Here is a 57,671-nt window from a genome sequence, read left to right as displayed (position 1 = left end):
AGCTCGCGAAGCGGCACGACGGATGCAATGCAGCAACAACCTCAAGAATGTGGCCCTCGCCTGCCACAACTATCACGACACCTACAAAACATTCCCAGCGGGCTGGGTCAATCAAACACTTCCAACGATGACGACGAGTGAGTCGAAATGGGCGTGGAGTGCATTGATTTTGCCGTTTGTTGAACAAGCACCACTGCACGATCAGTTGAATGTTGGCGGCAGCCGCATTGGAGCCAATCTAACCAACACCACGACCCTAGCGATGATGCGCGTGCCAATCAGCACCTTCAAATGTCCTTCGGACGTCGCTCCCGACTTGAACAGTGAAACCTATCGGAAGCTGAAGAACTCGGCTCCTGCTGACATCGATGTTGCATCTTGCAGCTACGTTGGTACCAACTCCGTAGGCGACGTGATCATCGTCGGTAAGCTCGGTGGTGCGACGGGCACGATTTCAGCAAGTGGTCACCAAGGTCTTTTCTTGGAGAACACGAGCGTCAGTTTCCGCGATATCATCGACGGCACCTCGAACACGTTGATGTTTGGTGAACGCCGTTGGCAGCACAAGAACTCGACGAACAATACTTTCGTCATCGATGGTGCGGCAACCCTCTTTGGTGTTCAACAGACAGCGACGGGCAGCATTCCAAACTACAATCAGTGGTTAAGCTCTGCTGTAGGCACCTCGCGTGGCCGAATCAATTACGGCCTTGGGGTTGCGAACGTCGCAAACGCTAGTTTCTCCAGCTACCATCCCGGCGGTGCTCAGTTCGCCCTGGCCGACGGCAGCGTAAAGTTCGTCACCGAAACGGTTGAATTCAGCACAAACGCGGCTCAAGAAAACGCCGATGCGTCGCTAGTCGACAGCGTCTACGAAAAGATGATCGCTCGCGACGACGGACAACCTTTCCAAATGCCGTAACCATTGGAGTGATCGATCAAGGGCGTGCTATGAGTTCGCCCTTCAATCACCACCGACAAATCGCGACAGCGGACCGAATTCGATCGGTCCGCTGTTTTCGTTTGTCCAAAGGCGTGAGGAGCACGGGGCTTGCTTGCAAATCGTGCCAGATTCGATAGCGTATAGCTTTGCCGCCGCTTGCCCTCCTCGAATCCTAAGAGCCGCACATGTCGTCACCTCGTCTTGCCCTTCACTGGCAAATTCTCCTGGGCATGCTCGCCGGGCTAGTCTTTGGACTGATCGCGTCGCACTTTGGATGGATCCAGTTCACCTCCCATTGGATCAAGCCGTTTGGGCAGATCTTCGTCAACATGCTCAAGCTGATCGCGATCCCTTTGATCATCACCTCGCTGATCAAAGGCGTCTCCGACCTGCAGGACATTTCGAAATTCTCGCGGATGGGTGGCCGCACGATCCTGTTGTATTTGTTCACGACCATCGTTGCCGTCACGCTGGGATTGGTCGTTGCCAACGTGATCGCTCCTGGCCGTTCGATCACCGAACAGACGCGCAATGACCTGTTGGGCAACAATGCCGATGGGCAAGCGAAATCGACCCAATCGCTCCAGATCGATAAGATCAAAGCCGAAGCGGCAGCGACCAAATCGCAAGGCCCACTGCAACCGTTGATCGACATCGTCCCGGACAACATCTTTTCCGCTTCGTCGTCGAATCGGAACATGTTGCAGGTCATCTTCTTCGTCGTCTTCTTCGGAATCGGCTTGATCCTGATTCCAAATGAATCGGCCAAACCGGTCAAGGACTTCTTCGATGGCTTGAACGAAGTGATCCTCAAGCTTGTCGACCTGATCATGCTCGCCGCCCCGTTTGGCGTCTTCGCGCTGTTGAGTTCATTGATTGTCGAAGCGCCAGGCGCCGACCTGCTGATCGCCCTGTCGGTTTATGGTTTCTGCGTTCTACTGGGACTGGGGCTGATGGCGTTTGTTTTTTATCCCGGTTTAGTCGTCCTGTTTACTGGCCGCAGTTATGCTTCGTTTTTCCGTGGCATCTCCCCGGCCCAACTGCTTGCCTTTTCGACCAGTTCCAGCGCCGCGACGCTACCGGTGACGATGGAACGCGTGCAGGAGCATCTTGGAGTCGACGAAGAGGTCGCCAGTTTTGTGCTGCCCGTCGGAGCGACGGTTAACATGGACGGCACCAGTCTGTACCAAGCCGTTGCTGCGATGTTCATCGCCCAAGCGTACAACATCGACATGACCCTGGGCGATCAATTGACGATTGTCTTGACTGCCACATTGGCTTCGATCGGGTCCGCCGCGGTACCCGGTGCCGGGATGGTAATGCTGGTGATCGTATTGGGTGCGATTGGCGTCCCTGAAGAAGGGCTGGCGCTGATCTTCGCCATCGACCGTTTGTTGGATATGTGCCGGACCACCGTCAATGTCACTGGTGACGCGACCGTGGCAATGCTGATTGCCAAAAGCGTCGGCATGCTTCACGATCCTCCCGTCGACCACGATCCGACGGCAAGCGAAGTTCTGACACAGGAGCAGCCGCAATGAATCAACCCGCAGACAATGCAGCCGTTGAAGTCGTGCAGGCTCCCGAGTCCGCTGCGATGGACGCCTTGTGCGATCGGCTGCAGACGCTCGCCGACCAGACCGACCGATCGGGTGATTGGCCGGCGGCGCAGTTGCACCTTTGTGCCGCGGCGGGAGTCTTCCGTTGGTTTATGCCTGCCACTGCGGGCGGGTTTGGATGGTCCGACGCCGATCAAACGCGAGGTTATTTGCGGCTGGCCGCTGCCGACCTGACGACCACATTTGTCATCACCCAGCGGATGGGAGCATGCCGACGGATCGAAGGCTGCGAAAACGAAACGCTTCAAAAACGCTGGCTGCCGCCGCTGTTGGATGGCAGTCAATTTGCGACGGTCGGAATCAGTCACCTGACGACCAGTCGTCGCCATCTGAGCACGCCGGTGCTGCGAGCTGAAGCGGTCGGCGACGGGTATCGCTTGTCGGGTTACAGCCCCTGGGTAACGGGCGGGGCGCACGCGGATGTGATTGTTGTGGGAGCGACGCTCGACGACGGCCGGCAATTGTTGGCAGCCGTCCCCACCGATCGCCCAGGCGTCGTGGCGGCAGCCGGTATCCCGTTGGTTGCCCTTTCAGCCAGCGCGACCGATCGAGTCGATCTGCAAGATGTCGCGATCGGCCCCGACGATTTGATCGCCGGACCGATCGAAGATGTGATGAGTCAAGGCGTCGGCGCGGGGACGGGCGGTCTGCAGACGTCGACTCTGGCGATTGGACTATCGAAGGCGGCTGTCGATTTCCTGGCGGCTGAGGCGCAACAACGCGAAACGCTACTTCCGGTCGCCGAGCAACTGCAGACCGAGGTCCGCAATTTAGAAGTCGATCTGTTGAGTGTCGCTAGCGGCAACCAGGTCTGTTCGACTGCCGACCTGCGCGGCCGGGCCAATCGGTTGGCGCTGCGAGCCTCTCAGGCGGCGTTGACGGCCGCCAAAGGCGCCGGCTTTGTCCAGGGACATCCCGCGGGACGCTGGTGTCGCGAAGCACTCTTCTTTCTGGTTTGGAGCTGCCCGCAACCGATCGCCAACGCGCACCTGTGCGAATTGGCCGGTATCGAATAGGTCGACGAGTAGATGCTGCGGCGAGGGACGCTGCAGCGGCAACTCCATCCTTCGTTGACTATGCCGTTTCGGGTATCGCATCGGCAGCGATCATCCATCGCAGATTGCCGGTCACCGGGCGGATCAATTGCGATGGAAACTCCGACGGCGCTTGGCGATCACCCCAGACATGCTGTAACGCTTCGCGCTTCCCAGCACCGCCGATCAGGAACCAGACGTTGCGAGCGGAATTGATCGCCGGAGCGGTCAGCGTTTGGCGGAAGGTATCAAATTTTTCAACCCAGTTTTCGACAAACAAACGGTCGTTGGCGTCGATCGCTGTCGTTTGTGGGAAGAGTGACGCGGTGTGCGCATCGTCTCCCATTCCCAACAGCACCAGGTCCCAGTCGAGCGAATCGCCGCCGAACTGCGACTTCAAAGTCGCTTCGTACGCGCTAGCAGTGGCTGCGGGATCATCGGGATCGATCGGCACGCGGAAGACGTTCGCCTCGGGAATCGGCACGTGATCCAACATCGCCTCGCGGACCATCCGGAAATTGCTGTCGTCGTGCTCGGGCAGCACGTTCCGTTCGTCTCCCCAGAACAATTCGATCCTGGACCAATCGAACGCCTGCTGGTTCTCGGCCATCAATCGATACAGCAGCTTCGGCGTCGAACCGCCCGCCAGCGCGATCCGGCAGACGCCGCGAGCTGTGATCGCATCGCAACACAACGGGATCAAATCGTCGCATGCCTGACGGCTGATACTGGCGATGTCGTCAAAAACTTCGAGCGATCCAAGCGTTGGTTTAGTCATGATTTCCTGTAGGTCTGAGCGTCAAAGAGGTATCGATTCCCATCGCTTTTAAAATGTTCGCGATGAGCTGCAAGCAGTCGTTTGCTATCCGCACCAGATTAAAGCAGGACCGCACAACACTCCACCCTCCCACAAACGAAGTTTGGCAGGGGAGGGTCGAACCAGCGAAGCGAGGTTCGGAGATGGGAGTCCACAAGGCAATTCCGCATCGATCGAAACAGCGTAAGGCCCTTCCAGGAAAACTGGCTAAACGCTCGTTTTCCGACCCTCCCGGCTGCGCCAGGCGGGTGAAGTGCCTGTTGCCAACGCGAGACTTCACCCTCTCACAAACGAAGTTTGGCAGGGGAGGGTCGAACCAGCGAAGCGAGGTTCGGGGAGGGGAGTCCAAAAGGCAATTCCGCATCGATCGAACCAGCGTAGGGCCCTCCCCGAAAAACTAGCTAAACGCTCGTTTTCCGACCCTCCCGGCTGCGCCAGGCGGGTGAAGTGCATGTTGCCGGCGCGAGACTTCACCCTCCCACAAACGAAGTTTGGCAGGGGAGGGTCGAACCAGCGAAGCGAAGTTCGGGGAGGGGAGTCCACAAGGTAATTCCGCATCGATCGAATCAGCGTAAGGCCCTCCCCGAAAAACTAGCTAAACGCTCGTTTTCCGACCCTCCCGGCTTCGCTAGGCGGGTGAAGTGCCTGTTGCCAACGCGAGACTTCACCCTCCCACAAACGCAGTTTGGCAGGGGAGGGTCGAACTAGCGAAGCGAAGTTCGGGGAGGGGAGTCCCGGGACAAATCCAAGGCGATCGAACCGACGTAAGGCCCTCCCCGGAAAACTGGCTAAACGCTCGTTTTCCGACCCTCCCGGCTGCGCCAGGCGGGTGATGTGCTCGCGGCGTGAAATGCTCGCGGGGAGAAGCCATTTGGGAGAAGCTCAGGATTTTTCGCCCAAGGCGTCGACGGGGCGGTCTTCGGGATAGATCGACAGCCCGCCGGAAGCTCGTAATTCGATGAGGTACGACTTGCCCGCTTCGGTCTTCACCGAGACAGCTTCGCCATGGGCGGCGCGGATCCCTTTTTCGGCCGCCAGTTTGCGATCGTTGGCGAATTCCCAAAACTTCGACCAGATCTCCTGCTCGAATTCGTTGGGCTCTCCGCCTCGCAGATAGGCCTGCGGCATCGACCCCACCTCGTCGATGACAAAGCCATCGCTGGGTGTTTGGTGTTCGCCAAAGACGCGGCGGAAGAGGGTCAGCGACGTACCGCGGGCGATGTCGGCCGATTCGACAAACTTGTCCTCGAACTTCACCACCCAGTTATCGATGTAGACGACATCACCATCGATCGTGAAGACCTTTGGTTTGCCGATCGGGTTCCCCTCGGGCGAGAGTTCGGTGAAGCGGACGGTCGTGGAAACCATCTCCGACGCCAGTTGCGGTTGCTGGCTGAGCACTTCCAACCGCGCCAGACGCTGGTCGACCTTCAACAACTGAAGCGCCGTTTCCATCCGCGTAATCGTCTTGGCTTGTTCCGCAATCTCGACGCCGGCGTTTTCGAGTTCGACCTGAGCCGTTGCAAGCGCCGATTCGGTCTCGGCCAGCTTGCGTCGCTCGGCGTCGAACATATCGTACGTCACGTATCCGGCGCTTCCCAGGATGCCCGCGACGCAGACCATCAGGAACGTGCGGACGGTGGTGTTGATCGTGTGTATCGTTTCTCCGACACGTCCCATCGTGAGGACTCCTGAGTTGAAAACATGGTATCGCGGCGCGAGGCGATAGCAATGCGAGGATTTCGTTTCGAATTCAACCGCCTCGACTTGCATTCAATCGGCTGGTCGCATTGATTTGCAACAAGCTGTTTCTCCTTGAATAGCAATGAGTTACGGAGATTTCTTGTCAATTCCTGAAGGATACACGGATTTCACGATGCCGACTATCCAGTTTTGCAACTGATTTCTGGGTGCGGGGGAGTTGAACTCCAATCTCGTCATCCTTCTCGACCGGCAAATGCTAGCTGCGGGGCGGATGCGCTACTCGATGCCGTCCCCCATGATCTTTACGATCATGGGCCGTTGTATCACGCGGTGAATGCTTTGACGGTGAGCATCTCGGATAGGGCGGAAAATAGAGAGCTCAAAAAAGCAAGTCGGTTATTTCAGCTCCACCTTGAAACGGTTGATCGTCCCATTAAACGCAAAGGGGCGTTTGTCGTAGTAGTTCAGCGATACCGTCGAACCGAGATCCGTGCCGACGTCGAAGGTTTCACTCGCCGAGAAAGCGGTGGGGACCGTACGAACAAGTTCGGCTCGACCGACTCGCTTGCCGTCGACGATCAGAGTCGCCGTGCCACTTTTGCCCGGCCCCGCGATCGTCGTCTCAATCTCGATCTTATGTTTACCGGCTTCCAGCGGCTGACTGCTGCGAGCTTCATACTGTTCGATGATGAACATGTTGTAGAAGTAAACAAGATGTCCGTCGTCCAGGTACACCGTGACGCCGCCGCCAGCGCCGCCGAGTGCATAAAGCACGCCGTTGGCGTTCTCGGGAACTTCGAGGTCAATCGTGATCTTATTGCTTTGGCGGCCGATACCCGGCGCAGCGAACTCCGGCATTCGCTTCGTGTTGGCGGTAAAGTTCCAACTTTTGTAAGCGGTCTTCACGCGGTCTTCGGGGTGAAGCCGCAGCCAGAGTCCAGCTCCGATTGGAAAGTCGTTGTTGTCTTCTGCCAGCGTAAGAAACTGTTTCTTCAGTTCTTCGAGCTTCTGAGGTTGGTCCGCCGCCAGGTTGTTGGCTTCTGAAAAATCTTCGCTGATGTTGTAGAGCTCCCATTCATCCGAAGCAGAATCCCACTTCGCAACGCGAGGAACCGATGCTGGTGTGTTCCACGGAATGAACGGGCCAAACGCACAGGCAACCCAGCCGTCTTTGTAGATCGCGCGGCTGCCGTTGTTGTCGAAGAACTGGACGTCCTTTTTGGTTTGTGCATCGCCGTCTGAAAAAGTGTAAGCGAAACTCGTGCCGTCGATCTCGATCTGGTCCAGACCATTGACGCTTCGCGGTGGAGTGATCCCCAGGATTTCGTAGATGGTCGGCGCGATGTCGACAACGTGATGAAACTGGTCGCGGACCTTTGCGTCGGGTTTGATCCCCTTTGGCCACGAGACAACCATCGGATTCCGAGTGCCGCCGAAATGTGAGGCGACCAACTTGGTGGCTTTGAATGGAGTACTGCCAGCCCAAGCCCATCCCGAATGATACATGTTGTCCGTCTTGGGCGAGCCCAACGCATCGAGTCCGCCGATCTTGTCGAGTGCAGCAATTTGTTGTTCGACGGTGTTGGGAATATTGTTCTGCGCAAGCAACTCACTGATCGAACCTTCCTGGCCTTCGGCGCTCGATCCATTATCGCCCCAGATGTAAAAGATCAACGTGTTATCCCGCAGCCCACGTTCCTCCAGTCCGGCAACCAATCGGCCGACCTGCGCGTCGGTGTGTTCGGCGAAGCCAGCGAAGATCTCCATCCCACGACGTTGAAATGCGAGCTGGTCTGCGGGGATATCTTCCCAAGCGGTCATCGTGGGGTCGCGCGGCGTGAGTTTCGTCCCTGGTGGAATGATCCCCATATCGAGTTGTCGTTGGTGAACACGCTCGCGATAGGCATCCCAACCGTCGTTGAACTTGCCTTTGTATTTGTCGGCCCACTCGGGAAAGATGTGGTGTGGCCCATGGACTCCGCCGGATGCCCAATACATCAAGAAGGGTTTGTCGGGAGCAAACGCCTGTTGAGCATCGAGCCACGCGAGCGCCTTGTCGGTCAAATCTTCGGTGAGGTGATAGCCTTCGTCTTCCGGCGGTTCGACGGCATCATAATTTTCGACAAGTCGCGGTTCCCACTGCGATGTTTCGCCGGCCAGGAAGCCATAGAAGTATTCGAAGCCGTAGCCGTTGGGCCAGCGATCCTTCGGGCCGATCGAAGTCGTTTCTGTCGCCGGGGTGTTATGCCATTTCCCAAACGCGGAGGTGTGATATCCATACTGTTTCAGCACCTCGGCAAATGTAGCGGCCGTCTTGGGGATAACACCTGTGTAACCGTCGAAGGCAACCGCCCGTTCGGCGATCGTCCCCGAAGATACACGCGTGTGGTTCCGCCCCGTCAACAATGCAGCTCGAGTAGGCGAACAGATAGACGTTGTGTGAAAGGCGTTGTATCGCAGTCCTTCGTTCGCAAGCTTGGTCAACGTCGGCGTGTGGACCTCCCCACCAAAAGTCTCCGAGATTCCAAAGCCCACATCGTCGACAAGCACAACTAAGATGTTCGGCGAATCCTTGGGCAATCGTTGCGCAGGCTCGGGCCATTTCATCTGCGAATCTTGCAACCGAGGTTTCGTGACGCTCTTCATTTCCTGCGGAGGAAACGGAAGAACCGATCCGTCATCGGGAGGAGATTGCGAGAGGAGTTGATTCGGTTGAATCGCTGCGATCAAGCTCAGGAAACCGGCACAGAATAGAGTTCTTATCATTTCGTTTTCCCGAAGCTCTTGAATCGTATTAACAACAGGTAAGGAACTCGCCGCCGACGTCAGAGTGTGAGACGGCGGCGAGCGAGGAATCGCGGATCACGCTGCGGCGAATTACAGCCCGACGTCTTTGGGTGGATACTTTTTGAAGGTCGCAGCATGTTGCTTAAGCTTCCCAAGGACCGTTGCCAGGAATGCATTTCGGCGGTGGCCGACTGGCATCTGCTCTTTCGGGTCGATGTAGAGGTTGAACAGCCACGGTGCTAGTCCAACATCCTGTATGGTCGCATAGTCGATGTGCATGTGCGTCGATTCGGGAAGTGCAACCTTGAGGTGTACCTTATATTCCCGCATCCGGCAGGCCATCAGTTCCGTGCCCCACCAAAAGTAGACGGCTTCACGTTGGGAATGACCTTCGTCGTGTAGCAGGAACGAAGTTTGATCGATGAAGTCGTAATACCGATCGGTTGGCAAGGTGTCATGTTTAACGCCACCGACGTTAAGGGCAACGCCGAAGAGATCCATCAGGTCGAACAGGTCATCGCTTTCGCGGCCCGATTCGATCATTCCTTTCCAGTAGGCGATGCCGGGAACCCGGACACCTCCTTCAAACGTGGTCCCCTTCGCGCCACGAAACGGCGTGTAGCCCGCGTCGGGCCATCCATCCATCTGCGGGCCGTTGTCGCTGGTGAAGAAGACGAACGTGTTCTCCAGCACGCCCGCCTCGTCTAAGGCTTTGATGATTTCACCGACGTGCAGATCGACTTCGGCAACGGCTTCCTTTTAGAAGTACTTCGCGGCGCTTAGGGGCCCGAGATCTGGATTGGGAAAGTTGTCGCAGTGAACCTTCATGAAACAATGTTCGATGAAGAAGGGCTTGTCCCCTTTGGCCAACTCTTTGATCTTCTCAATCGTGAAATCAGCCAGGACCTTTTCGGCTCGCCCCATGTCTTCGAGCGATTGCACCTGTGCAAGCTTCTCGGTGCGGCCACCCTTGAAACCGTGGGTGAGGTGATTGTCAGGCGCAATCGCCTCGAAGGCCCGCATTCGTTCCGGATCGTTGACAAGATCGGGGAACCGGCGGGAATCGAACCTTTGGGAGATCTCCTTCTGCGCCGGGTAGTAGCCGTAATATTCATCGAAGCCGATATCGTGCGGCCGCATTCCCTCGGGTTCTCCCACATGCCATTTACCGGTGAGCATCGTGAAATAGCCGGCGTCGCTGAGCAACTTCGCCAAGCTCACTTCGTCCGCCCAAGGATTCTTGGTGAGTTTGTCGCCCGCTAGGATCGGCCGCGTCAATCCGGTTCGGTGAGGGAGTCGCCCTGTCAGAATCGCCGAACGCGTTGGCGTGCATGTCTGTTGCGAATAACAACTGGTCAGCTTCAGCCCTTCCCGCGCCAGGCGATCGATATTCGGAGTCGCCGCACCGACCGCGGCACCGCCGCCATAACATCCCGGGTCGCCGTATCCCATGTCATCGACGACCAACCAAAGAATATTCGGCTTTCGGCCGGTCTCCTTCTTCAGCTTCGCAAGCTTCGTCGCAACAACGTCGTCCTGATCCGAACGTGGTATCGCCGGTTCAAAGTTGTCCGCGGTCCGCAAGGTACGATCCAGATTGGGCTTTTGCCCGAGTCCGACTGAAACCGGCCCCAACAATATCAATCCCAGCAACGTCGAAGTGGCGATCGGGTAAACAGATCTCATGTGTTGGCTCTCAGGTTGGCGGATGCGGTCGAGATATGCTCGCGGATTTGAAAAGTAGCGATTGCCGATGACCGCTGTTCGACAACGAGAAATGAGCCGGCATGAGTGACCGATCTCATGGAACGAAGGTACAAACCGTGAACGATTCGCAGGGCTTGTTGGATCGATGTATCGCTGGAACGATTGCTTTATATCTTTCCAGAACCTGATTTACTACTTCCAGCCAAACACATTTGCTGCCGATGCGTCCGGTCGACAAAGCTTTCTGGCAAAGACATGCCATCGGAGGCAAATTCTAACTGTCACAGTGCCGAATCCCGCGGGATTGAATTTCTGTTTAATTTCGCAAAGTTTTCCCTAAGTCGTTTCGCCTGCAATGTTTGCGATGGCACTCCCAACCGTTTATTGGCTGAAATCACAAAGTAGACGCATCGCCATCTCCTATAATCGGGATAAGCGGGAAACTTCCGATCGGTGCGTCGATTGCGCCCCTCGGTTTTGTCGACCGCCTGTCGGATGACGGGCGACTGCGAACTGCTTCGCATTCTCCGGCAACCGACGTCCTGCCGCCGTGAATCTAGTCTTTGCCCGCCGCAAGTAATCCAAACGACGAATTTTCGCGGGTGGGACTTCAAGCTTTTGCGCATTTGGGAGATTGCACATGGCCACCACAAACCGAACGGACATCGTTCAGCTTTATTCCGAGAGCTATTCGCAACACAAACAAGTCCGACTCTCTTTAAAGGAATATCTCGAAGCCGCCGGGAGCGATCCAAGCCTCTACGCATCCGCGTCGGAGCGGATGGTCAAGGCGATCGGCGAGCCCGAACTGATCGATACGTCCAACGACCCACGGTTGGGTCGGATCTTCATGAACCGGACCATCAAGTCTTATCCCACGTTCAAGAGCTTCTACGGTTTGGAAGAGACGATCGAGCGGATCGTCGGATTCTTCCGCCACGCCGCCCAAGGTTTGGAGGAGCGGAAGCAGATCCTTTATCTGTTAGGCCCCGTCGGTGGCGGCAAAAGTTCTTTGGCCGAAACGCTGAAACGGTTGATGGAAAAGCAACCTGTTTATGTGCTGTGCGCCGGCGACGAGATCAGCCCGATCTACGAGAGCCCGCTGGTTCTGTTCGATCCCGTCACGATGGGATCGGTGCTGGAAGAGGAATACGGCATCCCACGCCGCCGCTTGGCGGGTTACATGTCCCCCTGGGCGATCAAGCGGCTGGATGAATACGGCGGCGACATCTCCAAGTTTTCCGTCGTCCGCGTGACGCCGTCGGAGCAGCGTGGCTGCTGCGTGGCCAAGACCGAACCGGGCGATGAGAACAACCAAGATATCTCGTCGCTTGTCGGTAAGGTCGACATTCGCAAGTTGGAATACTTTGGCCAGGACGACGCCGACGCCTACTCCTACACCGGCGGATTAAACCGCACGACGCAGGGGCTGTTGGAATTTGTCGAGATGTTCAAAGCGCCGCTGAAGATGCTGCATCCGCTACTGACCGCGACGCAGGACGGGACTTACGTCGGAACCGAAAACGTCGGCGCGATGCCTTACCAAGGGATCATCGTCGCCCACTCCAACGAGTCCGAATGGGAGACGTTTAAAGCGAACCGCAGCAACGAAGCTTTCCTCGATCGGATCTGCGTCGTCAAGGTTCCGTATTGCTTGCGAGCGACCGAAGAGACGCAGATCTATCGCAAATTGATCCAGAACTCGCAGCTGGGGAACGCTCCGTGCGCTCCCGATACGCTGGAGTTGATGTCGCAGTTTTCGGTCCTGACGCGTTTGAAGGAGCACGAAAATTCGAGCCTGCACGCCAAGCTGCATGTCTACGACGGCGAGTCATTAAAAGACACCGACCCGCAGGCGCGGACGGTCCAGGAATACCGCGACGCCGCGGGCGTGACCGAGGGGATGGACGGAATCTCGACCCGCTTCGCCTACAAAATCCTCTCGGAGACTTTCAACTTTGACAACGAAGAGGTGGCTGCCGACCCAGTCCACCTGATGTACGTGCTGGAACAATCGATCCGCCGCGAGCAGTTGCCCGAGGAGACCGAACAGCGGTACCTGGAGTTTGTCAAAGAGGAGCTGGGGACGCGGTACGCCGAGTTCATCGGCAACGAGATTCGCAAAGCCTATCTCGAGTCGTACCACAGTTACGGCCAGAATCTGTTCGACCGTTACATCTCGTATGCCGACGCCTGGATCGACGACCAGGACTACAAGGATCCCGACACCGGCCAATTGATGGACCGCGATGTCTTGAACGAGGAGCTGGAGAAGATCGAACATCCCGCAGGGATCGGCAACGCGAAGGACTTCCGTTACGAAGTCGTCAAGTTTGCGTTGCGGGCTCGCGCCAAGAACAACGGTCGCAATCCCGATTGGACTTCGTACGAAAAGATTCGCGAAGTGATCGAGAAGCGGATGTTCAGCCAGATCGAGGAGCTGTTGCCAGTGATCAGCTTTGGCGCCAAAAAGGACAGTCAAGCTCAGCAGAAGCACAGCGAATTTGTTGACCGCATGACACAGCGTGGCTACACCCCACGCCAAGTCCGCCGCTTGGTCGATTGGTACATGCGTGTTAGTAAATCGAGCTGACCCGTGGATCGTCGTTCCGTGATCTGTGCCGCCTTCATTAGCTCGCAGGGAGATTATCGCGATGCACGTAGTCGATCGTCGTCAAAACCCAAAAGCAAAAAGCCTTGGCAATCGCCAACGCTTTTTGCGCCGTGTGAAATCGCACATGCGGAAGGCGTTTGCCGATTCAATTCGGCAGCGGAAGATCGCCGACCTCGAAGGAGGCCAGGAGGTTTCGATCAGCTCCAAAGACCTGCACGAACCAACCTTCCACCACGACCGCAACGTGGGACACCGTGATTACGTGCTTCCTGGAAACCACGAATATCGACCAGGTGACCAGATTGAAAAACCGAGCGGCGGTGCGGGCAGCGGTTCGGGGGGCAGCGCCGATGGGGACGGCGAGGATAGCTTTGTCTTCGCCCTGACGCGCGAAGAGTTTCTGGATTTGTTCTTCGAAGATCTGGAGTTACCCAATCTGGCGAAACGGAAGTTGAAATCGATGGACTCGCCCGCTTGGGTCCGTGCCGGATATTCGACCGATGGTTCGCCCCAGCGACTCAACAAGCGCGAGACGATGCGCCGCAGCTTGGCTCGCCGTATCGCCTTAGGTCGGCCGAAGCTGGCTGAAGTCGAAGCATTGCAGGCGGAATTGCAACAGGCGCAGACTGCGGGCGACGCCGATGAGATCGCCCGGCTGCGGAAACTGATCGACGCGCAGCAAACTCGGATGCGAGCGGTTCCCTATCTGGAGACGGTCGACCTGCGATACAGCCGCATCCAACGGGTCCCCAAGCCGACGACACAGGCGGTGATGTTCTGTTTGATGGACACGTCGGCGTCGATGACCGAACAGCTGAAGGACATGGCGAAGCGGTTCTATATGTTGCTGCATCTGTTCCTGAAGCGGCACTACAAAGCGGTCGAACTCGTCTTCATCCGCCACACCTACACGGCTCAAGAAGTCGATGAGCAGACGTTTTTCCACGGCCGGGAGACGGGCGGCACCGTCGTTTCGTCGGCTCTCGAAGAGATGCTGAAGATCGTCAAACAGCGGTATCCGGTCGAGGACTGGAACATCTACGCCGCCCAAGCTTCCGACGGGCACAACTTCGATCACGACATGCCGCAGACGCTGCGTCTGTTGGAACAAGAGATCCTGCCGATCTGCCAATATTACGCTTACATCGAAGTCAACGACGACCAATGGCCAGGGGACAGCGTCCTTTGGCACGGCTACTATCCGTTGACCGCTCGACACGCCAACTTTGCCCAAGCGGAGGTCGCCACGGCCGGCGAAATTTTCCCGGTCTTTCACGATCTGTTCGACGGCAAACTGCGTTCCGGCTCAAATACCAACTAGCGGGTGGATCGATGAATAAGCGGCATGGCGGGCTCTTGTACAGCGGATCGCAATGGGATTTCAAACTGCTGCACCGCGTCTACGATGCGGTCGAAGAGATCGCCTTGGGCGAACTGGGGCTGGACGTCTATCCCAACCAGATCGAAGTGATCACCTCCGAACAGATGCTGGACGCCTATGCCGCGATTGGAATGCCGCTGCTGTACCGCCACTGGTCGTTTGGCAAGCGTTTCGCCCGCGAGGAGCTGTTGTATCGCAAGGGAGCCCAATCGCTGGCTTATGAACTGGTGATCAATTCGCAGCCCTGCGTCTCGTACGTGATGGAAGAGAACACGATGACGATGCAGACGCTGGTGATCGCGCACGCGGCGTTCGGACACAATCATTTCTTCAAAAACAACCACCTGTTCCGCCAATGGACGCGAGCCGATCGCGTGCTGGATGAACTCGCGTATGCAAAGAGTTATATCGCCGGATGCGAGCAACGGTACGGACTGGGTGAAGTCGAATCGCTGTTGGATTCCGCTCACGCGCTGATGTCTCACGGCGTCAACCGCTACGCCACGCGGCGTCGCTCGCCGCGCGAACAGCAAGCGCGCAGCGAAGCCCGCCGCCAACATCTCGAATCGACTTACAATGATCTGTGGCGTACCGTCCCCACCGAACCGTCCGACACAACGGAGGTGAAGACCGCCGAACAAGACGAGAATGACATCGAAGCGGCCGCGTTGGACTTGCCCGAGGAAAATCTATTAACCTTCTTGGCCAACCATGCGCCAAAACTGAAGGACTGGCAGCGTGAAGTGCTGCGGATCGTTCGCACGCTGGCTCAATATTTCTACCCGCAGCGTCAGACCAAGATGATGAACGAAGGGTGTGCGACCTTTGTCCATTACGAAATCATGAACCGCTTGTACCATCGCGGCCAGATCGACGAAGGATCGATGCTGGAATTCCTGCACATGCATTCGGCGGTTGTCGCCCAACCGAATTTCGATTCCCGCGGCTTCGGTGGGATCAATCCCTACGCGTTGGGATATGCCATGGTTCGCGATATCGCCAGGATCTGCGACGACCCCGACGACGAGGACCGCCAATGGTTCCCCGAGATCGCCGGCAAGGGGCGCTCGCTGGAGACGATCCGCGACGCCTGGGAGCACTATCGCGACGAGAGCTTCATCCTGCAGTTCTTAAGTCCGCGGTTGATCCGCGAAATGCGGTTGTTCAAGGTCAGTGATGACGCCAACGACGAACATATGACGGTCACCGCGATCCACGACGAATCGGGATACCGCGAGGTCCGCCGCCAATTAGCCGCCCAATACGACATCTCCAAACAGGAGCCCGATATCCAGATCAGCGACGCCAACCTGAAAGGGAACCGACGATTGGTCCTGACTCACCGCGTGCGCGATGGCAAGCTGTTGGAGAAATCCGAAGCCAACCGGATCTTGCGGCATCTGGCAAAACTGTGGGGCTACCGCGTCCGGATGGTCGAAGTCGACGCCGAGACCAAACGTCCGCTCAGCGAATACGACGCCGTCTCGATGCCGTAATGAAGCAGCTAGCACCGAGCGCTTTCGTTGATTCAACGAAGCGTAGTGGACGAGGTTACGAGTCCCAGCGATTTGGTCTGATGCAAAAGGACTCGTAACCTCGTCCACCACGTCCCGCCGATTCTATTCTTGCGGTTCGTCGCGGACGTTGAATTCTAACTTCCAGCGGCCGTCGCCATGAACCGCCACGCACCACAGTTCCAAGACGCCCAGTTCGGTGATGTTGGCATGGAATTTAACCGGCACGTGCGATTCGGTCGCTCCATCGGCCAGCGTTAACGTCGCTTCCATCGGATCGGTTTCGGTCAGTTCCGTATCATCCCACCAATCCAATTGTTCGCCCGGCTTGTCGTCGGTGCGAACATTCGAACTGAAGAACCGGAACCGGGCCGGTTTGCCGACAACCAGACCGATCTCGCCCGAAGGGACGTCGGTCTCGGTCCCCTCTTCCATTCCAAAGGGAACCACACAGAGCGCCTTCAGCGGCCGAGGGGCTCCGGGAATCGCCAGCCCCGCGGTTTCGATGCCGACGTAATATGAACGGGCCGTGCCGCCGCGAATCCGCAGACCGCCACGCTGTTTGTTCAGCCCGTAATAACAGGCGCCGCGAGCGACGGCGTGGTCGAGGTCGTGAACGCCTTGCAGCGGTTGGACCTTCGAATCGCCCGCGTCGGCGGACCAGCTGTTGACGATCTCCAGCATCCGGTTGCGGAATCCATCGGCTTTAAAGACGCCGCCGTTGAACAACACAAAATCGGGAAGCGAAACGCTGTCGCTCTCCGACGCGGTGCAGTGGTTGGAGACAAACGACGCCAGGTGACGCGTGATCCCCGGGTCCGATTCAAAGGGCAGCCCGATCTCCTGGAAGCCCGAAGCGGCTTGCCGCTGCGGGACCGCATCCAATCCACACTTGGGAAGAAAGCCATCGACCAACAGCTGCGAGATCGATTCACGATCGACTTCGACACTGACCGTGCCGCCGATCAATTTGCTGCCGCGGCCAAGGACCGAAATCGTCTGTTTTTCGGAGCCCTCGGGAGCCAACAGCGACTCTTTCGCCGCGCGGCACGAATGCCACAGCGAGACCGATTGCCAAGGGTTTAGTTTCGTCTTCTTCTTGGCGAATTCCCCGGCCACGACATGGGCCATCGTCAGATCCATGTTGTCGCCACCGACCAGCAAGTGATCGCCAACCGCTTCGCGTCGCAGCGTCAGATCGCCTCCATCCTCGTCGACGGTGATCAGCGTCAGGTCGGTCGTACCGCCACCGACGTCGCAGACCAGCACGCGTTGGCCGACACTCAACATCTTTCGCCACTGGTCGCCGACAGCCGACAGCCAAGCGTAGAAGGCAGCTTGCGGTTCTTCCAACAAAACAAAGTTGGCTGGCAACCCGGCGGCGATCGCCGCTTCGCGTGTCAATTCGCGAGCGACGGGATCAAACGAAGCGGGAACCGTTAAGACGACTTGTTGTTGTTCGATCGGAGCGTCTGGGAACCGCTGCTGCCACGCCTGCACCAAATGCTGCAGGTAACGCTGCGAAGCGGTCACCGGCGAGATCTTCTCGACATCGTTGGGAGCTTGCCAAGGGAGGATCGGTTGGCGGCGATCGACGCCGGTGTGGCAGAGCCACGATTTCGCAGCCCCCACGGTTCGGTCGGGAGCTTCGCCACCACGATCTCGGGCAAACTGACCGACAGCGTACGATTGATCCTTGCCCCAGGGAGCGTCCAAGCCACCGGCGGTTCGTTCCGCGGCATTGGCTAGATAGACAAACGACGGCAGACTGTCCCGTTCTTCGACGGTCCCGGCGGCGACCAATTGCGGAATCGGCAGCAACTGGATCTCTGCGGCTTCCGAACTGCCCGCATTCGATTCGGCTTGAACCGGCGTGTAAGCCAGGACGCTGTTGGTCGTGCCGAGGTCGATACCGATGATGTATTTAGCTGTCATGCGATTTCCAATTCGATCGGTGCGATCACGCGATCCGATTCGGGGCTGCCCGACCAGCGAGGAAGCTCGCACTTGGCGGCCTTCCAGCCGTGATGGGCGATCGTTCCGCTGAAGGGAGCGTCGCCGTGGACGTTGCCGGTCAAACGGATCTGTCCCGGATCCACTTCCGCTGGCGTCTGCATCGAATCCCCTTCTTCGGATTCGGTCAGCGGAGCGATGGCGAACATGCGGTCGAGCACTTTTTTCGTGTCGCGAAGAACATCGCGAGCTGCCGCGCCAACCTGTTCGTCGCTGTAGGCGTCCAACGATTCTTGGACCAGGTCGACAAAGCGGGCTTCGCGCTGCAGCGCCGCCAACAAACCGATCGCATCGCTGCGCGTCGGTTTAGGTGGTGCAGGGGCTTGGGCTTTGGCCGGAGCTTCCGCGGGAGTCGGTTCGGCCGCCGCCGGCGTCGGTTGATCGGCAGCCTCGCCGCTGGTCAGCCGTTGATACGCCGCCGCAGCTTCGCGGTTAAACAGGATCTTAAAGAACGCCTGGATGGCTAAACCGATGCTCACGGCAATACGTCTCCAATAAACCGACGGGGAGAATTCGTGGTCAGATTTTTGTCAGCCGCCACGCGCGCGGTTCCCGACCGCGAACCGCACGCTAGCGTCAAACGAATGCAGCTTACGCTTCGTCTAAGATATCGACAGCCTTAAACGCTTTGCCTTCGAGCATTTCCAAGCTGGCACCGCCACCGGTGCTGACGTGGCTGACCTTTTCGGCCAGACCAAACTGCTCGATCGCCGCGGCGCTATCGCCACCGCCGATGATCGTCGTGCCGGGGCAATCGGCAACGGCTTGAGCGACAACGCGAGTACCGGCGTCGAACGGAGGCATCTCGAAGACGCCCATCGGTCCGTTCCAAACCACCGTCTTGGCCGATTTGATGATGTCGGCGTACATCACCGCGGTCTTGGGTCCGACATCAAAGCCTTCCCAGCCGTCGGGGATCTGCCCCGCGTCGACAACCTGTTTGTTGCAGTCGCCCGAGAAGGCGTCGCCGCAGTGGGTGTCGACGGGAAGGACCAACTTGTCTCCTCCCTTTTCCATCAACTCGCGAGCCAGGTCGACTTTGTCCTTTTCGACAAGGCTGCCGCCGACTTTGCCGCCGCTTGCTAGCGAGAAGGTGTAGGCCATCGCACCGCCGATCAAGATCTTGTCGCAGACCGACAGCAGGTTATTGATCACGTTGATCTTATCGCTGACCTTCGCTCCACCCAGGATCGCCACAAAGGGACGCTCGGGGCTGCTGATCGCATCGGCCAGGTATTGGATCTCTTTGGCGACCAGATTGCCAACAACCTTAGCGCCGGCGATCTTTTGAGCGACTGCGTACATCGAAGCGTCGGTGCGGTGGCAGGTCCCAAAGGCGTTGTTGCAATAGATGTCGGCCATCTCGGCGATCTGTCCGGCAAAGGTTTCGTCACCCTTCTTTTCGCCTGGATTAAAACGCAGGTTCTCCAACAGGACGACATCGCCATCGGCCATCGCAGCCACTTTGGCTTTGGCATCTTCGCCGACGGTATCGGTAGCAAAGGCAACGGGCTTGCCCAGCAGTTCGCTCAACCGCGCCGCGGCGGGAGCCAAGCTGTATTTGCTGTCGCTGGCATCCCCTTTGGGACGGCCCAAGTGGCTACCGAGGATCACACGTCCACCGCGGTTGATGACCGATTGGATCGACGGCAACGCCATCCGGATGCGGCGGTCATCGGAAATCTTCAGCGAATCGTCCAAAGGCACATTGAAGTCCACTCGCATAAAGACGCGTTGTCCCGCCACATCGATGTCTTCGATACTCTTTTTGGCCATTGTTGGTTCTCGTAAATTGGTTCTTGTGGAAGCTGTGGGATCGTTGCCTGCACCGCTTGCGAAATGCTATCTCGTCCGTTTGATTATCTTGATCTTGGGCCACCTGTCGAGGGCGTACAGTTAGCAAGCCTACGCAAACGAGGCAGTTTACGCTGACCTTATGGCGCGGCATTTCGCGGCTTCGCCGGAATGTTTGAACTTGCCGGCCTCTGGCGGACGAATAACCCATACAGACGGCAGATTCGTATTGGACGGATCGGCCAATTGCAGCCGCCCTGGGACGCGAAATGCCGATGCCTGTTCGCCGGTTCACAACCGTCCTGCTGCTTGTCGTCTGTTGGCTGGTGCAATTCGCTAGTTCTGCCGCAGCACTGGACTTTGGGGATAAACGGGCCGAACGGGAGGCTGCGATCGCGGCGCTGCCGCTGGATCGCTTGACGCAGACCGCTCGAAAACGCGTGGAACAAATCATTTCGCATCCGACGATGTTTCGTCGCTTGCCGACCCAGGGAATGGATTGTGACCGCGATATGTTTTTGTTTCTGGTGCGACACCCCGAAGTGCTCGTGGGAATTTGGGATGTGATGGACATCACCCAGGTTCAGATGCAGCGGACTGGTCCCTACAATCTGGTCGCCAGCGACGGCCAAGGGACAAGCTGTGAGATCGAATTGATCTACGGCGATTCGCAGACCCATCTTTACATCGCCCGCGGTAAATACGAAGGTTCGATGGTCGCCAAACCGCTGACCGGCAGCGGTGTCTTCGTGTTGCACAGCAGCTACGCTCGCAGCAGCAGCCAACGAGAAACCATCGGCGGACAGATGGATGTGTTCCTCGACATCGACAGCATCGGTGCCGATCTGGTCGTCCGCACGTTGGGACCGTTGATCGGCAAATCTGCCGACCACAATTTCGTCGAGACGGCCAAGTTCATCGCTCAGATCTCGCAGGCTTCCGAAGTGAATCCAGAAGGTGTCAAGAAACTTGGCCAACAGATTCCGCAGGTCAGCGATCCGGTCCGGGCCGGTTTCATCGATACCGCGATCGCCGTAGGCCTTCGCAACGGCCATGCGATCGACGATGAACCACCAATCGCCATGAACGACTCACCATTGCAGCGGACGCTCGATGGCAAACCGCCCGTCGATACCGACGCTCCGGAACCCGAACGCGTACGGATCGCATCGACCAGCCGTAATTATGACGGCGAGGATGCGTCACCTTCTTCCGCGATCTACGACAATCCGGTGCAGCCGCGAAAAATGGGCATGAATCTGCGTCGCTAACGTCCTTTGAAATCCGTGGCATCTGCGGTGCGGATTATTGTCTGAAGGAGCTTTGCAGTGCACTTGGAGACGGGATTCGATCGCGCGACGCAGTCGCGTGGCCACAGGCCTTTAATTGCCTCGGTTGAGTTCCGACAACGCCTGCAATTCTGACTCGCTCAAGGCCCGCCGAAAGACGGCGAGACCACCGATCTGGCCGGCAAAAAAGTTGCCCCATTCCTCGCTGCGATGGACTGCGCCGACGGTGAATGCGGCACCATCGGCTCCACCGTCAAACAAGCCTTCGGTGTACGGGAACGGATTGTATTGCGAGCGGGCATCGAGCCGGCCGTCGACGTAGACGCACGATTGTTTGCCATCGTAAGTCATCGCCAGACAATGCCATTGCTGCAGCGGGATCTCCGTCGCACCGCTGGAATACGTGATGCAATAGCGCTCGCCCGGCGTGGGGCCGCCGACGCCAGAGACGTGGCCGTGGATGCGATTCTGCATCGGGTAACGTTTCATCTCGTCGGCCTTGGTGCCACGCGGCGCGTTGAGGAACAGACAGTACTGCCGCTTCCGTCGCGTTTCATCCCAAGCTCCTGCGATCGCTTGCCAGTGCTGCTTCCCTTCGCGACGGATCCAAGCGACGACCGTCACTTGCGCCTCGGGACCATGGATGTCGAGCCCGCCGATCTGCGGCCGTGGGATCATGAACCATTGACCCGATCGGATCCGCGCCGCATGAGGCCCAAACACGCCTCCATCGACACGTGCGATCGGCCCCTCCATTTCCTGAAGCGCCAACGGTTCCCCGCCCTGCGAAATCCGCGGCTGCCCGGCCGGTTCTTGGAAGTCCCAAAACGCGACAAGTCCGTCGAGCTTCGTCACCTCGGTCGCCGGGCCTTTTGCGGCAGGCTCTTCCGAACGGGCCACGGCACTCGTGAAACAACCGGCCAGTATCGTGGCCGCCAGCAAGGCGGATCGCAATATGTTTGCGTTTAACATCTTGAACATACGAAAAGCTCTTTGAAGCCTATGGAGCAGAAACAAATGGGCTGGCCGAGTCACCATGCGGCAGGCCACGGCAATATTATGCCAAGTTGTCGGCGGCGGATCGACCGACGGGGGCGGGCTCAATCGGAAGAATGGGCCGGGGCCAGCACAGAGGTCGGATCGGCGTGTGCCCCCGTGGGGGGCAGCGTTTGATCACGCGATCGGTTCCGGTGGTGTTCGCGACGCTCTCACCACCGGCTACCTTCTGCGATTCCTTCGGAATGGTGGATGCGCGCCAACGAGAGCGGCTCCCACAGGGATCGATCGAAGGTGGCAGCGGAGGCCGACGCGCCGCGGTGCATCTCAGCAGCGCAGGTCCCAACGCATGAAACGATCCCGCAGAGATCGCAAATGCTTGCAGCCCGCGATCAACGCGCTTCGCAGATCACACACTTCAGATAGTCGGTCTCGGGGCACGATAGCCGCACGGGGTGATCGGCTGCGGCGCCGCGATTTTCGAACAGGATCAGATCGCGGCGGGTCTGGCGGCCGACTTTCTGAAGCATCTTCATGAAGTCGGGGCGCGTAACGCGGCCGGAGCAGGAACAGGTGACCAAGATCCCGCCTGGTTCCAGTATTTCCAAAGCGCCACGATTCAATCGCGTGTAGGCGCGGACGGCGGCATCGACGCTCTGACGCGAACCTGCGAACCGCGGCGGGTCGAGGATGATGCCTGAAAAACGCTTCCCCTCTTGCTTGAATTGGTCCAGCCGTTGAAAGCAGTCCCCCTTTTCAAAGCGGACGTTCTCCAGACCGTTGCGTTGAGCATTGGCGGTCGCCGCCGCGACAGCTCGCTCGCTGGTGTCGATCCCCAACACGCTGGTCGCTTCGCCTAGCTTCGCCGCGTTCATGGCAAATCCGCCGACGTAGCTGCAGATATCCAGGACTTCGCGTCCCTTCATATAAGAGGCAGCCAAGCGACGATTTTCGCGTTGATCCAAATACATCCCAGTCTTCTGACTGTGCATCAGATCGACGGTGTATTCGATATCGTTCTCGCGAATCAACAGATCGGCTGGAGGCGGGTCGCCGAAGACGACGTCGTCGCGGGCTTCGATCCCTTCGGCTTTCGCCGTCGCGGCATCGATCCGAACGATGATCGCTTTGGGATTCATTCGCTCGCGCAGATGGGCGACGATCGCATCGATCCGCTGAGCGATCACGGCGGCGTTGACTTGCACGATCAGAAAATCGCGATAGCGGTCGACGATCAGACCGCTGATCCCATCGGCTTCGCTGTAAACGATCCGGACCGCATCGCAGACCGGTTCCAGTCCGGCGGTCTGGCGACGCTGGATCGCTTCGTCGATGCGACGCGCGAAAAACGCATCGTCGATCGCTTCAGCGGGATCCCAGGTGTAGAGCCGCACGCAGAGCTTGCCGGATGGACTGTAAAGCCCCCGCGCAACCCAGCTGCCATCGTGTGTCACCAAGTCGACGACTTCACCGGTCGGCAATTCGCCGTGAGAAGGGGCCAACGAGGCGACATGTGCCCAGGGGTGCCTGGACACAAAAGGGAAATGACGCGAGGGTTTGATCTCAATCGTGCGGGGCTTCGACACTCAGTTCGCTCTTTCATTAAGCGACGAAGCGGGTTAGACCTCGTCGATATTCCAACCAGTACGGTAATCGCGACGCAACCACTTGTTGGCGTCGTCGTTGTTCGTGAACCGCATCGCGGCAGCATCCCATTGGAGATTCTGCGTGCGGTAACGAACCGCGATGTTGCCCAGTAGAACCGATTCCGTCAACAGGGCGCCGTAATCAAATCCATCGCTCGGCTGTTCGCCGCTCAAACAACCATCGACCCAACCGTGGTAATGGTTGACACTTTCGACCGTTTCGATCGCGTCGGCGGCATATTGATCCTGCGGGAACAACTGCGGAGGGCCCACGTGTGGCATGACCATCGTCCCCTTTTCGCCGATGAAAATCGAACCCGATTTGGGCAACGCGACGGTCGCGGGGATATGCGATCCGCTGACGCTAGGCAGCAACCCACCGTCGTCCCAGCTGATCTTGATCGTCTCGTCGGTCGTCAACTCGGTTCCCGGGAAGACGTAGTCGACTTGGGTTTGAGCCGCCCAGACCTGGTCGTTCATTCCCGAATGATCGGCTTTCAGCTGAGTTGGCGGTGCGGCGATCTTCAGCGCCGTGAAGACCGGATCCAAGATGTGGCAGCCGAAATCGCCCAAGGCTCCGTTGCCGAAGTCCTGCCAATCGCGCCATCCCCACGGGTGATAGACGTTGTGGCCGCCGTAGGTGCGCATCGGAGCGACGCCGATCCACAGATCCCAATCGACCGACTTGGGCAACGCTGGCGGGTTCTTCGGAACCGAGATCTGTCCCGACTTTCCATGCCCCGTCGCGGCACACCACGAACGGACCTCTTTGACCTTGCCGATCGTTCCCGATTGGATCACTTGCACGCCCGTTCGGTAGACCGAATGCGAATGGATCTGGTTGCCCAGCCGAGTGATCACGCCCGACTTCTTGGTTTGGTTGGCGACCTGTCGCGCTTCCCAGACATTGTGGGTCAGCGGTTTTTGACAATAGACGTGCTTGCCTTGACGCATCGCATCGAGGGTGATGAAGGCGTGCATGTGGTCGGGAGTCGAAACGGTGACCGCATCGATCTTGTCGCCCAACTTGGCCAGCATCTCACGGTAGTCTTGGAAGACCGGCGCGTCGGGGGCTAGTTTTTTGACCTTTTCGGTTCGCGCCAAATCGATGTCGCAGAAGGCGGCCATTTGGGTCTGCGGATGATCCGACATCTGTTTAATGTCCGACCATCCCTTGCCGTCGCAGCCGATTCCGGCGACGGACAGTTTGGAGTTCAGATTGCGTCCGCGAACGATCGAGGGGCAGGCTACAACCGCTGCCGCGGCAGCCGATGCTTGAAGGAACTGACGGCGTTTGATCACAGGTAGGACTCCGCAAAGAGAAATGAGGTGGGATGATTCGGCTGTTGCCAGGTGAAATCGTACCCGACGCGAATTCGCATTGCAAAAGCGAACTCGCCAAGAAACCTCATTCGCGACAAATCACTCGCCCGGTGGGAAGCCGTTAGACCTCGGCGGCTTCCATCACTCGGCTGATCAGCTTGATTTCATTTCCGCGATCGTTAAACCGGATTTCATCCATAAACGATTGAATCAATACCAATCCCCGACCTCCCGTCGCATCGAGCCCATTGTGCTCGGGCGATTGGACGGCAGAACAATCAAATCCGGGGCCGTCGTCGCGGACCGTAAACTGCAGCATCTCATGCCCCAGTTTGGCTCGAAAATGGATCCTGCGATCGTTGAAAGGTGTTTCGGATCGACGTCGATCGACCAGCGTCGGCTCTCCCGCGACCTTCAACTCCTCATCCCGCACCAGTTCGTCGTGGCTGAGCTCCAGATTCCCGTGATACAACGCGTTTCGCAACGCCTGTTCCAACGCCATCCCGATTCGCGCCCGCGTGACATCGTCGCAGTATTGGATTCCCGCGGCCATCTGCTGCATCAAGTTCACCAACGGCGCGATCAACTTCGGATCGTTCTCCAACGTGAATTGAAACTCGTAGTAGTCGAGACAATCGATCAAGTTCTTGTAACTCATTTCGGTGTCCAACAAACTCAACACATGCGCGACCGATTCCAAGAGCTCTTCATCGACTCGCGATTTGGGCAGATAGGCGGCAGCCCCTTCCTTGAGTGCTCGCACGGCGAGATCGTCGCAATCCTGGGCCGTGATCAAGATTACCGGAACTTGCGGATAGCCATGCCGCAAATTCTTGACCAGTTCCAGCCCGTCCATATTCGGCATCTGCATGTCGGTCACCACCACATCGGGAACCTGCTGCGCAACCATCGCCATCGCAACCTGCCCGTCTCCCGCAACACGCACACGATGCGATTCTTCTTCCAGCAAGGACTTCAGTAGCACGACTTGCGTGGGACTGTCTTCCGCAAGCAAAATGTTGGCCATGATCCATTACTCCCTGACGCGTTCGGAACGAATGGCCGTCGCGATGAGCCAACGCATGCGAAGACACAGCGGTCGGGCATTTCCATCCAATATAGCGAGGTTGACAGGGTCGCGATGGCCTCAATCATTTGAGATCGCTCAAGAATTGTGACGTTTCCTGCAGGGTACGCGACATCGCGTCCTCCCACTGTTCGAGTTCATCGGAGAGATCGTCGATGGTGCCTGACCGTCCCTTCCGCTCAAGAAGATCTAACAATTCCGCCAACTGTGTCGCGCCAATTGCCATTGCGGCACCTTTGAGCGTGTGCGCGGACGATTTCAGCAACCCTGCGTCCTGAGCGGCCACTGCGGTTCGAATTGTTTTTTCTAACATCTCGCTTTCGGTCGCAAAAGCTTCGAACAAGTCGGAAATGAGGTCCTGATTGTCCCCCAACGTCGCATGCAAACGATCCCAATCGATTGAGCCAGCCTGCCCATCATCCTCCGTCGGCTCCGTTGAATGGCCCGGTTCGTCGGCGTGCGACTTCCCCTGAGGCTCCGCCACGGCATGACCTGTCCCCAACGTCTCAGCGGAATTTTCGCGATGGGCGTCGCACGGCGCCGACGTTTTCGACGGACCAGGAAGACCACCGAGTGGTGCATCGTCACTGGAGATCGTTCCGCCCGCGGGAGCCATCACCTTGATCAGTTTCTCGAACAGCGTTGCCGTCCGGATTGGCTTCGGAACATATTCGTCCATCCCCGCCGCCAGACATTCCTCGCGATCTCCTTTCATCGCGTGCGCGGTCATCGCGATGATTGGAATGTGACCACCGGATTGTTGTTCCTGTTCTCGAATCAAACGCGCGGCGGTCATCCCATCCATCACCGGCATCTGGATATCCATCAGCACCAGATCAAAGGTTTGTTCCTGCAGGATATCGATCGCTTCTTGGCCGTTGTTGACCGCGACCACTTCGTGGCCGTGCTTGCTCAAGACGCCAATGGCGAGCGTTTGATTGACGAGGTTGTCCTCGGTCAACAGGATCTTCAGTTTTCGCAAGTCGTATTGCGGGCAACTGTGTTCGTCGTGCGAATCTTCCGACGCCGAGACCCCCAACGCGCGAACAATCGAATCGAACAGCTCGGATTGCTTCACAGGTTTCATCAGCCGTTCGGCGATCTTTAATGTTTCGCGGCGTTCCTTATCGCCCACTCGCCCTCCGGAGGTGAGCATGATGATCGGGATCTCCTTCGATTCCGATTGCGCTCGGACCTGCGTGGCAAACTCAAAACCATCGACGCCTGGCATGTTGACGTCGCTGACAATCAGCCCAAATGGGCTTCCTTCCTCGTGCGCAAGCTTCAGCAGTTCGATCGCCTGGTCGCCCCCTTCGGCTAAATCGGGAAGCATTCCCCAATTCGAAAGCATCTCGTCAAGAATCAACCGATTCGTTTCATTGTCGTCGACCACCAGCACACGCGTGCCGCCAACGACAACGATCCCGTGGTTCTTCTTTTTCTGAACGTCTTCGGCCGCGACACCACAACGGATCGTAAAATAGAACTCGCTACCCACGCCGACTTTGCTCTCGACCCAGATCTTCCCTTGCATCATCTCGACCAAACGCGACGAGATCGCCAACCCCAAGCCGGTCCCACCGAAGCGACGCGTTGTCGACGCATCGGCTTGTTCGAACTCATTAAAGACCGATTTACACTTATCCGCGGGGATACCAATTCCTGTGTCTCGCACACAGACGCGGATCTCGGTCGCTTGATCGTTGGCATCGTGTAGTTCCACGTCGACGACGACCTCTCCCTGTTCGGTAAACTTAATCGCATTGCCAACCAGATTAACCACGATTTGTCGCAACCGTCCGGCATCCCCGACGACATATTGCGGGAGTCCGGGAGCGACGCGGAAAGCGAGTTCCAGTCGCTTGATATGGGCACGAACCGCCAGCGTCTTCATCGTGTCGCCCAACAGTTCGCGAAGGTCGAACGGTGTGGCATCGATGTCCAACATGCCCGCTTCAATTTTCGAAAAGTCCAACACGTCGTTGATGATCGATAGCAGGGCATCCCCCGATTCCTGGACCATTTTCAAGTAGCCGCGCTGGCTGGAATCGAGCCGCGTATCCAACAGCAATTCGGTCATCCCGATGATCGCATTCATCGGTGTGCGGATCTCGTGACTCATGTTCGCCAGGAAATCGCTCTTGGCACGATTCGCCGCATCGGCAGCCTCTTTTGCGGCCAACAGTTCTTCGGCAGCCAATTTGCGCGCGGTGATATCGCGCCCGATTCCCACGATCCCGATGATTTCCCCATCCTCGCCACGCAGCGGGACCTTGGTCGTCAGCAACCAAAACCGTTCGGCATCGCTATGCTGCGAAGTCTCCTCTTGATCGATCAACGGCTCCCCGGTTCGCATCACGATCTGGTCGTCGGTGACGTAATTGCACGCCAATTCGGGCGGGACAAAATCGTAATCGGTTTTACCAACCAGGTCTTTGTTCGATTCGACACCAAACAGCTTCAAAACCGCGGTGTTTCCGGTGATGAACCTTCCGTAGCGATCCTTGACGTAGATCAGGTCGGGGATGTTGTTGGTGATCGTTCGCAGCAGATCGCGCTCGCGCGACAGTTCGATCTCGGCCCGTTTTTGCGTCGAGACATCGCGCGAGATCCCAAACGTTCCGATGATCTCTCCGGAGGCTTTCCGCAGCGGCACCTTCGTTGTCGAGCACCAGGTGTCTTCGCGATCGGGCCAGTTTTCACGTTCGACTTTGGCAATGATCGATTCGCCCGTTTCGATGATTCGGCGTTCGTCTGCCAACGCGGCTTCCGCATGTTCGTCGCCAAAGAAGTCGGCATCCGATTTACCGATCGCATCGCGTGGATCGTCCAACTGGAACAATCTTGAATGGCTGCGACTGATTCGAATGAAGCGACTCTTGCGATCTTTGAAATAGACGGCGTCGGGAACGTTGTCCAACAACGTATCCATCAAAAACTGCGACTGTTCCAGCTCGCTCTCATTTTGTTTCTGGTAGCTGACGTCCCAAAAGATCACCTGCACGCCGACGACATTCCCTTTGGGGCTGAACGCCGGAAGTTTCAATACCTCCACAAAGCTTTGCGTACCGTCGGCGGTCTGGTGCTCTTCGATCACATGTTCGGGCTGACCGCTGTCCATCACCGCACGATCGTTTTCAGAATAGGAACGAGCCAGTTCGGCGGGAAACAGTTCGAAATCGGTTTTGCCGATCAGGTCCTGTAACTGCAGCCCCATCGATTCACAGAACGTTTCGTTGGCGTATTGAAAACGCCCCTTCTTGTCCTTACGAAGCACGCACAGCGAGACGTGTTCACGAAGCTTTTGATGGGTGCTGACCGATTCCAATTCATTTTGATTGGAGATCTCTCGGAGTGCGATCACTTGGCCGACCGCTTCGATCCCAATCGGCTCGCCCGCATCGTCGGTCACCAGGGAAGCACGTTGATCGATCCAAGTCGATTTACCGTCGCTATCGCTGATCCGGAATTTATGGCTGACCGAACCGTCTTCGCGAACATGATGCAGGTCGCGTCGCACGTTGCCGCGATCGGCCGAATGGACCTTGGACAACAAATCATCAAGCGTCACATCGGCGTCGGGCTCAAATCCGAACAACCGCCTGCCCGCCGGATTGCAATAAACCAAGCGACGATCCTGCAAACTGGCACCCCACACGACGTCGGATATTTGGTTTAACAGCGTCGACGCGATGCGGAACCGGGCTGCGAGGGACGATGGCTCAGGTTGCGATGTCACAGTATTCACTCGGAAGAGATCTCAAAGAGGAGGGTCGCCCGCTATGATACCTCGACAACGCGGGGATCGCACGGAAATTCCCTCCATCGACCGTTCCTTCGGCGGTGGATTGGGAGCGTCTGTGGCCCCCCCTTCCAAGCCCACCATCATCGATTTACTTGGGAAGTGGGAGGAGGTTGCTCGCAAGCTCAAAGAATTGCTTGAGCCCCGGCGGGCTGGTACCATGAGAACTCGGCGTCTCCCGCGGTATTCCACATACTCGACGCTCCCTCCTTGAAGCCAACACTCCTACCGAATCGAATTTAATCCGACCCGCGTTCATCCATCGGACGAACGGCACGGCTTGGTTGCGTTCGCTATTCCTTCTTACGCTTTGTCGAAATTTCATGAATGAAAACCTCCAACGTTTCGTCGCCAAAGTCCAAGCGTTTTCGCTTCGACTGGCGTTGTTGGCCAGCGTACTGACGCCAAGCGTGGACGCAGTCGCCCAACAAGTCGATTTCAATCGCGAAATTCGCTCGCTGCTTTCGAACAATTGCGTGATGTGTCATGGCCCCGATGAAGCCGCCCGTTCGACCGAGCTGCGTTTCGATACCGAAGCGGGTTCGCAAATCGATCTGGGCGGATACGCCGCGATCGTGCCGGGGGATCCCGAGGCGAGCGAGTTGATCGCTCGGTTGACGACCGACGACGAAGACCTGCGGATGCCGCCGCCCGGCAAAGGCAAACAGCTGACCACCGATGAGGTCGATCGGATGCGTCGCTGGATCCAACAGGGAGCCCATTACGCGCGGCACTGGTCCTACGAACCACCGGTCCGTTCTCCGCTGCCCGAAATCAAACACGTCGATTGGCCACGCAACCCGATCGATCATTTTGTTCTGGCTAGGTTGGAGGCCGAAGGACTGGAGCCATCGCCCGCCGCCGACCGATACGCGTTGGCCCGCCGCGTGGCGATCGACTTGACTGGCTTGCCGCCCCGTTGGGAACAGGTGCAAGCGTTTGCAAACGACCGGCGGGACGATGCCTTCGAATCGTATGTCGATGCGTTGTTGGAACAACCCGCGTTTGGTGAACGTTGGGCGCGGGTCTGGTTGGATCTGGCTCGATACGCCGACAGCGCCGGGTACGCCGACGATCCGCCGCGGACGATCTGGGCCTATCGCGATTACGTGATCCGATCGTTGAACGCCAACAAACCGTTTGATCATTTCACGATCGAACAGATCGCTGGCGACCTGTTGGACAATCCAACCGACGAACAATTGATCGCCACAGCCTTCCATCGCAACACGATGACCAACAGCGAAGGGGGAACCAACGACGAAGAGTTCCGTAACGTGGCAGTCGTCGATCGCGTCAACACGACGATGGCTGTCTGGATGGGAACGACGATGGCCTGTGCCCAATGCCACACGCATAAATATGATCCGATCACACATGAAGAGTACTTTCGCTTCTTTGCGATCTTCAACAACACGTTAGACGCCGACATCAAAGACGAACGGCCGACGCTGCCGATCTGGACCGACGAACAGAAAGCTCAAAAGCAGCGATGGGCCGAACAGATCGCGGACCTGAAAGCGACACTGCAGCAGACGACTCCCGAAATCGAAGCCGCTCAAGCGAAGTGGCTCGCCGAAATCAAGACGCCGCCGACTTGGAAGCCGCTGATGCCGGTCGCCGCCACCGCACAGCATCGTCAATTGACGACCGACGCCGAAGGCTGGGTCGAGGCCAGCGGCGACAAGAGCGACCACGATCTCTACACGCTGCGATTTGAAACCGCTGGGCAACAGATGGCGGGATTGCAGTTGGAGATCTCTCCCGACCAGAGCGCCAATTTTGTCCTCACGCAAGCAACCGCTTCCTGGACGCCCACCGAACCGCAACCTGTCGATGCGCGATTCGTGCGGATCGAACTGGCGGGCAAAGGGAAGTTGATCCATCTAGCCGAAGTGCAGGCGTTCAGCGATTCGAAGAACCTCGCCCTTGCCGGCGTCGCGTCGCAAAGCTCCACCGGTTACAACGCGCCAGCCGCTCGAGCGATCGACGGCAACACCGATGGGGACTTCTACAAGAACTCCGTCACGCACACCAACGCCGAATCCAACCCGTGGTTTGAGATCGACCTGAAGCAATCGCATCCGATCGACGAAGTCGTGATCTGGAATCGGACCGACGGAGGTGCTTCGATCGAGCAGCGGTTGAAGGGTTACAAGGTGATCCTGCTGGATGCGCAACGCCAAGTTGTTTGGGAACAAACGCCCGACGCCATCCCCAGCCCCAACCAATCGATCGCTCTCGGCGGGGCGGTCCAACTGCGGTTCCAAAACGCGTTGGCTGATTATGAACAGTCGGGCTTTCTTGCAGCGACAACGATTCTGGACAAACAGGACACGAAAAAGGGCTGGGCGATCGCAGGTGGACTTGGCCAACCGCATCAGTTGACTCTGACGCTCGATCCACCGCGAACTCTTGCCGCTGGCGTACTGGAACTGCAATTACACCAGAAATCGGAACACGTCAAACACCTGTTAGACAAGGTTCGCGTGCGAGCGAGCGATTCGGCCAACCTGACACAATGGGCCAGCTTGCCCAACGCGATCCGATCGATCGTGTTGCAAACCGAACCGCTGGATGAGAAGCAAGCGAAACAGTTGGCCGTCTACTATCGCACGATCGCGCCGCAACTGGCGCCGGTTCGAACCCAACTGGCGAAGCTCGAAAAACAACTCGCCGACATCAAACCGTATACGACCGTACCGATCCAAGAGGAGCTGCCGAGCGAGAAGCAGCGGTCGACTTACATCCACCTGCGAGGCGATTATCAGTCAGCCGGAGCCGACGTCGATCGCGGTACGCCCGCCGCATTCCATCCGCTGTCCGCCGACCGCCCGGCCGATCGATTGTCGCTGGCCCAATGGCTGGTCGACGATCAAAACGCTTTGACACCGCGAGTGATCGCCAACCGACACTGGGAAGAGATCTTCGGGATCGGAATCGTCGAATCGAGCGAAGAGTTTGGCTCGCAGGGAGAGCTTCCATCGCATCCGCAGCTGTTGGATTGGCTGGCGGTCGAACTTCGCGACAGCGGCTGGGATCTGAAGGCGTTGCTGCGATTGATCGTCACGTCGGCGACCTACCGGCAGAGTTCGGTGACGTCGCCGGAGTTGCAGGAAAAGGATCCCGCGAACCGCTTGTTGGCTCGCGGCCCGCGTTACCGAATCTCCGCAGAGATGGTCCGCGACCAAGCGTTGCAGTTGAGCGGTCTGCTGAGTCACAAGATGTTTGGCCCACCCGCCAAACCGCCGCAACCCAACCTCGGGTTAAACGCAGCGTTTGGATCGGCGACCGATTGGAAAACAAGCCCCGGCGACGACAAATACCGTCGCGGAATCTATACGATGTGGCGGCGTTCGAGTCCCTATCCATCGATGGCAACATTCGACGCTCCCAACCGCGAGGTCTGCACGGTGCGACGTGGGCGGACCAATACACCGCTGCAAGCGTTGGTGACACTCAACGATCCGGTCTACGTCGAAGCGGCTCAAGCCCTGGCCCGGCGGATGTTGACGGCGGATTCGTCGGTCCGAGGTCGGGTCGAATTTGGGCTGCGAACCTGCCTGTTGCGAGAGCCTACGGAAAACGAAGTCGACCGGTTGGCAGCGTTGTATCAGCAGGCGTTGACCGAATTCCAAGCCGATTCCGCTTTGGCTCGACAACTGGCCGAGGAGCCGCTTGGGGAACTGCCCGCTGGAATGGATGTCGCCGAAGCGGCGGCGATGACCGTGGTCGGCAACGTGCTGTTGAACCTGGACGAATTGTTTCTCAAACGCTGATCGCCTCGCCCCTCCTTTCGCAGACGGGCCGCTAAAAAACCAAGGATAAGCTCGATGGATCCACGAATCGAATACGCAGCCTTCAGCACGCGAAGGCACTTCCTGCAGCAATCGACAGCGGGCGTGGGGGCGATGGCGCTCGCAAGCCTGATGGCCGGCGATGCGTCGGGCAACGATCCGTTGGCCGCGGCCAAGCCTCACTTTCCAGCGAAAGCGAAGCGGGTGATCTATCTTCATATGACCGGTTCGCCACCCAACCTGGACCTGTTTGATTACAAGCCTGAACTGGCACAGCGCGACGACCAGGATTGTCCCGACCATTTTATCGAAGGGAAAACGTTTGCGTTCACCAGCGGTAAACCGAAGCTGTTGGGATCGCCGCGGAAGTGGAAGCAGTGTGGCAGCCACGGAACGTGGATGTCCGACGCAATCCCCAACTTCCACAAAACCGCCGACGACATGTGCATCGTCCATTCGATGTACACCGACCAGTTCAACCACGCCCCGGCGGAACTTCTTGTTTTAACGGGATCTCCGCGCTCGGGGCGTCCTTCGCTCGGATCGTGGACCACTTACGGACTGGGCAGCGAAAACGAAAACCTTCCCGGTTTTGTCGTCCTGATTTCCAGCGGCGTGCAACCCAACGGCGGCAAGAACTCGTTTGGCAGCGGATTCCTGCCGTCGGTCTACCAGGGAGTGCAATGCCGCAGCAAAGGCGATCCGGTCCTGTATTCGTCCGACCCGGCGGGAATGAGTCGTGGGATGCGGCGGATGAGCCTAGATGCCATCCGCGATCTGAATCAAATTCAAGCCGAACAGCTGGGGCATCCCGAAACGATGACCCGAATCGCGCAGTACGAACTGGCGTTTCGGATGCAGACGTCGGTCCCCGAAGTGATGGACATCTCGCAGGAATCGCAAAAGACGCTGGACGAATACGGCGCGGAGGTCGGCGGCGCCAGCTTGGCGAACAACTGCCTGCTTGCCCGGCGGTTGGTCGAATCGGGCGTTCGGTTCGTCCAGCTGTTCGATTGGGGCTGGGATTTCCATGGCACCGCCGCAGCGACGGGCATCCAAAAAGGGCTGACCGACAAGTGTGCGACAATGGACAAACCGATCGCCGCGTTGATCAAGGATCTCAAGCAGCGTGGCCTGTTTGAGGACACGTTGATCGTTTGGGGAGGCGAATTTGGACGCACACCGTTCCGCGAGGGACGCACAGCCAAAGGGAAGATCTTGGGACGCGATCACTTTCCCGATGCCTTCACGATGTGGTTGGCTGGCGGTGGCGTCAAAGGTGGCTTCGAATACGGCACCTCCGACGAACTCGGCTTCAGCGTCGCCGAGAAACCTGTCCACATCCACGATCTGCAGGCGACGATCCTCCATCTATTGGGATTTGACCACGAACAATTGACCTATCGCTTCCAAGGTCGCGACTTCCGCCTGACCGATGTGCATGGCCACGTCGTCAAAGATTTGTTGGCCTGATCGGTCTCACGTCGCCGCACTGCGGCAGTCGATAGTGATCTCGGACAGAATGTCGATCGCAACGCGTGCGATCGTCGCGCGCAGCGGGTATAACATGCCATCCCATGGATGCCGTTGCGGGAGCCAGCCGCCCCCTTTTCTATCCGAAACGCTGCGAGAACTCGATGAAACCGATTGTTCAGATTTCGTTGGACCTGACGACGATAGCCGAAGCGCTCGAGACAGCCGAAATGGCGATCCGCGCCGGGGTCGACTGGATCGAAGCGGGAACGCCGCTGATCTTGGCCGAAGGCTTGCATGGCATCCGCGCTCTGCGCGAACGATTTCCCGACGTGCCGATCGTCGCCGACCTGAAGACGATGGATGGCGGATACCTGGAAGCGGAGATGATGGCGGGTGCTGGGGCGACGCATGTTGTCGTGATGGCTCAAGCCCACGACGAAACGATTGAATGTGTCGTCAAAGCGGGACGCGATTGCGGCGTCGGCGTGATGGGTGACAACATGGCCTACAACACGATGATCGATGGCGCGCGGCGGTTGGAAGACCTCGGCTGCGACTACATCGTGCATCACATCGGTTACGATCACCGCCGCGGGATCGCAGCGGCTGGCGGACGGATGCCGAGCCCATTGGACGATTTGCGAGCCGTTGTCGATGCTGTCAAGATTCCCGTCCAAGCGGTCGGCGGTCTGTCGATCGAACAAGCGATCCAATGTCCGGCTTATGGGGCCCCGTTGGTTGTCTTGGGAGCGCCGCTGACGATCGATGCCGATGCGTTTAAGACCGCCGATGGCGACCTGGAAAGTTCGCTGAGGCTGATCTGCGAAAAAGTTCATGCCTACGACGAGGTGCAACGATGAAATCGCCAGCGATTGTTAACTTTGCCCCCGATCCGGGAAGCGTCGAGATCCGAGAATTCCAGCGGCCAACGATCGGCTCCGACGACGTGCTTGTCGAAGTCGCTGCGGTCGGCGTCTGCGGCAGCGATTTGCATCAATGGACGGCGACTCACAGCTGGCCGGTCAATTATCCCGTCGTGCTGGGGCACGAATTTGCGGGAACGATCGTTGAGACGGGATCCCATGTCGCCAGCTGGCGCGAAGGGGACCGGATCGCCAGCGAAACCGCGGCGATCATCGACGTCGACAATCCGATGTCGCGGCGTGGGTTGTACAACCTGGATCCGACGCGGAAGGGCTTTGGTTACGGAGTCGACGGGGCGATGACTCGGTTTGTCCGCGTCCCCAGCCGATGTTTGCATCGCGTCCCCGACGCGTTGGCGTTTGAACACGCGGCGGTCACCGAACCGTGCTGCGTTGCTTACAACGCCGTCGTCAAAAATTCGCGGATCGAACCGGGAGACCGCGTGCTGGTGATCGGTCCCGGAACGATCGGGATCCTGTGCGCCGCGGTGGCAAAACTGGTCGGTGCCGACGTCGCCGTGCTGGGGCTGGAATCGGACACGCACCGATTTGCTGTCGCGCAGAAATATGGCGTCACCACGCTCACCGACGCACGCGAATGGGCTCGCCAGGGAGACGGATTGGGCGTCGACGTCGTGATCGATGCGGCGGGTGTTTCCAGCACGCTGCAGTTGGCGATCGAATTGGTCCGCCCCGCCGGATGGATCACCAAAGTCGGCTGGGGTCCCAAACCACTGGGCTTCTCGATCGACCCGCTGGTCCAAAAAAATGTGACTTTGCAGGGGAGCTTCAGCCACAATTGGCCGATCTGGGAACGGGTGATCAGCCTATTGACCTCCAAGCAATTGGACGTCGAACCAATTGTCGGCGGAACGTTTGGAATCGGACAATGGCAGCAGGCATTCGAGCGAATGCACCACGGAGAGATCGTGAAATCGGTGATCCTACCCGGCCAGGAATGACATTTGTTCCAACAATAATTCTCCACGCAAAGTATCGCTCTTCGCGTGGATGGGTGAAGTTGCTGAGAAATTTATCATCAATGCTCGAGATGGACAGTTGCCCAGTAGATCGCTGGATGCCAGAATCTAATGGGGAAACTTATATTTTTTCGACGTTCATTTTGTCGGCCAGTACAGATTGGGTCACAAGTCAGGAACAGGCGACATGACCGAGGTAACGCTCACAGTTCTGCATGGTAGTGATCGTGGAAAAGTGTTCCGCGACATCGCACCACCGGTCACGATTGGCCGGGAGGAGGGGAACACGATCCAATTAAACGATGAACGGATCAGCCGCTGCCATCTGAAGATTCAATACGACAATGACCGGCTGGTGCTGACCGATCTGGACAGCACCAACGGAACCAAGGTCAACGGCCAGGAAAGCCATTTGCGTATCTTGCGTCACGGCGACTTGGTCTCCGTTGGTCGCAGCATGTTGTTGGTCGGAACCGAGGAACAGATTGCGGCCCGCGTAGCGGCATTGCAAGCGGCCAGCGACAAGAACATCGGGGCGACGATGACGCAGGATCTGGCGGCCAGCGAAGGGAGCTCGGCACTGGATTTCGAAGTGGGTGAACGGAACACCAACATGGAAACAACCGGCACGCTGGGGATGATCGAAACTCCCGAGATACCCGACCGGCTGTCCCCGAGCCAAGCAGCGCAGATGTGTGAGGTGCTCGATTTTCTGCATCAACGACTGCAAAAATTGATCGATTACGCCCAGATCGACGAACGGACTCAGGAGGTCATCGTCGATTTTGCCGCTTGGCAGCGGATGATCGATCTACAGGCGAAGATCGGCGCGATGATTCGCAAGGCGGGCGATCCCGATTGGATCGATTGAACGCTTGCCGTCAAGTCCGGTTTCATTTCTGGCGGCGTCGCCGTAACGTAAAGTCAGCGCCACGCCAATCGGGCTGATTGGTGCTTCCGCGGTGGCGTGTTGGCTCGCGTCGCGCAGAACCTTCTCTGGGAAACGGATTGATGAACGCTCGACCTTTCACGCACTTGCATTGCCACAGCCACTACAGCCTCTTGGACGGGGCGAGCTCGATTCCAAAATTGGTCCAACGTTGCGCCGAACATGGTATGAACTCGTTGGCGTTGACCGACCATGGCAATCTGCACGGCGCGTTGGAGTTTTACCGCACGGCTAAAGCGGCCAATATCAACCCGATCGTTGGCTACGAAGCCTACATCGCCCCGGGCAGCCGATTCGAGAAAAATTCCTCGGGCGGAAGCCGCGATGCCAGCTACCACCTGACGCTGCTGGCCCAGAACAAAACGGGCTTTCAGAACCTGATCCGTCTAGCCTCCAAAGCGAGCCTCGAAGGGTTCTACTTCAAACCACGTATCGACAAACAGATCCTGGAGGAATTCAACGAGGGGATCATCTGTCTGTCGGGTTGCGTGAGCAGTGAGTTCAGCCGCGCGATCCTCAAGGGATCTTCGACCGAAGAGATCGAGAAGGAGGCGATGGGAGTCGCCAGTTGGTTCGAACGCGTTTTCCGCGATCGTTACTTTATCGAAGTCATGAACAACGGCGTCGACATCCAGCGCCAACAACTGGCCGGTGCCGTCGATATCGCCAACAAGATGGGCTTGCCCGTCGTGGCAACCAGCGACTGCCACTACGTCGATCCCGACGATGCCGAAGCCCAAGACGTGATGTTGTGCATCAACACCGGCCGCTTCCGGACCGACACGTCGCGGATGAAGATGGACGGCAACCAATACTTCCTGCGTACACCCGACCAGATGTACGAGAAGTTTCCTGGGCTCGAAGACGCCGTCGCGCGCAGCCAGGAGATCGCCGATTCGGTCAACTTGGAGCTCAACCTCGGCAAGTTCTACTTCCCGAATTTCGAAGTTCCCGAGAACAAGACTGCCACCCAATATCTGCGCGAACTGTGCATCAAGGGGCTGAAAGACCGCTACCAAGGAGATCGCGATCGGTTGCCCGATGGAGACGACGGCGACCTGTCGGAGGAGGTCCACGCGCGGCTCGAACGCGAACTGGGCGTGATCGACAAGCTCGGTTTCCCAACCTACTTCTTGATCGTTTGGGACTTTGTATTACACGGCCGCAGCAAAGGAATTTGGGCGACGGTTCGTGGTAGCGGTGTAGGGGCGATCGTTTGTTACGCGCTCTATCTGTCGCACGTCTGCCCGCTGAAATACGACCTGCTGTTCGAGCGGTTCTTGGATGAAAACCGGAAAGAGCCGCCAGATATCGACGTCGATTTCGACAAGGACCGCCGGGTCGAAGTGATCGACTATGTGAAGGAGAAATACGGGCACGACAACGTTTGCCAGATCGGTACGTTTGGAACCTTGGCGGCGCGTGCGGCGATCAAAGACGTAGGCCGTGCGCTGGGGATTCCGCTGTTTCGCGTGAACCAGATCACCGAGATGGTTCCCGACGAACTGAAGATCACGATCGCCAAAGCGCTCGAAAAGAACGAGGAGCTGCAGAAGACTTACGACGGTGATTCGGAGGTCCGCGAACTTTTAGACCTGGCGATGCGGATCGAGGGACTGGCGCGGAACGTCGGCACCCACGCGGCGGCCGTTGTGATCGCCGATAAACCGCTGTCGGAATACCTGCCGATCGGTCGGGTTCCCGGCAAGCAGGACGTGATCACGCAGTGGTCGATGAACGACGTCGAATCCGCGGGCCTGTTGAAGATGGATTTCTTGGGGCTTCGCAACCTCACGATCCTCAGCAAGGCGGTCGATCTGATCGAACAGACAACCGGCGAACGGATCGATCCCCTGAAGTTTCCGCTGGACGACAAGGCGAGTTATGCGCTGCTGCAACGCGGCGAAACCAAGGGTGTCTTCCAATTGGAATCCGGCGGTATTCGCGACCTGTTGCAGCGGATGAAGCCGGATAGCTTCCACGACATCATCGCGACCGCCGCGTTGTATCGTCCCGGCCCGCTGGAAGGCGGTATGGTCGACACCTACGTCAATGTGAAACACGGCAAGGAGGCGCCCGAATACAAGCACCCGGTGCTGGAAGAGATTCTCGCCGAAACCAACTCGGTGATGGTTTACCAAGAACAGGTGATGCGGATTTTGAACCGCTTGGGCGGCATTCCGCTGGCCAATGCGTACACCTGTATTAAGGCGATCAGTAAGAAAAAAGAAGCGCTGATCAATCAGAACCACGAGAAATTCATCGAGGGGACGGTCGCCAAAGGGCTGACGAAGAAAGAGGCCGACGACATTTGGGTGATGATCCAAAAGTTCGCCGGCTACGGCTTCAACAAGTCGCACTCGACAGCTTACGCGCTGGTCGCTTTCCAAACGGCCTACCTGAAAGCGCACTATCCGGTGGAGTTCATGGCCGCGTTGCTCTCGAGCGACATTAGCGGACGAAACTTTAAGCGTAAGGATGCGCTGATCGAGCACATGGAAGATTGCCAACGGATGAACATCGAGATCGTCAATCCGAACGTCAACATCAGCGATTCGGACTTCTCGGTTGCCGACGGAAAGATCATCTTTGGCATGTCGGCGATCAAGGGCTGCGGTGGTGGGACCGCGGTCGCAATCGAAGAGGAACGGCGCGAAAATGGACCGTTCAAAGACATCTTCGATTTTTGCGAACGTGTCGATCCGCAACGATGTAATCGCGCCGCGGTCGAAACGTTGATTAAAGCCGGTGCGATGGACGACTTTGGCAAACGCGGACAATTGCACGCCGCGTTGGACCGCGCATTGCAAAGTGGAGCGGCGGCGCTTGCCGATCGCAAAAGTGGTCAAAAGAGTTTGTTTGGCGAATTCGAAGACGCTGTCGAAGACGCGGAGGAAGAGGATCCCACCAACGCGTTACCCGACGTCGAAGACTGGCCCGAACGGCAAGCGATGCTGGCGGAAAAAGAGGTTTTGGGATATTACCTGAGCAGCCACCCGCTGGCCGAATTCGAACAAAAACTAAGCACCTTCCGGACGCACAAGACCAGCCAATTGATCGACTGTGAAGATCGCACCGAAGTGATCATCGGCGGAATGATGAGTTCGATCAAAATCGCCCACACTAAAAATCCAAAACCCGGCGCGCCGTCGAAGTATGCCAACTTTGACCTCGAGGATGTCGAGGGACCGATTCGCTGCATCCTCTGGCCCGACGGATATCAAAAGATGGGTGAGTATGTTGTCCCCGACGCCGTCTTGATCGTTCGCGGTGTCGTCGATCGGCGTGGTGGTGGCGATGAGATCAACTTGATCGTCAACGAATTGGTACCGCTGGATGAACTCGACGCCAAATACACCCGCGGGATCCTTATCGATCTCGACGAAACGATTCACGAAGAGATGCTACCTCACGTTCGCGAGGTCCTTCGCGGTTATCCCGGCGGCCAGGAGCTGATGGTCTCGATGCACCTGAAAACGGGCGAAGCGGTGGTGATGCGGAGCCAGAAGTATAAGGTCCAGGTCAACAATGAACTGCGAGATCGGATCGACGATCTGCTGGGGCCCGGCCGATACAAGCTGCTGATCACGCGGCCCAAAGTGGCACCGGGCGTACAACAAAAGAAATATTCGTCTTAGCGTCGTACCCGGCCCAAAAGAAGAACCATCGTCACCAAATGCGATTTTGCGTCACCGATCGCTTCACACCGCGTTAGCCTCGGTCGTCATGCCCCCGACCATGGCTAACAGAAAGTTCACGAATCCCCAACACGGAAAGGTTGGGGGAACCGTAGTGGAACTACTTGGGGGTGATCGTACCGATCACTGTCAATTCGTAATCCCCCGCGATCGTATCGGCGAAATTTTCTTCCAAGAAAACAACTCTCAGATGTAGGTTCGCAGTCTTCACGGCGCTCACTTCTGCCCTCACCAACGCGACGCCATCACCTGCAGCATAGTTGGTCTCGTCGGCAGCAAGCGTGACTTGCCAGGCATCATTGGGGAAAAAGAACGACCCCGTCGCTCTCGACAAAAACAGCCACGCATTCCGCTTGACCGTAGGTTTGGTCGTATGCGTGAACGCTTGCGTTGTTTCAAAAGTCGCTATCGCACCGGCGGGACTATTGCAGACAACCTGCCACGGCTGCCAGTCGATGATCTGATTGGCATCGGTCAGATCGTGAATCTTATGCGCCAAACTGTTGGTCGCATTGATCGCAACGACCCCCGGAACACGCATTCTGTAGTGTTGTTGGTCTTGCGCGTCTTCCGCATCGACCGTTGTCAATTGCATCGCCAGTACGATCGCGGCGACAGAAAAGGTTCTCGACATGGGATATTTTCTGTTTGAAACGAAGGAGTGAAACGTGGATTTTGGTCAATGCATGAAAGATAGCTTCTAATAAACACCTTGTTAGCACCATCTGCCAGATTCCGCTGCATCCTTTTGTTATTGCATCAACCCAACATCTATTCCCAACGGCGTTCGTTTTTGTTAGGGATGATCTCCCACGGCCGTCACGGTGTCTAGTCGACAGCAGTGAGGGGAGGGGGTAAATACTCGCCCCCCGGCACTCTAGCGAAACTTGGCAAAAATGCCCGATTGTTTTTTGCGTTGCTCGAAATCACGACTTATTAATTTCGTACAGCAAGTCGCGACTGCGGAAAGGGCAGTGCGATCTCTGGACCGGCTTTGGGGCGTTGCCGTCGCATTGGACGACAACACAAGCTGGGAGAAATGGGGCAGAACTAACGATTAAATGCAATGTTGCGGCCAATTCGGCTAATTCGTTGCTTCACTAACGTCCGATGTGTACATCGGTACCCCTGTTAACTAGAGGATTCTACTATGTTCCGCAAGTCAATCGCCCCAGTTGTTTCGTTCGGTCTTTCTTTGGCAATCGCCGCTTCGGCGCAGGCACAAGAAACCGATAGTGAGTTATTCCGCGTGACCGTCCCATCGACGCTGTCGATCACGGCGCCAAGCGCCACGGTATCGCAGATTCACGACGAAACCGACAACGATCAAGTCTTTCCAATCCAACGCTGGTTGGTAACCGCAAACAACACCGGCGGTGCCATGGCGGTTTTCACAACCGACCAGGCGTTCACACACACGTTGGACAGCAACTACAAACGCGATGCCTATCTGACGCTCGCCAAAGCTTCTGGCGATGCCTGGACTGTGACCAACGGTTCGGCAACCACCAACTATGGATCGTCATTGGAAGAGGTTTCGGTGACCGCCGAATCGTTTACTCCCGGCGCCGCCAACTTTGACATTGGAGTCAGCTTGGTGGAAGAAACCTTCACGGACTTGGCGGCTGGCGACTATGAGTTGACCGTCACCGGAACGCTCACCGCGAAATAGTCCTTTCCCCAACGAACCGTGCCGGGGTGGTGGAACGCCAATCGCGCACGCACGGTCGCTCGCAAATCTGGCTTCTATCGACGGTCCTAAGGTATGAGACCGTCGATAGAGCTTTTTTGACAATCGACGTTGTCTTCCACAACCGTCGCAGTTCGGTTCCTTTCACTGACGACATCACGGATGATTCGAATCAGAAACCTATCGCTATCGCGTCGCGACCGTGGGACAACTTGGCCATCCGCTGTTTTAGCGGTCGCAGCCCTTTGCATCCTGATCGTTGGTTGCAAAACCACGACACCGCCGGCGCGACGTTCGCTTGACGAGATCATGCTGGAGACGCTACGCGTATCCAACACTCGAGAAAAGCCGCCGACACCATCGCGGCTACCTCGCACCACATCAAGCCTTGCGATCGACGGTTCCGATGAATATTCGTCATTCATCCGCCGTGTCACGCATGTCTCCCAAGTCGCCATGAGTCCGTTGGTCGACGAAATTTTCGAAGAGACCGAAATCCGAGAAGCCATCCAATCGCTTGCTCTGCAAGCAAAAGTCAGCGTCGTGATCGATGACCAAGTGTCGGGCGTTGCAACCGCCGTCTTCGAAGAGGTGCCGTTTGAACAGGCACTCGAACAGATCCTGTTGCCGTTGGGATACATCTGGGGCATGCGAAATGGGCAGTACCTTGTCGGTTCCTCCGATCCGTCGTCCACGTTGTTCCGCTACCTCTCGATCAAGATGGACTATCAACCGCAGCACTACGCCCCGGCCGACCTGCTACCGCTGCTACCCGAAAAATTGCAGCAGTACGTACGGATTGTCGGCAAACGGAATCTGGTCGTGATCCACGCACCGCAGGAACTGGCCGATGAGATCCTGCGGGAACTGCAGAACGCCGATCAGCCACAACCGCAAGTTATCTTAGAAGCCATGGTGACGGTGCATTCCCCAGACACTTCCTATCAGTTCGGAATGGATCTCCAACAGATCTTGGCCGACGGCACCAGTCGTGGGATCAACGCGGGCCTTTCGGGCCTCGCGCTTTCAGGCACGCTGTCCCCCGGATCGATCGGCGATTTGTTTGGCAATTTCGGCACCACCGCTTACTTCCTGCGATGCCTTGAACAGGAAGGTTACCTGGACATCACGGCGTCGCCACGCGTGATGGCGAAAAATGGCGAAGAGGCACAGATCTCGATCAATCGAGAAACGTTTTTCAGTACCCAACCGGTGAACAGCGACGTATTTTATCGACAGGATATCGAAAAAGTGGAATCGGGCATCGTGCTCGAAATCACTCCGGTAATTCGTGGTGATATGGTCACGGTAACGATCAAGCGGGCCGAGGTCAGCGAAGACATTCGCGAAACCGGAACCGATCCCGATTTGGCAAACCCTTATCCGTTAATCAATCGTCGTTATGTCACCACCACCGTTGACGTTCGCGATGGAGAAACCATCACGATCGGCGGATTGACCCATCGACAAATGATCGACCGCGAAAGTCGTGTTCCCATCCTTGGAGACATTCCCTGGATTGGAAAGATGTTTCGCCAAGTCGATAAACAGAATGCCGAGGCCGAAGTGACTGTGTTCATTTCTCCTCAAATTGTTTACCCGAACACCTATGGAGAGGTTCGGGTGCTTCAAACGCCCCCTCATACGGACACCCTGCAAGCGGTTGCCCCCGCTCGCTAAACTTGCCGCACGGCTGCGCAATGTTCGTAAACGAATTGCAAGATTCCTAACATGACAAACTACCGTCTATTTGCCTGGACCGTCACACTGGTTCTCGTATCCGTCGCCCCCGTCGTCGCGCAATCGCAGGGATTCAATCAAGAATTGAAGCTGCGGCCGGATGTGAAACCCGCCTTCCACGTGACTCCAATGTCGCACAAGTTCGAGGCGACACGTGGAAAGCGGATACCTGTTAAATTTGATATCGAATCGGTCGAACGGCCGACCGTATTGCATGTCCAGACCGTCTCTTTGCGACAGGAGTCCGATGGAACCATTTTGCCGGACACTGAATCTCCCGCCCCCGACAACCTCGAACTGCTCAGTCCCGCGGATATTCAACTCGCCGAAAACGAACTGTCGACCATTGAGTGTCGTCTTCGAGTTCCCAGCAACTCGGGAAATTTCCATTCGTTCGGCTTGCTAGTTACCGACCTAGGCCGGATTGTGGAACAGCGGCCGATTGCCGCGGGCGACAACAAGACGCGGCGTGTGGGCGTTCGATTCGTAACCCGTTATCTGTTGCGTGTCGACGTAACCGTCACCGGAGCGCGGGGCGAAGACGCAGCCAACATCGACATCGAATCGGTTGAGCTGATCGAAGATGATGGATTCGCGAAGGCTCGCGTTTGGATCACCAACAGCACCGAAAGCCCTCTCGAGTTTCAGGCCCAAGCCGGCTTCGTGCGGGCGGGTTCTACCGCGGGGAAAAACCGCTTTTCGTTAAGCATGCCCAATCGCCAATCGGTCGAATCGGATGAACGCTACAACGTGCGTATCCTTCCGGGGGCGCGGCTGCGATTGGAACATCGCTTGCCCGAAGCAGCGTTTCCCGGGGAGCACGAAATGGAAGTCTCGCTGATCACCAATCGACGAACCCGCAAGAAGCAAGTCTTTCCCGTGACGATTCGAGCGGGCGAGTTCCCCGCCCAAGATGCGTTGCTGATCCAAGCGGCACGCGACATCACCGTCGCTCCAAGCCAAGTGGAACTGTCCATGCGACGTGGCGGGAACCGACGTGTTGCCGTGGAGATCAAGAACAATAGTCCGCAGGATGTGACCGTCGACATCCAACCGCAATCCGGCAGCGCATTTGTCGATGGCCTGATCGTCCGGCCAACCGAATTGAAAGTTCGCGCGGGTTCACACCGCAAATTTTTAGCGACCCTAGACGCTCACAACAGTGACGATCTGAATCGTTATACGCACCTGAACGTGATCGTCACATCCGACGCCGGGGAAATCGTCGGCGAGTTTTCGATTCCTGTCGCCTTGTTGGCCCGAACCGAACAAACGCCCCTCGTTCAATGGGATCCTTTGCAGTGGGATGGCTCCACCGAACCGCCCGCCTTTGTCCTGCCGGTCCGCAACACCGGACAGATGCATCTCCCCTTACAGGGCAACCTCAAGATGGTCGATGCGTTTGGCCGAGCCGTCGAAATGCAAGCGGGTTATGGCCGCTGGTTGTTGCCCGGCGAGGAATTCCTGTTGCGCTTCCGAACCAAATTCGCCCCGCCCGCGGGAAAATACCGGTACCAAATCAAGATCGACGGCGACGACTCAACCCCACCGATCGAGATCGAAGATGAATTGCAAATGGGTCCTGAGTTACCGGAATCGGCACGCGAAGCCCCCGAACCGGCAACGGCCAGCTGAGCGTTTAGCGCCCCCTCTATGGGCTCGCGAGGATCGCTCGACGCGCTTTCTTGCGAGCCGATTCGAATTCATCCCCCGGTCGCCAGGCAGGCATCTTGTCCGCCGTGGCGACCTGCATTGCTACGTAGAACAGCAGGCGGATGTCTTCGACGGCGCCGCTGAGATCCCAATCATCGCGGTATTCATCGCTGCGCTGGTGGTAGGTTTCTTCGATCCATTGTTCCAGTCGTTGTTTTCCCCACTCCGAAGGCATCCCCACGACGTTGATTCCAGAATGCAGGTAAACGCCCGGAACGCCAATCTGGGCGAGGCTGAATTGATCGCTGCGATAATAATATCCACGATCGGGAAATTGGTCGGGCGTGACGATCCGTTGTTGCCATGCGGCAACCGCGGTCACGATCGCGTCGAGATCGCTCTTTCCATGGCCGATCATGTTCACGTCGTGCGTCCGGCCGATCACATTCATTCCGTCAATATTGATCACCGCGGCCATCCGCCCCGGCGCGACAGGAGGATGTTCGGCAAAATATTTCGATCCCAACAATCCTTGTTCTTCAGCCCCCACGGCCGCAAACAAGATCGATCGTCGAGGACGCACTTCCAATTCGGTGCAGGCTTTTAAAATCGCCAGCATCGCGGCGCAGCCCGATGCGTTGTCGACCGCCCCGTTGTAGATGTTGTCGCCCGTTTCATCGCGTGCTTCCGCCAATCCGATGTGATCGTGATGCGCCATAAACACGACGACCTCTTCGCTCAACAGAGGGTCGCTGCCGGGCAACATTCCTAGCACGTTGGCCGTTTCTTTTTTGCGGACCTCACACGGCAGATCCATCGACAAACGCGTCCCCAGAGCGATCGGACGGAAATCACGGCGTTCGGCCGCAGCGCGTAAGTCGTCTAAATTCATCCCCGCGTGCTCGACCAGTCGTTCGGCCGCCCGCGCGCTGACCCAACCTCGCAGCTCCATCGGTGGCGCTGCCGAATCGGCCAACTGAAACTCTTCACCGCTCCAAGAAGTCTGCACGACTTGAAATGGATACCCTGCCGATGCCGTCGTGTGAATGATGATCGCCCCGGCGGCGCCCTGCATCGCGGCGCTCTGATATTTGTAGTCCCAACGACCGTAGTACAGTCGCCGACGACCGGCAAACAAATCGGGATCGTCGGCCGGGTCGTTGTTCAACATCAGCAACACTTTCCCCGTCAGATCCACATCCTTGTAGTCGTCCCAATCGAACTCAGGGGCTTCAATTCCATAACCGACAAAAACGACTTCGGCCTCTTCGACCGACGTCCGATCCGCCGCGCGACCGGCGGTGGCAATGTAGTCGTCAAAATAGTTCAGACTCAACGTGGTATCCCCCTTGGAGAATGTCATCGTCGGCGGGCAATGGGTCTTCACGCCGACCAACGGCACCGGTTGATACCACGTGTCACCGAGCACCGGTTGCAGGCCGGCGGCCTGAAATTGAGCCTGAAGATACCGCTGGGCCAACCGATCGCCACGGGTTCCAGGCCCGCGTCCTTCCAGTAGATCGTCGGCAAGGAAGCGCACGTGGCCACGGAGCGTCGCTTGATCGATTCTCTCCGCCGCCCGCTGCCATGCGACCTCGGGAACTTGAGCATCGGCAAGCGTCGCGAACCAGACTAGCGAAACCGTTCGAAGCAAGTGGTACAGCATGATTGGAAATGAGTTTTGTTGAAGAACCTACGATGCCGCCGGCGACGGGTCTGTGGACAGCGGTGATCACCGACGACGTGTCTCGCGTTTCGCAACGCAACGCTCGCTTAATCCTTGCGAAGAACGACTAACCAGTCTTCGTCCGCGTCTTGCGGGGCGGCCCCTAAAGCAACCTTCGATCCACCCTGCACCGATTTGATCGAGCCCGTTGCCAGGTCGCCACCCACGCGGGGATTGTACCAATGGACTCGAAAGGAACCGTCGACGTTGGACAAATCCAGTTCGGAAGTTACACCATCGGGAAGGTAGACCAAATAGATCTCGCCCGGCTTCGCAAAGCAGAATTTCGAATCGCCGTGATCGTCGTTGCCAACCAAAGCGTCCGCGTTTTTCATTTCCCAGAATGGAATCGCATTGTCATGAAAGAATGCGATTGCGATACGACAGTAGTCCCAACTTTGGTCGCGGCTGCGCCAATCCTGGCAAACGATATCGTTCTCATCGAACTGATATCCGAAGTAGTATTCGTTCCCGGCGCCACCGGCCATCAGCGTCCCCCACAGCGTTAGCTTGCGCACGTCATGCTGAGTCTCCGCCATTTTTCCTGTCCGGTCATGTCCATCAAAGCCTCGGTACCCAAGGTCCGGAGCCTGTGCATGAGCTGCACTCCCTGATTCATCAAACGCCACAACCCATGGCCGACCGACGCGTGCCGATTCACGCACCCACCGGAGCGTATCGGCATGGGTCGCTTGGAGACTGCTGTTCTGCAACGAGACCCCCGTCAGCTTGGACCGTTCCCCCAGCAGCGCACCGTAAATCCGATCGTGTTGGCCAGGATACGTGTGCAGTACGATGTGGTGATCGTATGGATCGAGTTCAGCCAAATAGTCGATCATCGCCACCTGTTGTTCGGTGCTCTGTGTGTTCTCTTCACCGATGTTCCAGTTCAACGCGAGGTTGTGCCCGAAACGCGCGACCAACTCGCGGCAATACAATTTTCGCTGTACGCCCAGATTGCCGTCATCGAAACATTCGGGAACAAAGCCCTGTTTTCCTTTTCCGGTGCGATGGTCGTCGTTCTCCGTCTCCTGCAATTTAAAATGCAAGTACATTCCTCGAGCGGTTCCGTGGTCGAAAACGATTCCCCATTGGTCCAACTTGCTACAATCGTAATGCAGCTTATCCTCACGCTGAATGAACGGCCACACATTGTCTCCGTCACCGCCGGCGTTGTAGGTCAGGAAAGAAAACGCATTGCAGCCTTTACCCGACAGATAGTTGATCGCACCGATCAGCCCGCGTCCCTTCTGGTCTCCCCAAGTCGGATCCCCCGGATTCCAATCGTTGCGATGCGGCCCCCACGTTTTGATCGGAGCCTTCTTAGGATTGCCCGCGATGGTGTTGTCGAAGTCGGCGTAGGCAAGGAGCGTTTCGGGCGCATCGGCTCCCACTTTCAAGAAGTACTTTTGTGAGCCCGCGAACTGCAAGTAGTGCTTTCCGACGTATTGCAATCGGCCTTGCCCGCGCAAGTCGCGTCCGCGTTTATCACTGGCTTCAATCTCAAGACTTCCCGACACTCCATCAAACGGCTGCATCGGCGTCGCGTCCACCGCGCTGTCCAATGCGGCCCCATTGCCTTGATCAAACGAAACCACATAGTTCCACGTACCGGTTCGATCGGGAGCAAAGTGCGCCCGCCACACGGTCCCCGATTCCGCGGACGAATTCGCCGCATTCCCGTCGGCTGCGAAGTAACCCGGCACGGTGTAGGCCTTTCCATCGTCATGCGTGAATCGGACCGTCATTCGATAGTCGGTAAATGGATTCGGCGCATTGTCTTTCTCATGAGCGAAGGGTCCGTTTAAGTCGAGTGTCACCTTGTGCCATTGCTTCGTTTCGCCGGAGACCGAAACGCGACCATCTCCATCGCGACGGCGTGGCAATTGGAGAGGTTGCAGGCTTGATGGCTTGGTGGGACTTGAGCGTTGCGCGGCCGCTGCGGCGGCGGGGACCATCGGAAACGGTTTGGGCAGCGTCCCCGAATGAACGACCGGCGATGGGCCCACCCCGTTGGGACGCGTGAAGTCACGTTCCCGTGTGAGCAGCCATTTGTCGAATTCGAATCCATCCTCACGCATCGAAAATTGAATCACATGTTCGCCCGCCGATTCGATGTCGAGGAAGATTTTGTACGGTTCGCCACAGTGTTGCTGGTCGGTTCGTTGTTTGCTTTCCCAACGCCAGCCATTCTTCCCCTCACACCACTGCATCCTTTGACCGCTTGCAGGCCACTGTCCATCGATTCCGACATGCAGCCCGTTGTCTTCGGACCCCGTGGAATACGCGCGAACCCAAACATAGTACCGGCCCGGATTGGCGATGTGAACTTTGTAATGCAGCACCGCCATCGCCCCCGCCTCGGGAGCGAAGTTCACGCCCTTGACTAACTTATGGCCATGGTTGCGACGCGTGTCGGGCAAAATTTCCAGGTAGGCGCCGCCGCTTGCGCCGGCAACATGAGTCGGGTCGCCATCGGGCTGAGCCGCCGGCGTTTGCGTAGCGTGTGTCAGGTAGAAAGCCCGAGTATCGGACAACGTCTGCTGGAAAAAGTGCTCTGCTTCGACGGCAAGCATTCCATCGGTTTCGGCAAAGACAACCGACGGAGCCACGATCGGCGTTTGTGCCCGCAACCCTCCACAGGTCGCCAACGTAAACAAACATAGCCACACAGCCCGCGGGAACGGGTCGACGCTCGTACAACGTGTCATGACGGATACTCAAAAAGATGGATTGGAAGAGGGCTCCAATTTATCGCAGCGACAATGGCAATGCCAATGAATCCGCAACCTGTTTGGCGAAAATCAACCTCGATACCGGGCCGGCAGTAGGTTGCCCCCCACCTCCGTTTCAAGGTCGCATGTCTCCCTTGCCTCCCTATTGCCTCCATTGCAGAAAGACATCTTTCCTACCAACCTCCGCAGCGCAACAGAGCTCTAGCAATGCGTGCTCGATCGGCACGCCGCCCAAGGACGTGCCCCCTGCCGAACGGATTGGAAATCTTTTTCAAAATTTGCGTAAAGTCAAACGTTCTGCGAACATTCTTTCTTTGGAGAGATAACGTATTGGCTAATTCGCGTTCGGCATTGGACGACCTGTTGCAACAGGCGCAAGGCCCGTTGCTTGGTTATTTGATCAGGCTCACGGGTTCGGTGCATGTTGCGCAGGATCTGTTGCAATCCGCCAACGTAACGGTGATCGAAAAACAAGCGTCGTTCGCTCCGGGAACCCATTTCATCGCGTGGATGCGACAGATCGCGTTGAACCATTATCGGAATCACGTGCGCAAACAGGCGTCGTTCCAGACGGAGGTCTTGGTCGATGACCGATTGCACGAGGTCATCGAGCGACGCCATCGTCAACGGATGGATCAACAGCGGCAAGAATCGGATTGGCAGCGGTTGCAGGATTGCCTACGGAATCTACCAAGCCACCAGCAAGCGATCGTCCAACGGTTTTATTTGGACGGTCAGTCGTTGTCGGAACTGGCCGACGCGACCGGACGGAATGCAAATGCGATCGGCCAAACCTTGCATCGCGCAAGGCTTACGCTGATGGAGTGCGTGAAGTTCTCAGGCGAAGAGACCCCACCGGTCACCAACGCCTGGGAACGCGCGTCGGAACAAGGTGCGGAATTACCATGAGTGTCAACGAGCGTTTTGATCGGCTGTTGCAAAAACATCTGGCCGGAGAGCTGACGATCGACGAAGTGCACGCGTTGCGGACGATCCTGTTGTCGTCGCCCGAAGCACTCGATCGCTACTTGGACCTTTGCGAATTGGACGAACACTTGTCGCATCCCACGGGGCCGTCGACGTCGCCACGGCAATCTCCTGCAACGCTCCCCCCGCCGATTCGGCACTCGGCGCTCTGGCTCACTCTTGTTTCTCTGGCAGCATCCCTGCTGTTTGCCGTCGGTTCGATGATGCCCCCCAGCGGCGACGATTCGCAAACCGTGCGCATCGCTGCGCTCAGCGACGTAGCCGACGTGAAGGACGCCGCCGCGACACCCCCGCGGCGGGCAGCGAATCCGTGGAAAGTCATCCAATCGACCGGTTCGATGAACCATCCACGGTTGCTGGAAGCCTCGATTCCCAACGTCACGACCGTTTCGCATCGCAAGCTTCAGTTCAATCGCGATATCCGTCCGATCCTTTCGGAGACCTGCTTCCATTGCCATGGGCCAGACGAACAGGGCCGTCGCGCCGATCTGCGTCTGGACACTGCCGAAGGCGCTACCACCGATCGAGGCGGCTACCAACCGATCGCCCCAGGGGACCTGGAGAACAGTGAAGCGTGGCGGCGGATTATCAGTGAAGATCCGGATCTCCTGATGCCGCCAGCCGAATCCCATTTGGTTTTGTCCGACGACCAGAAAACGTTGTTGCGGCGTTGGATTGAAGAAGGGGCGGAGTACCAAGGGCATTGGGCGTTCATGGCTCCGGTCGCGCCGGCGGTACCCGATGTCGATTTCACCGACCCGCAAGCCGATCGGAACTGGAGTCATAACGCGATCGATTCGTTTGTCGCGGCGCGACTGGCTGAAGCCGGCATGACACCGTCGGTCGAAGCCGAGCCGAGCACATTGATCCGGCGGTTGACGCTTGATCTGATCGGTTTACCTCCCACCGTCGCGGAAACTCGCGATTTTGTGAGCGATTACGAATCACGTGGCGAAGCCGCCTACCAAGATGCGATCACTCGGTTATTCCAATCGCCGCATTTTGGCGAACGGATGACGTTGCCTTGGTTGGATCAGGCCCGCTACGCCGACACCAACGGCTATTCGATCGATGGCGGACGCGACATGTGGTTGTGGCGTGATTGGGTGATTCAAGCTTACAACGACAACATGCCTTATGACCAATTCGTCATCGAACAATTGGCTGGCGACTTGCTGCCCAACGCAAGCGATGGCCAACACATCGCAACGGGGTTTAACCGCAACCACATGATCACGCACGAAGGAGGGACGATTCCCGAAGAGAATCTCACCAACTATACGGCCGATCGTGTGAAGACCACGTCCGAAGTCTTCCTGGGACTGACGATGGGATGCGCGCAATGTCACGATCATAAATACGATCCGATCTCGCAAAAGGAATACTACCAATTCTTCGCCTTCTTCAATCAATTGGAGGATCGCGGTCTCGACGGAAACTCCGGCCAAAACTCAGCTCCCCACATCACGGCGCAAACGGTATTGCGGAGCGACGAATTGAACGACTTGGAAGCGGAACTTGCCCAATCGCGTCGTCAATTGGCCGAAACGACCGAAGGCTTTGACGAATGGTTGGACGCGCAGCGACGTCGTGAAAAAGCCCGTGGCGAGGGCTTTCAGTTTCTCGATACCGAACTGCTCGACGTTTCGGCACCGAACGTTCCCGGCACGATCGAATTCGAACCGACAGGATCCGTATCGTTAATGAGTCCACGCGGTGGGCTCAATGGACTGAGCCATTCGATGCGCGTGTCGTCGGGCAATTTGGGCGGCCCAAACATGGTGTCGGGAGTGCGTATCGAATTCTTTCCGCAACCCGTACCGGTCGCAAAAGACTCCCAGGAGACCAAGCCCTCGTTGACACCGTTTGCCGAAGGGGTTCCCAAGGTCACGACGGTGTTGGTTTCCGCAACGGGACAGCCCGCCGATCAAGTCGACTACCATCGCCAGGTCGCGTTTGTTGAGGCGACGGCCACAAGCGCCGCGGAGGGCCATCCGCCGCGGGCGATCTTCCAGGAGAATAACGCGCGTTGGTGGCAACCCGCCGATGGGGAAAGCAACCAACATTTAACGCTGACGTTTGCCGAACCGGCCGACCTCGAAAAGACTCCGTATTTGAGCGTGCTTGTCGTCTTTGGTCAGTCGCAATCGCTGCCGTTTCAATGGAGGATCCGTCCGTTTGTGGGCAACGATACCGACAGTCCTTGGGACGCCGAACGGGCCGTCGCCCTGGCGAACCCCGAAGCCGACGGGGACGCCGTCATGCGTTCGCGCTTGTTATCCGCATTCCGGGAGTCTGCCGCGACCTTGGAAACGCTGCGGGTTCGCATCGCCAACCTCGAAGAACGCCATGCGGTGTTGACCCAAAAACATTCCGCGATGGTGATGAACGTCGCGGCACAACCGAGACAAACCTTTGTCCTCGACCGTGGCCAATACGATGCGCCGACCGAGCCGGTCGCGCCCGCCACGCCGAAGATTTTGCCAACCTTGATGACCGCCGCGACGCAGCAGGACGAAACCACCTCCGCGAAGAGAGCTTCGGAAATCGACCGGACACCGGAAACGGATGATCCAGCAAACGTCGAAACGATTCCTAACGAGGCGTTTCCGCAGGACGAAGCGAATCGGTTGGATTTCGCTCAATGGTTGGTCCGTCCCGATCATCCCCTCACCTCACGTGTTGCGGTCAATCGGATCTGGAAGATCTTTTTCGGAACCGGCCTGGTGGCGACCTCCGCCGACTTCGGATCGCAGGGCGAATTCCCCAGCCACCCCGAACTGCTCGATTATCTCGCGACCCATTTCGTGGAAATAGGTTGGGATCAAAAACAATTGATCCGCGAAATCGTCAGTAGTGCGACGTATCGGCAGCAAGCGACAGCCACCGACGCTCAACTGGCGATCGATCCCAAGAACCGCCTGTTCGCTCGCGGTCCACGATTCCGGTTGCCAGCCGAATTGATCCGGGACCAAGCTCTGGCGGTCAGTGGCCTGCTGGTGCGGCGGATCGGCGGCCCAAGCGTTCAGCCTTATCAACCACCGGCGCTGTGGAAAGAGGTGAGCCACTTTGGAAGCACTCCCGCCACCAAGCAGGTGTTTGTTCAAGACCATGGCGAGAAACTGTATCGGCGCAGCATGTACACGATCGTCAAACGCACCAGTCCTCACCCGGCCATGTCGGCGTTCGATGCGCCCAGCCGAGAGATGTGCATGGTCGATCGAGGGACCACTAACACTCCCGTCCAGGCGTTGGTGACGTTGAACGATCCACAATTTGCCGAAGCGGCACGCGTGTTGGCCGCCGCGTTGCTTCGCGAGAAGGCGGTTGCCGACGATCAGCAAAGGATTCGCCAGGCATTCCAACGCGTGCTCTGCCGGGACCCCAACGCGCAGGAGATCGAGCAGGTCGCGGCGTTGTTGGCCGAGGAACGCGCTCGCTTTGCCGCATCCCCTCGCGATGCACAGGCAGCGGTCTCGGTGGGCGAATGGCCTCCGGCGGTCGAGATCGATCCGGTCGAACAAGCCGCATGGATGCAGGTCGCGACGTTGTTGTTGAACCTCAGCGAAACGATGACGCGCGGTTAATTCGATGTCCTCTATCCGTCCCTTTTCCTCAACCAGCGACGAAGATTCATGAGACGCTCCCTGCCAAATGAAATTGGTCTCCAACAATCGCAACTCACCACGCGTCGATCGCTGCTGGGCGGATCGGCGGCAGGAATTGGCGCGTTGGCGTTGGGCCAGTTGTTGGCCAACGAAACGCGTGTCGATGCGGCGCGTCCGGAGCTCGGGCAGGGACTCCCTGGACTGCCCCATTTTGCCGCCAAAGCCAAACGGGTGATCTACTTATTTCAATCGGGCGGCCCAAGCCACATTGATCTCTTTGATCACAAAGAGTCGTTGGATCAATTGCACGGGACCGATCTGCCCGATTCGGTTCGCGGCACCCAGCGATTAACGGGGATGACGTCGCGACAGACCAGCTTCCCCGTCGTCAAACCGCTTTGGGGTGGCAAGCCATGCGGCGCCCACGGCACTTGGATTGGCAACACCTTGCCTTACACGCAATCGATCGCCGATGAGATCACGATCGTCCGATCGATGTGGACCGAAGCGATCAATCACGATCCGGCGGTGACCTACATCAACACCGGATCGCAACAGATGGGGCACGCTTCGATGGGAGCATGGCTTAGCTATGGTCTCGGCAGCGAAAACGAAGACTTTCCTGCCTACATGGTGCTGCTGAGTCAAGGGACGGGCAAAAACCCTGGCCAACCATTGTTCTCGCGACTCTGGGGCAGCGGCTATCTACCGTCGAGTCATCAGGGAGTGATGCTGCGTCCGGGAGCGAACCCGGTGCTTTACCTGCAGAACCCGGCGGGAGTTTCCCGCGATTCGCGGCGCACGTTGTTGGATACGCTGGGCCAGCTGAACCAGATGCACGCGGCGGATGCCGGCGATCCCGAGACCTTGGCACGGATTGAAGCGTATGAAATGGCATTCCGGATGCAGACTTCGGTTCCCGATCTGACCGACGTTTCGGACGAACCGGAATCGACCTTTGCTTTGTATGGCGAGGACTCGCGGCGGCCCGGTTCGTTTGCCGCCAACTGCCTGCTCGCCCGTCGGATGGCCGAGCGTGGCGTGCGTTTCATTCAATTGTTCCATCGCGGTTGGGACCAACATGTGTCGCTGAAAAATCAATTGCCGCGCCAATGCAAAGATGTCGACCAAGCCTCCGCGGCCCTGATTCAAGATCTCCGGCGATTGGGGATGCTGGACGATACGCTGGTGATTTGGGGAGGCGAATTTGGCCGCACGGTCTACAGCCAAGGTGCTTTGGACAGTCCCACCTCGGGGCGCGATCACCACGGTCGCTGTTTCACGACATGGTTGGCAGGCGGTGGGGTTAAAGCGGGCTTTGATTACGGAACGACCGATGAATTCGCTTACAACATCGTTGAAAACCCCGTTCATATCCGTGACCTCAACGCCACCATCCTCCATCTGCTGGGGATCGATCACAGTCGCTTCAGCTTCAAATTCCGCGGCCTCAGCCAACGCCTGACCGGCGTCGAAGAGGCGCACGTCGTCGACGGGATCATTAGCTAGCGCGATCGCCCCCTGCAATCCAGTTCTTCGCCGCGATCGACGTGGCGTCCAGCCACGCGATCACGATTGAGAGCTCGAAGGATTCGGGCCTCTTGCGATTCGTGTTTGGGCAATCGTGTCGATTTCCTGC

At 57.6% G+C, this 57,671-nt stretch carries 34 protein-coding genes and 1 pseudogene (1 of these 35 running past the window's edge); 20 read left to right on the top strand and 15 right to left on the bottom strand.

What is annotated here, in order from left to right; genetic code table 11:
- The 3 genes from Poly24_RS10810 to Poly24_RS10800 all read left to right on the top strand — a co-directional run.
- A protein-coding gene (locus Poly24_RS10810; protein WP_197452484.1) for a DUF1559 domain-containing protein crosses the window boundary here: on the top strand, positions 1–922 show its 3' portion. The gene continues 101 nt to the left of window position 1, outside the view; 922 of the gene's 1,023 nt are visible here — the last part of the coding sequence; its start codon lies off the left edge, out of view; its stop codon occupies positions 920–922.
- Positions 923–1,128: 206 nt separating this feature from the next.
- Positions 1,129–2,484 (top strand): dicarboxylate/amino acid:cation symporter, encoded by a 1,356-nt coding sequence (locus Poly24_RS10805; RefSeq protein WP_145094528.1) that lies wholly within the window; start codon positions 1,129–1,131, stop codon positions 2,482–2,484.
- On the top strand, positions 2,481–3,578 hold the full coding sequence (locus Poly24_RS10800; protein ID WP_231753574.1) for an acyl-CoA dehydrogenase family protein: 1,098 nt from the start codon (positions 2,481–2,483) through the stop codon (positions 3,576–3,578). The genes Poly24_RS10805 and Poly24_RS10800 overlap by 4 nt, the downstream gene beginning before the upstream one ends.
- Positions 3,579–3,636: 58 nt before the next feature.
- Here the strand turns inward: Poly24_RS10800 and pgl are convergent, their stop codons facing one another.
- The 4 genes and pseudogenes from pgl to Poly24_RS27380 all read right to left on the bottom strand — a co-directional run.
- On the bottom strand, positions 3,637–4,374 hold the full coding sequence (pgl, locus tag Poly24_RS10795; RefSeq protein WP_145094525.1) for a 6-phosphogluconolactonase: 738 nt from the start codon (positions 4,372–4,374) through the stop codon (positions 3,637–3,639).
- 921 nt (positions 4,375–5,295) lie between these two features.
- Positions 5,296–6,093, bottom strand: coding sequence for a hypothetical protein (locus tag Poly24_RS10790; RefSeq protein WP_145094522.1), 798 nt, complete (start codon positions 6,091–6,093; stop codon positions 5,296–5,298).
- 420 nt (positions 6,094–6,513) lie between these two features.
- On the bottom strand, positions 6,514–8,883 hold the full coding sequence (locus Poly24_RS10785; protein ID WP_145094519.1) for a sulfatase-like hydrolase/transferase: 2,370 nt from the start codon (positions 8,881–8,883) through the stop codon (positions 6,514–6,516).
- A 111-nt stretch (positions 8,884–8,994) separates the two neighbouring features.
- Positions 8,995–10,506, bottom strand: a pseudogene (locus Poly24_RS27380) (arylsulfatase); the annotation flags it as partial.
- Positions 10,507–11,251: 745 nt separating this feature from the next.
- Here Poly24_RS27380 and Poly24_RS10775 point away from each other — a divergent pair.
- From Poly24_RS10775 to Poly24_RS10765, 3 genes are all read left to right on the top strand, one after another.
- Positions 11,252–13,204, top strand: coding sequence for a PrkA family serine protein kinase (locus Poly24_RS10775; protein ID WP_145094516.1), 1,953 nt, complete (start codon positions 11,252–11,254; stop codon positions 13,202–13,204).
- A 61-nt stretch (positions 13,205–13,265) separates the two neighbouring features.
- Complete coding sequence (locus tag Poly24_RS10770; RefSeq protein WP_145094513.1) at positions 13,266–14,546, top strand: YeaH/YhbH family protein; 1,281 nt, start codon at positions 13,266–13,268, stop codon at positions 14,544–14,546.
- An 11-nt stretch (positions 14,547–14,557) separates the two neighbouring features.
- Positions 14,558–16,102, top strand: a complete 1,545-nt coding sequence (locus tag Poly24_RS10765) for a SpoVR family protein (RefSeq protein ID WP_145094510.1) — start codon at positions 14,558–14,560, stop codon at positions 16,100–16,102.
- 123 nt (positions 16,103–16,225) lie between these two features.
- Here the strand turns inward: Poly24_RS10765 and Poly24_RS10760 are convergent, their stop codons facing one another.
- From Poly24_RS10760 to Poly24_RS10750, 3 genes are all read right to left on the bottom strand, one after another.
- Positions 16,226–18,055 carry an Hsp70 family protein gene (locus Poly24_RS10760; protein WP_145094507.1) on the bottom strand — a complete coding sequence of 610 codons (1,830 nt, stop codon included), beginning with the start codon at positions 18,053–18,055 and terminating at the stop codon, positions 16,226–16,228.
- Positions 18,052–18,612: a DUF2760 domain-containing protein gene (locus tag Poly24_RS10755; protein ID WP_197452483.1), complete on the bottom strand. Its 561-nt coding sequence runs from the start codon at positions 18,610–18,612 to the stop codon at positions 18,052–18,054. The genes Poly24_RS10760 and Poly24_RS10755 overlap by 4 nt, the downstream gene beginning before the upstream one ends.
- A gap of 112 nt (positions 18,613–18,724) precedes the next feature.
- Positions 18,725–19,909 carry a phosphoglycerate kinase gene (locus Poly24_RS10750; RefSeq protein ID WP_145094501.1) on the bottom strand — a complete coding sequence of 395 codons (1,185 nt, stop codon included), beginning with the start codon at positions 19,907–19,909 and terminating at the stop codon, positions 18,725–18,727.
- 287 nt (positions 19,910–20,196) lie between these two features.
- On the opposite strand from Poly24_RS10750, the gene Poly24_RS10745 reads away from it, so the two are divergent.
- On the top strand, positions 20,197–21,198 hold the full coding sequence (locus Poly24_RS10745; protein WP_145094498.1) for a hypothetical protein: 1,002 nt from the start codon (positions 20,197–20,199) through the stop codon (positions 21,196–21,198).
- Between the two features lie 111 nt (positions 21,199–21,309).
- On the opposite strand, the gene Poly24_RS10740 is transcribed toward Poly24_RS10745, so the two are convergent.
- The 5 genes from Poly24_RS10740 to Poly24_RS10720 form a co-directional block, all read right to left on the bottom strand.
- Entirely contained in the window at positions 21,310–22,197 is an 888-nt protein-coding gene (locus Poly24_RS10740) for a LamG domain-containing protein (RefSeq protein WP_231753573.1), read from the bottom strand.
- 407 nt (positions 22,198–22,604) lie between these two features.
- Positions 22,605–23,798 (bottom strand): class I SAM-dependent rRNA methyltransferase, encoded by a 1,194-nt coding sequence (locus Poly24_RS10735; RefSeq protein WP_145094495.1) that lies wholly within the window; start codon positions 23,796–23,798, stop codon positions 22,605–22,607.
- A gap of 33 nt (positions 23,799–23,831) precedes the next feature.
- Entirely contained in the window at positions 23,832–25,160 is a 1,329-nt protein-coding gene (locus tag Poly24_RS10730; protein ID WP_145094492.1) for a Gfo/Idh/MocA family protein, read from the bottom strand.
- Positions 25,161–25,302: 142 nt separating this feature from the next.
- The gene (locus tag Poly24_RS10725) at positions 25,303–26,208 is read right to left on the bottom strand and encodes a response regulator (RefSeq protein ID WP_145094489.1); all 906 of its coding nucleotides are present in this window, start codon (positions 26,206–26,208) and stop codon (positions 25,303–25,305) included.
- 124 nt (positions 26,209–26,332) lie between these two features.
- Positions 26,333–30,016, bottom strand: coding sequence for a PAS domain-containing hybrid sensor histidine kinase/response regulator (locus Poly24_RS10720; RefSeq protein ID WP_145094486.1), 3,684 nt, complete (start codon positions 30,014–30,016; stop codon positions 26,333–26,335).
- Between the two features lie 377 nt (positions 30,017–30,393).
- Between Poly24_RS10720 and Poly24_RS10715 the strand changes: the two genes are divergently transcribed.
- The 6 genes from Poly24_RS10715 to dnaE all read left to right on the top strand — a co-directional run bounded on the left by Poly24_RS10715 (position 30,394) and on the right by dnaE (position 41,833).
- On the top strand, positions 30,394–33,849 hold the full coding sequence (locus tag Poly24_RS10715; RefSeq protein WP_145094483.1) for a DUF1553 domain-containing protein: 3,456 nt from the start codon (positions 30,394–30,396) through the stop codon (positions 33,847–33,849).
- Between the two features lie 54 nt (positions 33,850–33,903).
- Positions 33,904–35,340, top strand: coding sequence for a DUF1501 domain-containing protein (locus Poly24_RS10710; protein WP_145094480.1), 1,437 nt, complete (start codon positions 33,904–33,906; stop codon positions 35,338–35,340).
- A gap of 164 nt (positions 35,341–35,504) precedes the next feature.
- On the top strand, positions 35,505–36,203 hold the full coding sequence (locus Poly24_RS10705) for an orotidine 5'-phosphate decarboxylase / HUMPS family protein (protein ID WP_145094477.1): 699 nt from the start codon (positions 35,505–35,507) through the stop codon (positions 36,201–36,203).
- Positions 36,200–37,228 (top strand): zinc-binding dehydrogenase, encoded by a 1,029-nt coding sequence (locus Poly24_RS10700; RefSeq protein WP_145094474.1) that lies wholly within the window; start codon positions 36,200–36,202, stop codon positions 37,226–37,228. The genes Poly24_RS10705 and Poly24_RS10700 overlap by 4 nt, the downstream gene beginning before the upstream one ends.
- A 205-nt stretch (positions 37,229–37,433) precedes the next feature.
- Complete coding sequence (locus Poly24_RS10695; RefSeq protein ID WP_145094471.1) at positions 37,434–38,117, top strand: FHA domain-containing protein; 684 nt, start codon at positions 37,434–37,436, stop codon at positions 38,115–38,117.
- Between the two features lie 140 nt (positions 38,118–38,257).
- Positions 38,258–41,833 carry a DNA polymerase III subunit alpha gene (dnaE, locus tag Poly24_RS10690; protein WP_145094468.1) on the top strand — a complete coding sequence of 1,192 codons (3,576 nt, stop codon included), beginning with the start codon at positions 38,258–38,260 and terminating at the stop codon, positions 41,831–41,833.
- A gap of 160 nt (positions 41,834–41,993) precedes the next feature.
- On the opposite strand, the gene Poly24_RS10685 is transcribed toward dnaE, so the two are convergent.
- Entirely contained in the window at positions 41,994–42,527 is a 534-nt protein-coding gene (locus tag Poly24_RS10685) for a hypothetical protein (RefSeq protein WP_145094465.1), read from the bottom strand.
- A 516-nt stretch (positions 42,528–43,043) separates the two neighbouring features.
- Here Poly24_RS10685 and Poly24_RS10680 point away from each other — a divergent pair.
- From Poly24_RS10680 to Poly24_RS10670, 3 genes are all read left to right on the top strand, one after another.
- Entirely contained in the window at positions 43,044–43,565 is a 522-nt protein-coding gene (locus Poly24_RS10680) for a hypothetical protein (protein ID WP_145094462.1), read from the top strand.
- Positions 43,566–43,745: 180 nt separating this feature from the next.
- The gene (locus Poly24_RS10675) at positions 43,746–45,263 is read left to right on the top strand and encodes a type II secretion system protein GspD (protein ID WP_145094459.1); all 1,518 of its coding nucleotides are present in this window, start codon (positions 43,746–43,748) and stop codon (positions 45,261–45,263) included.
- A gap of 51 nt (positions 45,264–45,314) precedes the next feature.
- Positions 45,315–46,958 (top strand): hypothetical protein, encoded by a 1,644-nt coding sequence (locus tag Poly24_RS10670; protein ID WP_145094456.1) that lies wholly within the window; start codon positions 45,315–45,317, stop codon positions 46,956–46,958.
- A 16-nt stretch (positions 46,959–46,974) separates the two neighbouring features.
- On the opposite strand, the gene Poly24_RS10665 is transcribed toward Poly24_RS10670, so the two are convergent.
- Entirely contained in the window at positions 46,975–48,642 is a 1,668-nt protein-coding gene (locus Poly24_RS10665; protein WP_145094453.1) for a M20/M25/M40 family metallo-hydrolase, read from the bottom strand.
- Positions 48,643–48,650: 8 nt separating this feature from the next.
- On the opposite strand from Poly24_RS10665, the gene Poly24_RS27640 reads away from it, so the two are divergent.
- Positions 48,651–48,773 (top strand): hypothetical protein, encoded by a 123-nt coding sequence (locus Poly24_RS27640; protein WP_261343107.1) that lies wholly within the window; start codon positions 48,651–48,653, stop codon positions 48,771–48,773.
- Here the strand turns inward: Poly24_RS27640 and Poly24_RS10660 are convergent.
- Complete coding sequence (locus Poly24_RS10660) at positions 48,750–51,413, bottom strand: DUF5060 domain-containing protein (RefSeq protein ID WP_197452482.1); 2,664 nt, start codon at positions 51,411–51,413, stop codon at positions 48,750–48,752. The two genes, Poly24_RS27640 and Poly24_RS10660, sit on opposite strands and share 24 nt — an antisense overlap.
- Positions 51,414–51,767: 354 nt before the next feature.
- Here Poly24_RS10660 and Poly24_RS10655 point away from each other — a divergent pair, with 354 nt between their 5' ends.
- The 3 genes from Poly24_RS10655 to Poly24_RS10645 are packed head-to-tail and all read left to right on the top strand — an operon-like array spanning position 51,768 to position 57,541.
- Entirely contained in the window at positions 51,768–52,346 is a 579-nt protein-coding gene (locus Poly24_RS10655; protein WP_231753571.1) for a sigma-70 family RNA polymerase sigma factor, read from the top strand.
- On the top strand, positions 52,343–56,011 hold the full coding sequence (locus Poly24_RS10650; RefSeq protein WP_145094447.1) for a PSD1 and planctomycete cytochrome C domain-containing protein: 3,669 nt from the start codon (positions 52,343–52,345) through the stop codon (positions 56,009–56,011). Before Poly24_RS10655 ends, Poly24_RS10650 begins: the two co-directional genes overlap by 4 nt.
- A 48-nt stretch (positions 56,012–56,059) precedes the next feature.
- A complete protein-coding gene (locus tag Poly24_RS10645) occupies positions 56,060–57,541 on the top strand; it encodes a DUF1501 domain-containing protein (RefSeq protein WP_145094444.1) in 1,482 nt (493 codons plus the stop codon).
- The last annotated feature ends 130 nt before the right edge of the window (positions 57,542–57,671 follow it).

Origin of the sequence: Rosistilla carotiformis (genome assembly GCF_007753095.1) — a bacterium.
GTDB lineage: Bacteria > Planctomycetota > Planctomycetia > Pirellulales > Pirellulaceae > Rosistilla > Rosistilla carotiformis.
Note: the sequence above shows the minus strand (reverse complement) of the source record. Positions and strands in the feature narration are given on the sequence as shown.

What these genes read in the sequence shown, in the direction of transcription:
- Poly24_RS10650 (WP_145094447.1), top strand. Translation starts at nt 52,343, where the DNA reads ATGAGTGTCAACGAGCGTTTTGATCGGCTGTTGCAAAAACATCTGGCC.
- Poly24_RS27640 (WP_261343107.1), top strand. Translation starts at nt 48,651, where the DNA reads ATGAGTTTTGTTGAAGAACCTACGATGCCGCCGGCGACGGGTCTGTGG.
- Poly24_RS10760 (WP_145094507.1), bottom strand. Translation starts at nt 18,055, where the DNA reads ATGACAGCTAAATACATCATCGGTATCGACCTCGGCACGACCAACAGC.
- dnaE (WP_145094468.1), top strand. Translation starts at nt 38,258, where the DNA reads ATGAACGCTCGACCTTTCACGCACTTGCATTGCCACAGCCACTACAGC.
- Poly24_RS10700 (WP_145094474.1), top strand. Translation starts at nt 36,200, where the DNA reads ATGAAATCGCCAGCGATTGTTAACTTTGCCCCCGATCCGGGAAGCGTC.
- Poly24_RS10680 (WP_145094462.1), top strand. Translation starts at nt 43,044, where the DNA reads ATGTTCCGCAAGTCAATCGCCCCAGTTGTTTCGTTCGGTCTTTCTTTG.
- Poly24_RS10805 (WP_145094528.1), top strand. Translation starts at nt 1,129, where the DNA reads ATGTCGTCACCTCGTCTTGCCCTTCACTGGCAAATTCTCCTGGGCATG.
- Poly24_RS10790 (WP_145094522.1), bottom strand. Translation starts at nt 6,093, where the DNA reads ATGGGACGTGTCGGAGAAACGATACACACGATCAACACCACCGTCCGC.
- Poly24_RS10745 (WP_145094498.1), top strand. Translation starts at nt 20,197, where the DNA reads ATGCCGATGCCTGTTCGCCGGTTCACAACCGTCCTGCTGCTTGTCGTC.
- Poly24_RS10770 (WP_145094513.1), top strand. Translation starts at nt 13,266, where the DNA reads ATGCACGTAGTCGATCGTCGTCAAAACCCAAAAGCAAAAAGCCTTGGC.
- Poly24_RS10775 (WP_145094516.1), top strand. Translation starts at nt 11,252, where the DNA reads ATGGCCACCACAAACCGAACGGACATCGTTCAGCTTTATTCCGAGAGC.
- Poly24_RS10800 (WP_231753574.1), top strand. Translation starts at nt 2,481, where the DNA reads ATGAATCAACCCGCAGACAATGCAGCCGTTGAAGTCGTGCAGGCTCCC.
- pgl (WP_145094525.1), bottom strand. Translation starts at nt 4,374, where the DNA reads ATGACTAAACCAACGCTTGGATCGCTCGAAGTTTTTGACGACATCGCC.
- Poly24_RS10715 (WP_145094483.1), top strand. Translation starts at nt 30,394, where the DNA reads ATGAATGAAAACCTCCAACGTTTCGTCGCCAAAGTCCAAGCGTTTTCG.
- Poly24_RS10705 (WP_145094477.1), top strand. Translation starts at nt 35,505, where the DNA reads ATGAAACCGATTGTTCAGATTTCGTTGGACCTGACGACGATAGCCGAA.
- Poly24_RS10740 (WP_231753573.1), bottom strand. Translation starts at nt 22,197, where the DNA reads ATGTTCAAGATGTTAAACGCAAACATATTGCGATCCGCCTTGCTGGCG.
- Poly24_RS10675 (WP_145094459.1), top strand. Translation starts at nt 43,746, where the DNA reads ATGATTCGAATCAGAAACCTATCGCTATCGCGTCGCGACCGTGGGACA.
- Poly24_RS10685 (WP_145094465.1), bottom strand. Translation starts at nt 42,527, where the DNA reads ATGTCGAGAACCTTTTCTGTCGCCGCGATCGTACTGGCGATGCAATTG.
- Poly24_RS10725 (WP_145094489.1), bottom strand. Translation starts at nt 26,208, where the DNA reads ATGGCCAACATTTTGCTTGCGGAAGACAGTCCCACGCAAGTCGTGCTA.
- Poly24_RS10695 (WP_145094471.1), top strand. Translation starts at nt 37,434, where the DNA reads ATGACCGAGGTAACGCTCACAGTTCTGCATGGTAGTGATCGTGGAAAA.
- Poly24_RS10665 (WP_145094453.1), bottom strand. Translation starts at nt 48,642, where the DNA reads ATGCTGTACCACTTGCTTCGAACGGTTTCGCTAGTCTGGTTCGCGACG.
- Poly24_RS10710 (WP_145094480.1), top strand. Translation starts at nt 33,904, where the DNA reads ATGGATCCACGAATCGAATACGCAGCCTTCAGCACGCGAAGGCACTTC.
- Poly24_RS10750 (WP_145094501.1), bottom strand. Translation starts at nt 19,909, where the DNA reads ATGGCCAAAAAGAGTATCGAAGACATCGATGTGGCGGGACAACGCGTC.
- Poly24_RS10670 (WP_145094456.1), top strand. Translation starts at nt 45,315, where the DNA reads ATGACAAACTACCGTCTATTTGCCTGGACCGTCACACTGGTTCTCGTA.
- Poly24_RS10660 (WP_197452482.1), bottom strand. Translation starts at nt 51,413, where the DNA reads ATGACACGTTGTACGAGCGTCGACCCGTTCCCGCGGGCTGTGTGGCTA.
- Poly24_RS10785 (WP_145094519.1), bottom strand. Translation starts at nt 8,883, where the DNA reads ATGATAAGAACTCTATTCTGTGCCGGTTTCCTGAGCTTGATCGCAGCG.
- Poly24_RS10765 (WP_145094510.1), top strand. Translation starts at nt 14,558, where the DNA reads ATGAATAAGCGGCATGGCGGGCTCTTGTACAGCGGATCGCAATGGGAT.
- Poly24_RS10645 (WP_145094444.1), top strand. Translation starts at nt 56,060, where the DNA reads ATGAGACGCTCCCTGCCAAATGAAATTGGTCTCCAACAATCGCAACTC.